The sequence below is a fragment of the Natronobeatus ordinarius genome (assembly GCF_024362485.1).
Lineage (GTDB): Archaea > Halobacteriota > Halobacteria > Halobacteriales > Natrialbaceae > Natronobeatus > Natronobeatus ordinarius.
In genome coordinates this window covers 3621274-3677096 of sequence record NZ_CP101456.1, presented here as the reverse complement: position 1 = coordinate 3677096, position 55823 = coordinate 3621274, and the positions used below count along the sequence as shown (strand labels likewise).

General features: G+C 62.3%; 53 protein-coding genes and 2 pseudogenes (2 of these 55 only partly in view). 30 read left to right on the top strand and 25 right to left on the bottom strand.

Translation table 11 applies throughout. The features are described from left to right. Window positions 1–1800: the 3' portion of a histidine kinase N-terminal 7TM domain-containing protein gene (locus NMQ09_RS18540; RefSeq protein ID WP_255192054.1), read on the top strand. The gene continues 429 nt to the left of window position 1, outside the view; 1800 of the gene's 2229 nt are visible here — the last part of the coding sequence; the start codon falls outside the window, past its left edge; it ends in the stop codon at window positions 1798–1800. 3 nt (window positions 1801–1803) lie between these two features. Here the strand turns inward: NMQ09_RS18540 and NMQ09_RS18535 are convergent, their stop codons facing one another. Continuing rightward, entirely contained in the window at window positions 1804–2760 is a 957-nt protein-coding gene (locus tag NMQ09_RS18535; RefSeq protein WP_255192053.1) for a hypothetical protein, read from the bottom strand. A gap of 296 nt (window positions 2761–3056) precedes the next feature. On the opposite strand from NMQ09_RS18535, the gene NMQ09_RS18530 reads away from it, so the two are divergent. Beyond that, on the top strand, window positions 3057–4016 hold the full coding sequence (locus NMQ09_RS18530; RefSeq protein WP_255192052.1) for a TIGR03885 family FMN-dependent LLM class oxidoreductase: 960 nt from the start codon (window positions 3057–3059) through the stop codon (window positions 4014–4016). A 166-nt stretch (window positions 4017–4182) separates the two neighbouring features. Here NMQ09_RS18530 and NMQ09_RS18525 read toward each other — a convergent pair whose 3' ends face one another. From NMQ09_RS18525 to NMQ09_RS18515, 3 genes are all read right to left on the bottom strand, one after another. Then, the gene (locus NMQ09_RS18525) at window positions 4183–5127 is read right to left on the bottom strand and encodes a carbohydrate kinase family protein (protein WP_255192051.1); all 945 of its coding nucleotides are present in this window, start codon (window positions 5125–5127) and stop codon (window positions 4183–4185) included. 479 nt (window positions 5128–5606) lie between these two features. Beyond that, window positions 5607–6359 carry a class I SAM-dependent methyltransferase gene (locus NMQ09_RS18520; RefSeq protein ID WP_255192050.1) on the bottom strand — a complete coding sequence of 251 codons (753 nt, stop codon included), beginning with the start codon at window positions 6357–6359 and terminating at the stop codon, window positions 5607–5609. Between the two features lie 60 nt (window positions 6360–6419). Beyond that, on the bottom strand, window positions 6420–7589 hold the full coding sequence (locus NMQ09_RS18515) for an AI-2E family transporter (RefSeq protein ID WP_255192049.1): 1170 nt from the start codon (window positions 7587–7589) through the stop codon (window positions 6420–6422). Between the two features lie 199 nt (window positions 7590–7788). Between NMQ09_RS18515 and tnpC the strand changes: the two genes are divergently transcribed. Continuing rightward, window positions 7789–9246, top strand: coding sequence for an IS66 family transposase (gene tnpC / locus NMQ09_RS18510; RefSeq protein ID WP_255191006.1), 1458 nt, complete (start codon window positions 7789–7791; stop codon window positions 9244–9246). Between the two features lie 79 nt (window positions 9247–9325). Then, complete coding sequence (locus NMQ09_RS18505) at window positions 9326–9550, top strand: hypothetical protein (protein ID WP_255192048.1); 225 nt, start codon at window positions 9326–9328, stop codon at window positions 9548–9550. A gap of 35 nt (window positions 9551–9585) precedes the next feature. Here the strand turns inward: NMQ09_RS18505 and NMQ09_RS18500 are convergent, their stop codons facing one another. After that, complete coding sequence (locus NMQ09_RS18500) at window positions 9586–10407, bottom strand: IS5 family transposase (protein WP_255192047.1); 822 nt, start codon at window positions 10405–10407, stop codon at window positions 9586–9588. A 253-nt stretch (window positions 10408–10660) separates the two neighbouring features. Here NMQ09_RS18500 and NMQ09_RS18495 point away from each other — a divergent pair, with 253 nt between their 5' ends. From NMQ09_RS18495 to NMQ09_RS18485, 3 genes are all read left to right on the top strand, one after another. Next, the gene (locus tag NMQ09_RS18495) at window positions 10661–11656 is read left to right on the top strand and encodes a linear amide C-N hydrolase (RefSeq protein WP_255192046.1); all 996 of its coding nucleotides are present in this window, start codon (window positions 10661–10663) and stop codon (window positions 11654–11656) included. A gap of 410 nt (window positions 11657–12066) precedes the next feature. Beyond that, complete coding sequence (locus NMQ09_RS18490) at window positions 12067–13062, top strand: winged helix-turn-helix domain-containing protein (protein ID WP_255192045.1); 996 nt, start codon at window positions 12067–12069, stop codon at window positions 13060–13062. Window positions 13063–13367: 305 nt separating this feature from the next. Continuing rightward, entirely contained in the window at window positions 13368–14135 is a 768-nt protein-coding gene (locus NMQ09_RS18485; RefSeq protein WP_255192044.1) for a hypothetical protein, read from the top strand. Window positions 14136–14160: 25 nt separating this feature from the next. Here the strand turns inward: NMQ09_RS18485 and NMQ09_RS18480 are convergent, their stop codons facing one another. After that, a complete protein-coding gene (locus NMQ09_RS18480) occupies window positions 14161–15270 on the bottom strand; it encodes an ATP-grasp domain-containing protein (protein WP_255192043.1) in 1110 nt (369 codons plus the stop codon). A gap of 181 nt (window positions 15271–15451) precedes the next feature. On the opposite strand from NMQ09_RS18480, the gene NMQ09_RS18475 reads away from it, so the two are divergent. Continuing rightward, complete coding sequence (locus tag NMQ09_RS18475; protein ID WP_255192042.1) at window positions 15452–16108, top strand: HAD family hydrolase; 657 nt, start codon at window positions 15452–15454, stop codon at window positions 16106–16108. 30 nt (window positions 16109–16138) lie between these two features. On the opposite strand, the gene NMQ09_RS18470 is transcribed toward NMQ09_RS18475, so the two are convergent. Continuing rightward, complete coding sequence (locus NMQ09_RS18470) at window positions 16139–16588, bottom strand: universal stress protein (RefSeq protein WP_255192041.1); 450 nt, start codon at window positions 16586–16588, stop codon at window positions 16139–16141. A 182-nt stretch (window positions 16589–16770) separates the two neighbouring features. On the opposite strand from NMQ09_RS18470, the gene NMQ09_RS18465 reads away from it, so the two are divergent. The 3 genes from NMQ09_RS18465 (at window position 16771) to NMQ09_RS21195 (ending at window position 19496) form a co-directional block, all read left to right on the top strand. Next, window positions 16771–18330, top strand: a complete 1560-nt coding sequence (locus tag NMQ09_RS18465) for a spermidine synthase (RefSeq protein ID WP_255192040.1) — start codon at window positions 16771–16773, stop codon at window positions 18328–18330. Between the two features lie 74 nt (window positions 18331–18404). Next, a complete protein-coding gene (locus NMQ09_RS18460) occupies window positions 18405–19097 on the top strand; it encodes a glycosyltransferase (protein WP_255192039.1) in 693 nt (230 codons plus the stop codon). 264 nt (window positions 19098–19361) lie between these two features. Next, entirely contained in the window at window positions 19362–19496 is a 135-nt protein-coding gene (locus tag NMQ09_RS21195; RefSeq protein WP_425607246.1) for a DUF7503 family protein, read from the top strand. 70 nt (window positions 19497–19566) lie between these two features. Here NMQ09_RS21195 and NMQ09_RS18455 read toward each other — a convergent pair whose 3' ends face one another. The 5 genes from NMQ09_RS18455 to NMQ09_RS18435 all read right to left on the bottom strand — a co-directional run bounded on the left by NMQ09_RS18455 (window position 19567) and on the right by NMQ09_RS18435 (window position 27600). Further along, window positions 19567–21648 (bottom strand): hypothetical protein, encoded by a 2082-nt coding sequence (locus NMQ09_RS18455; RefSeq protein ID WP_255192038.1) that lies wholly within the window; start codon window positions 21646–21648, stop codon window positions 19567–19569. Window positions 21649–21930: 282 nt separating this feature from the next. Further along, entirely contained in the window at window positions 21931–23295 is a 1365-nt protein-coding gene (locus NMQ09_RS18450; RefSeq protein ID WP_255192037.1) for an anaerobic glycerol-3-phosphate dehydrogenase subunit C, read from the bottom strand. Further along, entirely contained in the window at window positions 23292–24581 is a 1290-nt protein-coding gene (glpB, locus tag NMQ09_RS18445) for a glycerol-3-phosphate dehydrogenase subunit GlpB (RefSeq protein WP_255192036.1), read from the bottom strand. The genes NMQ09_RS18450 and glpB overlap by 4 nt, the downstream gene beginning before the upstream one ends. 1 nt (window position 24582) lies before the next feature. Further along, window positions 24583–26301, bottom strand: coding sequence for an anaerobic glycerol-3-phosphate dehydrogenase subunit GlpA (glpA, locus tag NMQ09_RS18440; protein WP_255192035.1), 1719 nt, complete (start codon window positions 26299–26301; stop codon window positions 24583–24585). A gap of 144 nt (window positions 26302–26445) precedes the next feature. Further along, window positions 26446–27600: a Fic family protein gene (locus NMQ09_RS18435; RefSeq protein WP_255192034.1), complete on the bottom strand. Its 1155-nt coding sequence runs from the start codon at window positions 27598–27600 to the stop codon at window positions 26446–26448. Window positions 27601–27802: 202 nt separating this feature from the next. Between NMQ09_RS18435 and glpK the strand changes: the two genes are divergently transcribed. Continuing rightward, window positions 27803–29341, top strand: a complete 1539-nt coding sequence (gene glpK, locus NMQ09_RS18430; protein ID WP_255192033.1) for a glycerol kinase GlpK — start codon at window positions 27803–27805, stop codon at window positions 29339–29341. A gap of 20 nt (window positions 29342–29361) precedes the next feature. Here glpK and NMQ09_RS18425 read toward each other — a convergent pair whose 3' ends face one another. Next, entirely contained in the window at window positions 29362–29688 is a 327-nt protein-coding gene (locus NMQ09_RS18425; protein ID WP_255192032.1) for a hypothetical protein, read from the bottom strand. A 108-nt stretch (window positions 29689–29796) separates the two neighbouring features. On the opposite strand from NMQ09_RS18425, the gene NMQ09_RS18420 reads away from it, so the two are divergent. Next, a complete protein-coding gene (locus tag NMQ09_RS18420) occupies window positions 29797–30474 on the top strand; it encodes a phosphoglycolate phosphatase (RefSeq protein ID WP_255192031.1) in 678 nt (225 codons plus the stop codon). 56 nt (window positions 30475–30530) lie between these two features. Here the strand turns inward: NMQ09_RS18420 and NMQ09_RS18415 are convergent, their stop codons facing one another. After that, the gene (locus NMQ09_RS18415; protein WP_255192030.1) at window positions 30531–30998 is read right to left on the bottom strand and encodes a phosphate-starvation-inducible PsiE family protein; all 468 of its coding nucleotides are present in this window, start codon (window positions 30996–30998) and stop codon (window positions 30531–30533) included. A 189-nt stretch (window positions 30999–31187) separates the two neighbouring features. Here NMQ09_RS18415 and twy1 point away from each other — a divergent pair, with 189 nt between their 5' ends. Continuing rightward, a complete protein-coding gene (gene twy1, locus NMQ09_RS18410) occupies window positions 31188–32222 on the top strand; it encodes a 4-demethylwyosine synthase TYW1 (RefSeq protein ID WP_255192029.1) in 1035 nt (344 codons plus the stop codon). A 15-nt stretch (window positions 32223–32237) separates the two neighbouring features. Here twy1 and NMQ09_RS18405 read toward each other — a convergent pair whose 3' ends face one another. From NMQ09_RS18405 to NMQ09_RS18395, 3 genes are read right to left on the bottom strand one after another with little or no spacing between them, the layout of a single operon-like run. Further along, the gene (locus NMQ09_RS18405) at window positions 32238–32666 is read right to left on the bottom strand and encodes a DUF7346 family protein (protein ID WP_255192028.1); all 429 of its coding nucleotides are present in this window, start codon (window positions 32664–32666) and stop codon (window positions 32238–32240) included. Then, the gene (locus tag NMQ09_RS18400; protein ID WP_255192027.1) at window positions 32663–33160 is read right to left on the bottom strand and encodes a DUF7322 domain-containing protein; all 498 of its coding nucleotides are present in this window, start codon (window positions 33158–33160) and stop codon (window positions 32663–32665) included. Before NMQ09_RS18400 ends, NMQ09_RS18405 begins: the two co-directional genes overlap by 4 nt. Before the next feature lie 49 nt (window positions 33161–33209). Then, complete coding sequence (locus NMQ09_RS18395) at window positions 33210–33374, bottom strand: DUF7331 family protein (RefSeq protein WP_255192026.1); 165 nt, start codon at window positions 33372–33374, stop codon at window positions 33210–33212. 286 nt (window positions 33375–33660) lie between these two features. Here NMQ09_RS18395 and NMQ09_RS18390 point away from each other — a divergent pair, with 286 nt between their 5' ends. The 8 genes from NMQ09_RS18390 (at window position 33661) to NMQ09_RS18355 (ending at window position 44183) form a co-directional block, all read left to right on the top strand. Then, on the top strand, window positions 33661–36387 hold the full coding sequence (locus NMQ09_RS18390) for a DNA-directed DNA polymerase (protein ID WP_255192025.1): 2727 nt from the start codon (window positions 33661–33663) through the stop codon (window positions 36385–36387). Window positions 36388–36800: 413 nt separating this feature from the next. Further along, on the top strand, window positions 36801–37706 hold the full coding sequence (locus NMQ09_RS18385) for an ABC transporter ATP-binding protein (RefSeq protein WP_255192024.1): 906 nt from the start codon (window positions 36801–36803) through the stop codon (window positions 37704–37706). Between the two features lie 61 nt (window positions 37707–37767). Further along, entirely contained in the window at window positions 37768–39198 is a 1431-nt protein-coding gene (gene sufB / locus NMQ09_RS18380) for a Fe-S cluster assembly protein SufB (RefSeq protein WP_255192023.1), read from the top strand. Window positions 39199–39214: 16 nt separating this feature from the next. Continuing rightward, window positions 39215–40429: a Fe-S cluster assembly protein SufD gene (gene sufD / locus NMQ09_RS18375; protein ID WP_255192022.1), complete on the top strand. Its 1215-nt coding sequence runs from the start codon at window positions 39215–39217 to the stop codon at window positions 40427–40429. 123 nt (window positions 40430–40552) lie between these two features. Then, complete coding sequence (locus NMQ09_RS18370; RefSeq protein WP_255192021.1) at window positions 40553–42169, top strand: hypothetical protein; 1617 nt, start codon at window positions 40553–40555, stop codon at window positions 42167–42169. Between the two features lie 55 nt (window positions 42170–42224). After that, complete coding sequence (locus tag NMQ09_RS18365) at window positions 42225–42737, top strand: transcription factor (protein WP_255192020.1); 513 nt, start codon at window positions 42225–42227, stop codon at window positions 42735–42737. Beyond that, window positions 42737–43408, top strand: coding sequence for a DUF2110 family protein (locus NMQ09_RS18360; RefSeq protein ID WP_255192019.1), 672 nt, complete (start codon window positions 42737–42739; stop codon window positions 43406–43408). The genes NMQ09_RS18365 and NMQ09_RS18360 overlap by 1 nt, the downstream gene beginning before the upstream one ends. Window position 43409: 1 nt before the next feature. Then, on the top strand, window positions 43410–44183 hold the full coding sequence (locus NMQ09_RS18355) for a DUF5803 family protein (protein ID WP_255192018.1): 774 nt from the start codon (window positions 43410–43412) through the stop codon (window positions 44181–44183). A 237-nt stretch (window positions 44184–44420) separates the two neighbouring features. On the opposite strand, the pseudogene NMQ09_RS18350 reads toward NMQ09_RS18355, so the two are convergent. Continuing rightward, window positions 44421–44654, bottom strand: a pseudogene (locus NMQ09_RS18350) (IS6 family transposase); the annotation flags it as partial. A gap of 190 nt (window positions 44655–44844) precedes the next feature. Between NMQ09_RS18350 and NMQ09_RS18345 the strand changes: the two are divergent. The 3 genes from NMQ09_RS18345 (at window position 44845) to NMQ09_RS18335 (ending at window position 46449) form a co-directional block, all read left to right on the top strand. Beyond that, window positions 44845–45186, top strand: coding sequence for a hypothetical protein (locus NMQ09_RS18345; protein WP_255192017.1), 342 nt, complete (start codon window positions 44845–44847; stop codon window positions 45184–45186). Window positions 45187–45264: 78 nt separating this feature from the next. Beyond that, window positions 45265–46041, top strand: a complete 777-nt coding sequence (locus NMQ09_RS18340) for a hypothetical protein (protein WP_255192016.1) — start codon at window positions 45265–45267, stop codon at window positions 46039–46041. A 72-nt stretch (window positions 46042–46113) separates the two neighbouring features. Further along, entirely contained in the window at window positions 46114–46449 is a 336-nt protein-coding gene (locus NMQ09_RS18335; protein WP_255192015.1) for a twin-arginine translocation signal domain-containing protein, read from the top strand. A 6-nt stretch (window positions 46450–46455) separates the two neighbouring features. On the opposite strand, the gene NMQ09_RS18330 is transcribed toward NMQ09_RS18335, so the two are convergent. Together NMQ09_RS18330 and NMQ09_RS18325 are read right to left on the bottom strand one after the other, a co-directional pair. Continuing rightward, window positions 46456–47456, bottom strand: a protein-coding gene (locus tag NMQ09_RS18330) for an IS630-like element ISNma5 family transposase (RefSeq protein ID WP_255191903.1) whose coding sequence is annotated in 2 segments (ribosomal slippage) — window positions 46456–46964 and window positions 46964–47456 — 1002 coding nt in all. Because the reading frame shifts where the segments join, the coding sequence is not laid out codon by codon here. Window positions 47457–47590: 134 nt separating this feature from the next. After that, window positions 47591–48895: an IS4 family transposase gene (locus tag NMQ09_RS18325; protein WP_255194587.1), complete on the bottom strand. Its 1305-nt coding sequence runs from the start codon at window positions 48893–48895 to the stop codon at window positions 47591–47593. Between the two features lie 204 nt (window positions 48896–49099). On the opposite strand from NMQ09_RS18325, the gene NMQ09_RS18320 reads away from it, so the two are divergent. The 3 genes from NMQ09_RS18320 (at window position 49100) to NMQ09_RS18310 (ending at window position 50746) form a co-directional block, all read left to right on the top strand. After that, entirely contained in the window at window positions 49100–49393 is a 294-nt protein-coding gene (locus NMQ09_RS18320) for a hypothetical protein (protein ID WP_255192014.1), read from the top strand. A 245-nt stretch (window positions 49394–49638) separates the two neighbouring features. Continuing rightward, the gene (locus NMQ09_RS18315) at window positions 49639–50202 is read left to right on the top strand and encodes an SWIM zinc finger family protein (RefSeq protein WP_255192013.1); all 564 of its coding nucleotides are present in this window, start codon (window positions 49639–49641) and stop codon (window positions 50200–50202) included. Window positions 50203–50296: 94 nt separating this feature from the next. Further along, window positions 50297–50746, top strand: a complete 450-nt coding sequence (locus NMQ09_RS18310; RefSeq protein WP_255192012.1) for a DUF7342 family protein — start codon at window positions 50297–50299, stop codon at window positions 50744–50746. 231 nt (window positions 50747–50977) lie between these two features. Here NMQ09_RS18310 and NMQ09_RS18305 read toward each other — a convergent pair whose 3' ends face one another. Together NMQ09_RS18305 and NMQ09_RS18300 are read right to left on the bottom strand one after the other, a co-directional pair. Beyond that, a complete protein-coding gene (locus NMQ09_RS18305) occupies window positions 50978–51394 on the bottom strand; it encodes an HVO_A0114 family putative DNA-binding protein (RefSeq protein ID WP_255192011.1) in 417 nt (138 codons plus the stop codon). A 22-nt stretch (window positions 51395–51416) separates the two neighbouring features. Further along, on the bottom strand, window positions 51417–51731 hold the full coding sequence (locus NMQ09_RS18300; RefSeq protein ID WP_255192010.1) for a toxin-antitoxin system TumE family protein: 315 nt from the start codon (window positions 51729–51731) through the stop codon (window positions 51417–51419). Window positions 51732–51882: 151 nt separating this feature from the next. On the opposite strand from NMQ09_RS18300, the gene NMQ09_RS18295 reads away from it, so the two are divergent. Further along, entirely contained in the window at window positions 51883–52824 is a 942-nt protein-coding gene (locus tag NMQ09_RS18295) for a transcription initiation factor IIB (RefSeq protein ID WP_255192009.1), read from the top strand. Between the two features lie 110 nt (window positions 52825–52934). Here NMQ09_RS18295 and NMQ09_RS18290 read toward each other — a convergent pair whose 3' ends face one another. The 3 genes from NMQ09_RS18290 to NMQ09_RS18280 form a co-directional block, all read right to left on the bottom strand. Beyond that, the gene (locus NMQ09_RS18290; protein ID WP_255192008.1) at window positions 52935–53735 is read right to left on the bottom strand and encodes a hypothetical protein; all 801 of its coding nucleotides are present in this window, start codon (window positions 53733–53735) and stop codon (window positions 52935–52937) included. Window positions 53736–53852: 117 nt separating this feature from the next. Further along, the gene (locus tag NMQ09_RS18285; RefSeq protein WP_255192007.1) at window positions 53853–54656 is read right to left on the bottom strand and encodes a DUF6036 family nucleotidyltransferase; all 804 of its coding nucleotides are present in this window, start codon (window positions 54654–54656) and stop codon (window positions 53853–53855) included. Then, window positions 54656–55579: a MarR family transcriptional regulator gene (locus NMQ09_RS18280; protein ID WP_255192006.1), complete on the bottom strand. Its 924-nt coding sequence runs from the start codon at window positions 55577–55579 to the stop codon at window positions 54656–54658. The genes NMQ09_RS18285 and NMQ09_RS18280 overlap by 1 nt, the downstream gene beginning before the upstream one ends. Window positions 55580–55641: 62 nt before the next feature. Between NMQ09_RS18280 and NMQ09_RS18275 the strand changes: the two are divergent. Continuing rightward, window positions 55642–55823 (top strand): annotated as a pseudogene (locus NMQ09_RS18275) (DUF6788 family protein); its annotated part runs 10 nt beyond the window's last position; the annotation flags it as partial.

Here is a 55823-nt window from a genome sequence, read left to right as displayed (position 1 = left end):
CCGATCTACTGGGTGTACGTCCTCTACAACTGGGGGCTCTCGGGCGCGGGCATCTACGTCTTCTTCCTCGAGTACCTCGACGCCCGGGGGAGCGAGGTCTATCACAAGCAGGCGCGGCTGGTCCTGCTGGCGCCGTTGATCCCGGGCGTCGCGAACGTGCTCGCCCACAACGAGACGACGGCGATCAACTACTCCGTCTGGGGCTTCGGCGCGACTGGCGCGTTGATCGCGCTCGCCCTCTACCGGTACCGGTGGCTCGACCTCGTCCCGATCGCTCGCGACAGCGTCGTCGACGGGATGCGTGACGGCTATCTGGTCGTCGACTACGAGCAACGGGTCGTCGACCTCAACCCGGCAGCCCGGTCGCTTCTCGGTGAGCCGCGGGCCGTCGGAAAATCGATCGACGTCGTGCTTCCGGAGTGTCGGCCACTGCTTGAGGGTGAGACGCGAGAGCTGACGATTACCAGAGATAACGCGATCGTCGACGCGACCGTCTCGGCCGTCAGAGACGAGCGAACCGAAGGCGTCGTGTTGATGCTCAGGGACGTCACCGATCAGCGCCAGGCGGAAAAGCGGTTCCAGGCGCTGATCGAGAACGTCTCCGACGTGATCACGGTGATCGACGAGCAGGGAGTCTTCACCTACGCCAGCCCCTCGGTTCGGACCGTCCTCGGCTACCGTCCCGCTGCGGTCGTCGGCCGGTCGCTGCTCGAGTTCGTCCACGACGACGACCGTCCCAACGCGATCGACGGCTTCACCGTCCTCCGTGACGGCCCTGCCCAGGAGACGCGCTTTGAGTACCGGGTCAGACACCAGGATGGCTCCTGGGTCGTCCTCGAGGGCGTCGCCGTCGACCTGTTCGACAACGAGATCGTCGGCGGGATCGTGATCAACTCGAGGGACGTCACCGACCGAATCGAGCGCGAACGCGAACTCGAGCGAACCAACCGGCGACTGGACGAGTTCGCCGGTGTGATCAGTCACGACCTGCGAACACCACTCGGTATCGCACAGACGTACTCGCGATTCGCCGAGGAAACCGCAGCTGAGGACGACTTCCAGGCGATCCACGACGCCCACGCTCGAATGGAGCGGATGATCACGAACCTCCTGACGATGGCCCGAACCGGGACGACGCTCGAGGAGCCGTCGCCGGTGGCGCTCCGGTCGGTCGTCGAAGACGCGTGGACGGCGACGCGAACGGGAGCCGCCACGCTCGAGTGTGCCCTCGAGGACGACTGGACGGTCGTCGGCGACCGCGAGCAGTTGCTCCACGTCTTCGAGAACCTCTTTCGGAATTCCGTCGAACACGGTTCGACGAGCCCTCACTCGCAGACTCGCGAGGACGCCGTCGAGCACGGCTCGACGAGCCCTCGTTCACACGTTCACGAGGACGCCGTGGAACACGGTTCCACGAGCCCTCACTCGCAGGCTCGCGAGGACGCCGTGGAGCATGGCGCTCCACGAGCCTCCGCTCGCAACGCTCGCGGAGACGCCGCCGGACACGGTCCGGTGACCGTTCGAGTTGAGCCCCTCGAGGAGGTGCGAGGGTTCGCCGTCGAAGACGACGGCGTCGGGATTCCAGCAGCGTACCGAGAGCTGGTGTTCGAACGCGGGCACACGACGAGCGATGACGGAACCGGCTTCGGCCTCGCGATCGTCCGCGACGTGATCGATGCCCACGGCTGGAATATTACGATCTGTGAGGGAACCGACGGCGGTGCGCGATTCGAAATCGACGTCGGCGGTCAGGAGCCCGAACCGACCGCGACCGAGCGCTCGAGCGCCGATCGGTCGTGAGTGCTATCGTGCCGGTGCGGTTGCCGGCTCTTTCTCTTCGGTTTCGGCTTTCCCCATGAGTTCGTTGAACTTATCGGACCGGTCTGCGATCCGTTCCATCGTTGCACTGTCGGGCGTGTCGTCCTGGGCTTCGATGAGGAACGTGGTGATCACCACGGTCTTTACCCAGGGGTTGAGGAAGCCGGCGTAGATGGTGAGCACGATGCCGAAGACGACGACCCAGCCGACGACCTCGAACACCGTCGACAGAGAACCGAGGACGCTCGCGATCGGGGTCATCGCCAGCAGCATGACGAAGGTGGCCGCGTACAGCGCGAGGACGATCAGCAGCGTCGAACCCAGAACCGGCTTCCAGTTTTTCCCGTAGAGAACCACACCATCTCTGGCGGCTCGCCAGGGATTTTCCTCGGTGGTCGTGAACATGTAGGCGATGATCGCCTCGTCGATGTAGGAGGCGGCGATGGCGATCGCCCGGCCGATGATTCGGATAATGTTCCGGATACCGGAGGAGAACGCGAACAGGTTCGAAAACGAGACGACGCGCCTGTTGAACTGCTTGATGATCGCTTTCACCAGCTGGTCGACGGCGAACAGCGCGCTCGCTTCCTTGAAGTGTTCACGGACTTTGGATTTCCCGAACGCGATCTGGTTCGAGGGGACCTCACCCGTGTCGACGATGTGGGCGATGACGGCGATGTGGCCGGCTTTCACCAGGTACAGGACGTACCGGCTGATCAGCCGCCACGCCCCGATGAAGATGACGATCGCGAGTAACAGGCCGATCGCCCCGATCCCACCGGAGATCGTTCCGGCGTCGAGGAGCCAGAGTCCAAACCCGATGACGATCCCGAAATAGAGGATCGCAGCGATCCCGAGAAGGATTCCGATCCCCATCCGAAGCAGCACGAAAGGCATCGTCTTTACGAAGATGCCCGTCGCTTTCCCGAAGTGAAGTACCATGTGCTCGTACGATTTTCCCGAATCATCAAAAGTAGTCACTTACCCGAACGTAACTACCATGGTTACGTTCGGGTAAGTGAGACAGTGCAGACGAACCCACAACACAGCGGTCTCCGACGCGGAACTGTTCGAGCCGCTCGAGGAAATCGCGCACAACCACGCCGTGGAACTAAGGATCGATCCGTGGTGGGCGAGAGTATGCTCGACGCTCGAGTTCGAGGCGACCGGCCCTGGATCGATCGCCGAGTGGTGCGGCCGGCGGCCACCTCGCGTCGGCACCCGCGGGTGAGTCGCCGATGACCGCCCTCGGCTATCACGCCTCCCACGAGCAGTTCGCGCCGAGTGCGCTCCTCGAGTACGTCAGACTCGCCGAGGAGGTCGGCTTCGAGCACGCACTCGCCTCGGATCACTTCCATCCGTGGAGCGAGACGCAGGGCGAGTCGGGATTCGTCTGGTCGTGGCTCGGCTCGGCGATGGAGGCGACCGACATGAGCTTCGGGACGGTGAACGCGCCCGGCTACCGCTACCACCCCGCCATCGTCGCCCAGGCGGCGGCGACGCTCCGCGAGCAGTACCCCGGCCGGTTCTGGTTCGCCGTCGGGAGCGGGCAGCTCCTCAACGAGGGGATCACGGGGACCGACTGGCCCGTAAAGGAGGAGCGAAACGCCCGCCTCGAGGAGTGTGCCGAAATCATGCGGCGACTCTGGGACGGCGAGGAGGTGACCCACCACGGACGCATCGACGTCGAGCAGGCGCAACTGTACTCGCGTCCCGAGACGGCCCCGCCGTTGATCGGCGCAGCACTTTCCGAGGAGACCGCCAGGTGGCTCGCCGAGTGGGCCGACGGCATGATCACGATCGCCACGCCAGATCACGAGGACGACGCGGCGCGAGTCGAGGCCTTCCGGGAGCACGCCCCCGACAAACCGATCTACCTCAAAGCCCAGCACGCCTACGCCGAGGACGACGACGCCGCACTCGAGGGCGCGAACGACCAGTGGCGGGCGAACTGCGTCCCCGGCGCCGTGACCCAGGAGCTGCGGACTCCCGAGGAGTTCGGCGAACTCGCCGCGGAGCTCGACGAGGGCGTCGTCGAGGAGAACGTCCGCGTCTCCGCCGACCTCGAGGAGCACATCGAGTGGCTCGAGGCAGACCGCGAACTCGACGTCGATCGGGTGTTCGTCCACAACGTTACCACGAATCAGGAGGCGTTCCTCGAGGCGTTCGGCGAAGAGGTGCTACCAGCGTTCGAGTGAGGGCCTGGCCAGTCCGGTGTCCGATGGCCGTCCCCGGTTGTGGCGATCGACCCACCAGCCGACGGTGGTGGGAGGCATCCGGCTGCAGGGGCGTGACAGTGACTGGGTGGCTGCGTCGGCTTGACAGTGACTGGGTGGCTGCGTCGGCGTGAGGAGAGCCGGCCGACTACCGAACTGGTGCCTCGTTCAGCACGGCCTCGAGCTGGTGCTCGTCGACCATCCCGCCACGAGCGCTCGTTTTGGTGCAGTTGTAGCCGCCTGCGACGGTCGCAAAGCGGCCAGCGACGTCGATCGACTCGTCCTCGAGGAGCCACTTGTGGATCAGTCCACTCACGAAGGCGTCCCCCGCGCCGGTCGTATCCACGACGTCGACGTCGAGCGCGGGGATCTCGACGAGCTCCTCGTCTGTCCAGAGGATCGCCCCACGTTCACCACGGGTCAGCGCCCCGCGACGAACGCCGCGGGCGCGAAGTCGTTCGACCGCCGCTTTCCCCCTGACCCCCAGATACGAGTCGATCGACGTCTCGTTGGCGACGAACAGCGAGAGGGGTTCCAGCAGTTCGTCCACCGTCTCCCGCTCGGTCCCCCGCCCTTCCAGCCCGTCGAGGGGGCTGGCGAGGTCGAACGCCAGTCGAACGTCGCCGCTCGCGGCGAGCTCACACAGCTGGCGCGTGACGCGATCCGGACAGAAGCCGTTCGTGAAGACGACGTCGGCCGACCGGAGGTAGGCTTCGTCGTCGGCCTCGAGCGTCAGGTGCTTCGCTGCCCCGCCACCGGTGACGATCATCCGTCTCCCGTCGGGATCGCGAAACACCTTACAGTACGTCGATCGTTCGTCCTGGCTCCGGGTGACGCGATCGACCGCCACGCCCTCCTCACGGAGGTTCGCCTCGACCGCATCGGCGTTGTCGTCGTTTCCCAGCCGCACGACGACGCCGGTCGACCGGCCCAGACGGGAGAGCGCCACCGCGACGTTGGCGGCGACGCCGCCGAACGCGACCGACTCGTCGTTGACGTACGCGCCACCGTCGGGTTTCGGCAGGTTCGAGACCAGGTACTGTTCGTCTACGAGTGCACTGCCGACCGCCACCACTTCCGGAACGCCGGTCATACGTGCCGGTGTGTGTCGGGCATGGTGGTAACTATGCCACCATTATTTCTCGCCGTTCGACTCCGATACGAGGCGCACCCTTACACTCGAGTTACCTGCACACCCAGACCCGACTTACCAGCGGTGGACGTCCGCCCGCGCGCTCGAATCGCGGCCCGGCGCCACTCGAGCGAGAGAAGAAACCAGGGCCAACGGTGTGGCCGTCGTCGATGACGGTCGACGGCGGATCGAACGGTACGCTCACCCCAACGGTGATCGGCGAACGGTATTGTCCGGATACGCGGTCACGACAGCTCCTGGTCGGTTCGGAATCGAGTCGATCCGATCAGCGGGCGTATCGACCGACTATAGTACTCGTTGAAACGAGGGACACCGTCACAGCCGAGCGGTCAGCCTCAACGACGGGCCCGGGGCTGGCCGCTCGGCTGTAGTCGGGTGAAGATCGATTCGCCGACTACTCCACCCCCATCACCCACGTGTTATCTGGCGCTAATTCTCGGTTTCTTCCTGGCGTACAGTCGAATACAGGCCGATTCGCCGATGAGCGCACGTCTCGGAATCGACGGCTGCGTTTTGACGTCGACCGACGTGCCCACGACCGTCGTTCCAGCCTGTCGAAGCAACTCGAGCAGTTCGCCCTCCGTGTAAAACGAGACCAGCAGGCCGGGTGCGGCCTGTTCGTCGATCGCCGACGCGATGCCGGAGAAGTACTTGAGCCCGAAAAAGATCGCGTACGACGTCAGTTGGTCGGGCCCGATCGGGCTTCGATAGTAGATGTCCTTTACGACGAGGTATCCACCCGGTTTGAGGAGGGTCGACGCCTCGATCAACGCAGCCTGTGCTTTCAGCTTCGACTGTGCGCGATTTGCACCGACGAGGTGGTGGAGCACGTCGCTCATCACGACGAAGTCGAACGACTCCGGCTCGAACGGCAGCGGCAGATCCGTCGCCGACCCCTCTACGTAGTGGGCTCGCACGTCGGCGTCCGCGTCGGGGAGCATCTCGGGCGAGATGTCGAGCCCGTGTGCCTCCGTGACGTCGGTGTGCTCGAGCGCGTACTCGAGCAGGAGACCGTCGCCACAGCCGATCTCCAGCAACCGGTCCCCCTCGGTGCTCATCCTGTCGATGAACTCGTCGACGACCGGCCAGGATTCGATCTCGTCGAGGCCCCGCTCGTGTGAGTAGACGTCGGCCGTCGCGTCGAAGTACTGCCCAACTTCCTGTTCGTTCATTCTCTCGTCCCGTCAGGAAGGGACAGCAGGTGCCCGCATTAGTATTGTTCACCTTTACTGTCAGGAATTGCCTCTCGTGACGACGGGTTCTTGCTCGGTCACCGCCGGCTCCGTGGACGCCTCGTGCTCGTCAGCGTACTCCTGCAATCGCGACTGGCGGCTGTCGGGTGGGTCGCCCGACAGCACGTACGGCAGGAGGACGTACGTGGCGTTGATCACGAGGATGAGCAAGATCGGGACGAGAAAGAGCCCGTAGAACCCGAACACGACGGGGCCGACGATGTACGCGACCAGCAGCATTCCGGTGTGAGTCTGCTTCCCGCTGATGTGTGCCCGGATGAAAAAGTCGGGGATGAAGTCGACGACGACGGCGCTGACGGCGAACAGCACCGCGACGGGAACGAGCAACGACAGGTCGCCCGCGAGCCACGCGTTCGCCGCGAGTACCACCGTGACCGGCACGTAAACGAGTTTGATGCCGACGACCGGGATCAGACTCCCGATGCCCGCCAGCGCGCCGATCAGGGCCGGAAACGGTACCTGAACGGCCGCGGGCGCGAAGAGGTTGTACGTGTAGAACGTCGCGACGCCGACGATCGCCGTGACGAACACGTTGACGATGTTCCCGAACAGCGTCATCGACAGCTCCGGATCCGTGGCGCGAACGAACGCGGTCAGCACGCCCGACTCGTCGAACGTCTCGAGGAGCCACGAGACGAATCGCGGCCCGTCGATCAGCATGTAGTAGGTCAGGATGACGAGGATGAGAAACTGCACGAACGCGCTTCCGAGGAGATCCACCGCCCCGGCGAGGCTCACCAGCACCACGCCGAGGGACGCCTGCGCGGCCGCCCCGGTGGCCACCTGCTGGAGTTCCTCGAGATCGACGCCGGTGACGTCGACCTCCTCGAGCGTCTGCTCGATGACCTGGTCCTGGACGTCGTAGGCCTCGACGAACGCCTGCGTCTCGAGGGCGACGATCGCGAGCGTGTACGCCAGCAACACCACGAAGGGGACGCCGAACAGCACCAGCGCGAGTATCGCCCTGACGCGACGCGGCAGTCCGAATCGCTCGAGGAACCGGTAGATGGGACGGACAGCGTAGTAGAGAAAGACCGCGAACACGAGCACCGCGATGAACCGCACGGCGACGTACGCGGCGAGGAGAAACAGCGCCAGGACCACCAGCCCGATGCCAACGCGCCGGGCGAACGTGCGGTCGAGTTCCATGTATCGAAGAGTACAGGAGTGACGTATTTCACTCTCCCGGCTCTGTTGAAACCCTATTCTTTAGAGAGATATTCACGTGAATCTACTCACACTGCACATGCGTACTAACCACAGAGGGAAAACTGTAGTTGGATAGCGACTTGCTGCCAGACCGATTTCGTAGCAGTCTCATGAATGGTCTCTCAATGGTAAATCAAGTGTGTCGCTGGGGATTGGCGGATCGCCGGAATCGACAGATTCCGCGATCCGCGCTGAGGACAGTACGCATCTCCGCCAGCAGCTCGTAGTCAAAGAGTTCGAGAACCGTCTTCTCCGTCGTCAACTCACAGCACAGCAACAGCAGATCGAGAATCTGCAAGCACGCCTCAAGTGGTACGAAAACCCAAACACACCACCCAGTAAGCAGGGTGGCGCGGCTGGATCACCTGGCAACGATGACAGCGACGAGGAAGAGAACGAAGACCAAGGGGACGACGCTGGCGGCGACGCTGACGCCGCCAGCGACTCCTCTCCAGGACGTGACGAAGGTCACGAGGGAACAACTCGACCGCCTCCGGAACCAGAGGAGACTATTCGAGTTGATCGGGGATATTGCCCAGACTGTGAGCAGACACTCTCTAACCCGGACAGCTACGTCTCACGGACGATTATCGATATACCACTCCCCATTCCAACCACTGTCACCGAGTACGAACTCGGCAAACACCACTGTTCCTGTGGAAACGAGGTCGTTGCTGAACATCCTGACTGCCCGGAAACCGGGCGGTTTGGGCCAAATATCATGGCCCAAACCGCCCTTGGAAGGTTCCATCAGCGACTTCCAAACCGAAAGCAGGCAGAGTTGTTTGAGTGGGAGCTCGATCTCCCCATCTCCCACCGGACAATCTACAACCTGACCAAGCGGGTCGCAGACCGGCTGCGACCCGCGTATGAAGACGTCAAAGCCAGTGTTCGGGAGAGTGACGTCGTCTATTGTGATGAGACGGGCTTTCCTGTTGATGGAGAGCAACACTGGGCGTGGACGTTTGTTACTGACGAAGAGGTGCTGTTCTGGGTTGATGAGAGTCGTGGAAGCCAGGTGTTAGAGGACGTCCTCGGCGAGGAATTCGCCGAGGACTCGACGCTCAGCTGTGACGGCTGGTCGGCGTACCGGAGCTACCACACGAAACTCCAGCGATGCTGGGCGCATCTGTTACGGGAGGCAGAGTACGTTGCTGAGCGGTATGAGGAAGCAGAGTGGCTTTCTGCGGAGTTGCACGATCTCCACGATGACTTAACGGCGTTCGACGAAGAGGACCCGTCTGCCTCCGCCCGCGAGCAGATGCGGGCGGAGGCGTCGTTACACTTGGAAGGGCTGATCAGGGAGGAGTATGAGTCACAGGAGGTTCAGAAACTGATCGAGAAGATCAGGAACGGGTTAGGCCACTGGCTGACGTTCGTGACAGAGCCAGACGTCGATTCGACGAATAATCGCGCAGAGCGCGCTCTGCGCGAGCAAGTGGTGCTGCGGAAGATGTTCCGGACCCTCCGCTCAGCCGAAGGGGTCCAGATTCACGAGACGATCACGACCATGTTAGCCACGTGGAAACGACGAGGACTTGATCCACCTGAACAGCTCCAGTCCATCCTCGGTGGGCAAGAACTCAGATTAGGATGAGAGGCATCACTAACCGGTGAGTCCTGATCACGCTATCCAACTACGGAAAACTTATACTGTTCCATGGGAAATATCTAATATGGAACAGAACATCATAGAGCGGAATTTCGTTGTGAAGTTTCTCCTCGGCTTAGGCGTGATCATGACGATGGCATTTGTCGGGGAACGGCTTGCTACAGTCCTGTTAGGATACGGTGTGCCATACGGAGAATGGATTGGTGTCGCTATCGGAGCGATCGCTGTCTTCATCGCATTTGCGGCGGTGTACACTCGCTTCGATTCAGTCTACGGAGATAGACTGTAACTATACCTCGCTCAATTTAGCACCTGTACTGGTCGTTAGATTGCTTGGTCAAGATTGTGGACAATACACGCAAGAGCGAGTTCACGGAACTGCTTCCACCAGCGTCGTGAACGGACGAACGCACCGTACTTCCGCTTGAGCGTTGAATTGACTGTCTCTGATTGACTCCGTTGGCCATAGAGGTCGGCGTCTAAGCGTGCGTTCCATGCCTTGTGAAGCGGTGTGAACTCACGATGTTTGATTAGTGGACGAATCTCGTGTTGACGGGCAAGCCGTCTGATTTTCTGGTCGTCGTAGCCTTTGTCCCCGAGCAGGATGTCGATAGTCTCGGGGTTGCGTTTGATCAACGACGGAGCGATCTGACTATCGTGTTTTCGTGTCGTCGTCACGTGTAGATCAAGGACTGCGTTCACTTTGGAATCGACGAGCAGTGTTACTTTGAGTTGCTGAATCGTGAGTTTGGCTCGTTTCGTGTAGTGTTTTGAGGCGTGGCTGCGGTCGAATCCCGACGCGTCGATCCCCACAACGCCGTTGGTCGGGAGCAGTGACACAGAGAGATTGAGCAGCACTCGCCAGACAGCCATATCGAGTCTGTCGAACGCTTTGCATAGCGTAGACGGCGCAGGGAGTTCAGTGAGATTGATTGCGTTCCGGATACGGGGCATCTCGATGAGTTCGTCGAGAAGTGTTCGATACGTCGTATCCTTTCGAACTTTGAGACAGAGGAGAACGATGTGCTGATGGAGCGTATACCGTTGCTTCGAGAACTTCGAGGAGTATCGAGCTACGGCACGTTGCGCTAACTGAAATGCTTCCTCGACAAATCGGAGCAACCGAGACTTTGGGAGGGTCTGCATCTACTCAAACTACTGACTGAACCTGTAACTCACTAAGGATTTCAACAGAGCCACTCTCCCGGCGACCACCCCACGGATCGTCCAGAGCGGAGAGGCGACTCCGGAGCGAAGAGGCGACGTCGGTACACACCCACCGCCCGGCCGGAACGTATCAGTTCAGACTGGACACAGCTTATGTCCGTACTCGAGGTATGACGGCCTCATGCTCGGACTCCTGGCGCACGCCGACCGAGAGACGGGAGGGAGACGGTAGATGTGTACCCGACTGGTGTATCTCGGACCCGATGACCTCGTGCTCACTGGCCGGTCGATGGACTGGCACGGCGAGATCGGAACCAACCTCTGGGTGTTCCCACGCGGAATGGAGCGAACGGGCGAGGTCGGCCCGGCCTCGCTCGAGTGGACCGCCGAGTACGGCAGCGTCGTCGCCTCCGCGTACGACATCGCGACGACCGACGGGATGAACGAAGCGGGGCTGGTCGCGAACGTCCTGTGGCTCACCGAATCGGACTATCCCGAGTGGGACGGCGACACGCCCGGACTGGCGATCTCGCTGTGGGCGCAGTACGTCCTCGACAACTTCGCGACGGTCGCGGAGGCAGTCGAGAGCCACCGGAACGAGGCGTTCGTCGTCGTCTCCGACGAAATTCCCGACGAGGGCCGACTCGCAACCTTGCACCTGTCCATCTCCGACGCCACGGGTGACAGCGCCATCCTCGAGTACGTCGACGGCGAGTTGCGGATCCATCACGATCGGGAGTACCAGGTGATGACGAACTCCCCGCCGTTCGACCAGCAACTCGCACTCGACGCGTACTGGTCGGAGATCGGCGGCACCGTCATGTTACCGGGAACGAACCGCCCGGCCGACCGGTTCGCCCGCGCGAGTTTCTACGTCGATGCGATTCCCCAGACCCGGGACCGTCGAATCGCAACGGCAAGCGTCTTCGGCGCGATCCGCAACGTCTCCGTCCCGTACGGGATCAGCACACCGGACGAACCGCACATCTCCTCGACGCGCTGGCGCACGGTCGCCGACCACCGCGACCGACGCTACTACTTCGAGTCGGCACTCTCACCGAACGTCTTCTGGCTCGACCTCGAGGGGGTCGACTTCGACGCCGATGCCGGCGTTCGATCGCTGTCGCTCGGCGAGCACCAGGCGACCGTCTTCGCAGGCGACGTCGCCGACGACCTCGTCGAAACCGAGCCGTTCGCGTTTCTCGGCGTCCCCGCTCACTCGAGTTGATCCCGGTCACTCCCGACGCGTTCGACCGACGGACACGCCAGCCAGTGACGGGGGTGGCCGGCCGTTCTTCGGTGGTGGAACCGAGCGGTCGGCGGTGACACGAGCGTGAGGAGAGAACCGCCTCGGAGTCATACCCAGAGAGACGCGGCCTGCCTCGCCTGTAGATCGGTGGCCTCGGCACTCATAGGGTTCGTCACTGCCGGGTGCCGAGTCCGGCTCAGAACGGGTGCCTCGTCATCGGCCGCTCGAGGCTACGTCCGTGAGGCCGAAGACGGTTTTGATCGCGTCTCCTCGCCGGCGAGGTCGGCCGCCAGCCTCGAGCCTTCGCGAGGGGGCCAGCGAGGACGACCGTGGTTCGAATCTGGTTTGCGTCCAGAAAGTTTTCACGTGGAGAGGAACTATCTTTTAGTATGAACCACAGGGATCGCGACGAGTCGAGTCCCCTCTCGCCGAACGACGCGTTCGCTATCCTCGCGAATGAGACGCGCTTTGCGATCGTCCAGACGCTGTGGGAGCTGTACGATCCGAACGATCCGGCCAACGTGGTCAAGTTCTCGGAGCTGTACGACGGTGACAACGCCGTCACGTTCTCGGAGCTGTACGAGCGGGTCGGGTACGGCGACACCGGGAACTTCAGCTACCACCTCGAGCAGCTCACCGATCACTTCGTCCGCCAGACGGACACCGGCTACGAGCTCACCGAAGCTGGCTTCGAAATCGCCCGGGCAGTCGTCGCGGGGACGGTCCGCGAACGGCCGCGCATCGACGCTGCGGAGATCGATGCCACCTGTCCCCGGTGCGATGCGCCCGTCGTGGTCGACTACGAAGACCACCACCTGAGCGCGTCGTGTAGCCAGTGTCCGGGCATCTGGCAGGATTCGACGGGCGAAGATGGCGTCCTGTTCACGTTCCCGTTTCCGCCGACGGGGCTGTCGGACCGAACGCCGGAGGACGCGTTCCACGCGACGCTCGCGTTCAACCTCAACCGGATCCAGTCGTTCATCACCGGAATCTGCCCCGACTGCTCGAGTGAAGTCGTCGAATCGATCGACGTCTGTGAGACGCACGAGCCCGGCGACCGGGGCGGCTGTCCGCGCTGCAATCGCCAGCACCGGATCGAAGTCGCGGAGGTCTGTCACCAGTGTAAGTCGGTCGCCCGAGGCCCACTCACGATCGCGATCCTCGCCCACCCGGCCGTGGCGGCGTTCTACCACGACCACGGAATCGAACACCAGTTCGCGTCGTGGGAGACGTTTCGACGTGCACAGACCGTCGAGGAGGAGATTCTCGAGGAGGATCCGCTGCGCATCGCGCTCACGATCCCCTGCGGGGACGAGGAGTTACAGTTGTGTCTCGACGACGCGCTCGACGTCGTCGACGTAACGCGGTCGACCCGAGGGTGCTGACGGCTCGCCCGGCGCGGCCGCCCTCTGATCAGTGACGATACAGTACTGTCGTACAGAATATCTTTATCATCTAGTCAGCAGAGAGTTCATACCGTAATAATGTCTGCAGTGCGCGAATACGTGACGCTCAGCGTCCAGCGCCACCACCCGCTCGAGGTGAGTGACCGCCGACGGCTGGCCCGCACCGGAGCGAGCCGAAGCGAGCCGAAGCGAGCCGAGCGGAGTGGCCGCATCCGACGACGTCCCCGAGCGGGGATCGACGGACGATCGAGGAGATTGACCACCCCGTTAAAGGGGCGCCAGGCATGAGTTTCGGAACCTGGCGACGCGGTCGCGGCGACGGTGAGTCGCCAGCGTCGCGGGCCGGATCGATTGGAAGGCGGCGGCTCCTCACCGGTCTCGCCACGACGGGCGTCGCAGCCCTGGCGGGCTGTACCGGTAGCGACGAGGGTGACGACGATTCCGGGAACGGCGCTGGCGATGGATCGGACCGACCGAACGGAGCCGACGCTGACGATAGCGCTCCGACCGACTCGAGCCCGGACGATGGCGACCTCGGCGACGACTTCACGCCCGGCGTCGACGAGGGTGCACTCGAGGAGTTGCCGGAGGAGGTGTACTTCGGCGAGGTGGTCGCGTCCGAGCCGTCGTTCGTCGCCGACCTCACACTGCTGTCGCCGGAGCCGGCGGAGGGCTATCAGAAGGTCCACGGCGAGAACTTTCACGTCTACATCGACGGGAGCGAGGAGATCGAGATGTACGGCGTGGACGGCGATCTCTACACGATCGTGATGGGACACTGTGATCTCGAGCGGCGCGACCCCGAAGAGGCACAGTACGTCCCCGTCGACCCCTCACGCGACGACGAGTACGCCACCCTGGCGGCCGCCGGAACGACCACCATCGGCGGCGAGGCGGTCTACGTCTTCGAACACCACATCACGGTCGAGTACCTCTCTACGGACACCGGCTACCCGGTACGTTCGGAGTGGCCGACCGGTCGAGCCGACTTCCACTCGTGGGGCGAGGTCGACCCGATCTCGCCGCCAGACAGGCCATGCGACGAGGCGTGAGCCGATTCGGGACACACCACCGGCGCTACAGGCGGAAGCGGTCCCCGTCAGGTCCCTCGAACACCTCCTGCCAGAACCGGCGCATCGAGGTCCCCCACGCGACCTCGGGCGACTCGAGGTCGTGGCCGAGGGCGTGTTTCACGCCGAACGCAGGCATGTTCGCCCCCGCGCCGGTGCACATGACGATGGTCCCCGACACCCGGGGGTTGATCTCGATGAGTTTCGGGACGCCGTTGGCGTCGTAGCGAAACTGGAGGTTGGCGTTGTGCTCGAGGCCGAGCGCCGTCGTGATCTCCCGGGCGGCCGCGATCAGCTCGTCGTTTTGCTCGACAGTTCCTGCAAAGGAGATGCCGGCGCGGGTGCGCTCCCGCGAGCGGGGGACGACGGCGGGGACTCCCTCGCCGGTCGCGACGACGTCGACGCTGTACTCGGTGCCGGGCAAGTACTCCATGACGACGAGTTCGGGGAACGGATCGGCCTCCTCGAGGACGACGAGGACGTCCTCGAGCGTCGTCACGGCGCTGTGGGGTTTCTCGTTGAGCAGGATGTCGGCCCGGTCGACGGTCGGGTCGAGGACGCGGAAGCCGCGCATCCCACTGGCGACGGGGCGTTTGAAACAGACCGGTCGGTCGGGGTAGCCGAGGCTGGAAACGGTGTCGACGAACGCCTCGCGCGTGTCCACTCGTTCGAAGTCCGGTGCCGCGTCGAAGCCGCGCTCGGCGAGGAAGGCGTAGAGGCGACCCTTGTCGTTGGCCGTCTCGAGCGCGTCGGGGTCGGCGACCATCACCGTCACTCCCCGATCGGCGAAGTCGGCTTTCGCCCGCGAGAGCGGTTCGAGCTCGGCGGTCGTCAGCGGGAGCACGACGTCGATTTCCTCCCGGTCGACCAGTTCGCGCACGCGCTCGAGGTAGTCATCGTCAGTGCCGGGGGGAACCGTGTACGACTCGTCGACGAGGGCGAAGCCGTAAGCGTCGGAGTCCATGTCGACGCCGACGACCTCGAGGTCGAGGCTCGAGCGCTCGAGGCTGCGAAGGATGCCGGAGGCACCGGGAGCGCCGGCGCCGGTCAGCAGGAGCCGGGCGTCGGGTCCGGCCTCGGAAGCGGCAGCAGTCGATGAAGCCGTCGAATCTGACATCTCCTCGAGGAGGCGACGCGGCGGGCTATTACTGTCCACCGCCTACCGCGCTCGAGCCGGCCGTGAGGGTCCCGTAGGCAGCCGTTACGTCACCGCAGGCGCCGGGTAGCGAGCCCGTTCGACGGCCAGCCAGGGGTTAGGCGCCGCGTTCCTTTCGGCCGAGGCGTCGTAGCCACCGCCGATGGTCCGTGCGATCTGTTTCGACCTCGACGATACGCTCTATCCCTACGAGCAGTACGCCCACGCCGGACTCCGAGCGGCCGCGGCTCACCTCGAGGCCGAGACCGGCGTCGACGTCGTCGACGACCTCGTGGTCGCGTACGACGCGGGGATCAGGAGCGGGACGTTCGACCACGTCCTCGACCACCACGGGCTCTCGAGGGAGTACGTTCCCGACCTGATCGCGGCGTTTCACGACCGAATTGGCTCGCTCGAGCCCTATCCCGGCGCCCCCCGACTCCTCGAGCGGCTCGGGGCCGAACGGCGACTCGGGCTGATCACCGACGGGAGAAACGGCCGGGAGAAGCTGGCCGAACTCGGGCTCGAGTCGGCGTTCGACGCGGTCTGGGTGTCGCCCGAACGCGGCGTTACGAAACGCGAACCTGACCCGTTCGAGGAGACGCTGGCGATCCTCGACGTCGACCCGGACGAGGCGGCCTACGTGGGCGATCACCCGACGATCGACGTCGCCGTGCCGAACACCCTCGGGATGCGGACCGTTCGTGTCCGACAGGGGCGCTATGCCGCCGAATCCGGGCCCGAACCGGACGTGGAACTCGAGTCGATCGGTGAACTCCCGACTGTGCTCGAGGAGCCGGTTAGTCGGCCGCAGAAGTGATCGGGCTCCGCCGTCTCCGCCGACGATCGATCAGTCGGTCATCCGGACAGTGAGCACCGGAACCTCGCTCTGTCTGACGACCTTCTCGGCGACGCTGCCGAGCATGAGGCGGCCGGCGCCCGTTCGCCCGTGGGTGCCCATCACGATGGCGTCGACGTCCTGATCGTCGACGTACTCGAGGATCTTGACGCTGGGTTTGCCGTGTTCGATCGCCTCGACGACGTCGACGCCGGCGTCGGCGGCGCGTTCAGCGATCGTCTCGACGGCCCGTTTGCCCTCGCTTTTCTGTTCGTCGACGACGTCGTCCCAATCGCTTCCCGCCGCCTCGATTCCGGCCGGGAACCGGCCCAGGGGGATCGGTTCGACGACGTAGAGGGCGTGAATCGTCGCCCCGGTCAGCTGGGCGAGTTCGATCCCGTCGTCGATCGCCGCAATCGCCTGTTCGCTCCCGTCCGTCGGCACGAGAATTCGATCGTACATGATCGTCCCGCTATTGACTCCCTGGTATTATATATCATACTACGACTGCGACGGCCGCGGGAACAACGACACATACTCACCGACGGGACCGCTTGAGTACTGTAATGGGTGCAGTTCGGGGCCTTCCGCTGCGACGGCTAACGAAACCGGAACTCGCAGTCTTCGTCTCAGGCGTCGCGAGTATGGGGCTCCAGATTCTCGCGTTTCGCGTCGTCGTCCCCCAGTTCGGCAGCCACATCTACACTACGGGCGGAGTCATTACCGTCTTCCTGGCGGCGCTGGCGCTCGGCTACTGGCGCGGTGGCAAGCGCGCCGCGACCCACGCGTCGAACGAGCGGCTGGTCTGGGTCCTCCTGCTGACGGCCGTCTACCTGGCATTTCTGCTCTTCACGCGCGAACACCTCCTCGTCTACACCGCGGCGATTCCGATTCCGAGTCGGTACGCCTCCCTGCCGGCGATCGTCCTCCTGTTCGGCCCCCCGACGTACCTGCTCGGCTTCATCAGCCCGTACGCCGCGGAACTCTCACACAAGGCAGACACCGGCGAAGCGTCGGGCGACGTCTACGCCTTCGGCACGGCGGGCTCTATCCTGGGCACGGCCGGGACCACGTTCGTCCTCATCCCCGCGACGAGCGTCGAGGGAATCGGTCTCTTTTTCGGCATCCTGCTGATCGCCACCGCGCTCGTCATCACGCTCCCCGACCCCACGCTCCGGCCCGTCGCCGCCTCGGTGGTCGTCGCACTGCTCGTCCTGTTCGCGACCGTCGGCAGCGGCGCGGCCGGGGTCGACGTCAGAGGCGACGTCGTCTACCAGAGCCAGACGCCGTACCAGCACCTCGAGGTGATCGACGACGGTGACACGCGCACGATGTACTTGGATGGCGCGCGCCACAGCGCGATGGACCTCGAGAATCCGGACCGACACGTCTTCGCGTACACGCGTTACTTCCACCTGCCGTACCTCTTCGCCGACGACCCGGACGATCTCGAGCGCGTGCTGTTCGTCGGCGGGGGCGGCTACACCGGCCCGAAGAGCTTCCTCGAGCGCGACGAGAGCGTGACCGTCGACGTCGTCGAACTCGACCCCGAGGTGACCGCCGCCGCCGAGACGTACTTCGACCTCGACCACGAGGACGCAGAGCGGCTGACCGTCCACACCGGCGACGGCCGGAGCTTCCTCGCCGAGACCGACGAGACCTACGACGCGATCGTCCTCGACGCCTATCGACAGGACAAGGTTCCCTTCGAGATGACGACCCGCGAGTTCATGGCGCTCGCCGAGAGCCGGCTGAGCGACGACGGCGTCCTGGTGGCGAACGTCGTCTCCGCACCGGAAGGCCCCGCCTCGGAGTTCTACCGCTCGCAGTACGCGACGATGGAGGAGGCGTTCCCACAGGTGTACGCCTTCCGGACGTCAGAGTCGAGCGCCGTCCAGAACGTCGAACTCGTCGCGACCAAGGCCGACGGCCGACTCACCCAGGCGGAACTCCACGACCGAAACGACGAGCGCGAGATCGGCATCGACCTGACCGAGGAGGTCGACTACTACGTCGGTGACGTCGACACCGGCGACGCGCCGGTCCTCGAGGACGACCGGGCCCCCGTCGACAGCCTCCTCGATCCCATGATGGGCCAGCGGTACGTCGTCGAGGAGACCGACAGTGAGGCAGGCGATCCGCTCGAACAGCCACGGATTACATCCGGGGCCGGGGCCGGGGCCGTCGCCAGTGTGACAGGCTAACACTCCTCGACTGAACGCGCCGACGAGAACGGATAGCACTATTACCCGACCGCGTGACCGTACCGGCGAGTGAAATGACGCCGGCGGACGCCCAATCGACCGACCCGAGCGAGCCGGACGTGAGTTTCATCGTCCCGGCGTTCGACGAGGAAGCGTACCTCCGCGGGACCCTCTCGAGCGTTCAGAGCCTCGATACGGCCCTCGCCTACGAGGTGCTCGTCGTCGACGACGGCTCGAGCGACGACACGCCGGCGATCGCCCGCGAGTACGACGCGACGCTCCTCGAGCAGCGCGGCACGGGCATCGGCGCGGGCCGGAACTTCGGGGCCGCTCACGCCACCGGCGAGTGGCTGGCGTTCGTCGACGCCGACACGGAGCTGCGGGCGAACTACCTCACCGCGATGGTCGGCTTCCTCGAGGCGGAAGGCCTCGCAGCCGCGTCCTCGTACTGCCGCATCACCGGCCCCCGCCGGGCAAAGGTCGTGGAGGCGGCGATCAACCACGTCTTTTCGCGACTCGAGCGCCCGATCCTCCCGGGGTTCAACTGCGTCGTCCACCACGACGCGTTCGACGAGGTTGGCGGCTTCCCGGACGTCCCGAACGAGGACACGGCGTTCAGCCGGAACCTCGGGCGGACGATGCCGACCGGCTACTGTCCGCAGGTGCTGGTCGAGACGTCGGGCCGACGAATCGCCGACCTCGGGTTGACGGGAACGCTCGCGTACTACCTCGACGAAGACGTAGATCGGCTTCGAGCCAGGTACTGAGCGCGGTTCGACCCCACGTCGAAGAGTGAGAATACTTTTACACCCAGCTAGAATAGCCATGGGCAATACAACCGCGTTGAAACCATGTTCGTCCGTCTCCGACGACCACCGGAATGCTTCATAGATTTGATCGATAATTCAACGCCGAATCCGCCGATCTGGGCCGCGGCTGCTAAATCACTCTAATATTAGTAGTATTATGTAAATAACCATATGAAACTTTAAGATATTTTTATTACCTTTGGAAATAACCGTTGAAGTACAATGTCCGCGAAAGACAGCATGAAAGCGTACCTCGCAGAGAACCCCCGAATGATTGGCGTCCTGTTCACCCTGATGGTGCTGCTCAGCCAGATTGGAACGGTCGCTGCAGGTACCAATTCCCACGTTGGTCCGTAAGTATTCAAATCGCTGCTAAAAGGCTACTTCTCGTTGTCGGTACAACTCGTTGCCCACTTAGCTGGAAGTGCTAATTGAACAGCATCGGTCCAATTCCGTCGTTCCAGCGTAACTCGTCGTCAGTCAGTACTGGCATCCCCGTCCACGTCAAATATTCCTGTAACGATTTCTCAGAGACCCTTGAAAAGGGGGTGTAGCACGGGCTGAGGTGTCTATCGGCGACTGATTGAAGATTCGACGCGGTCGTCGTTCCGAGTTTGAACTCCTTCGTTGGATAAGAGCGGATAGCGAACTCGAATTGGCTATTTTCACGGTCGTTGACGACGACGATCGCAGGTGCACCACCTTCGGTCTGTGCGATGTCCGCAGATCCGTCGCCGACGATGGCGTACTGGTCCCCGACAGTCAAATTCTCGCGGGCGATCTCGAGCGCACCCCTGAGCGGGAAACCGAGATTCAGAAGTCTCGCCATCGTCTCGCCGATCTCAACAGCGTGTTCGTTCAGCACGTCGCTGAGGGTACTCACCCCGCCGAAGGCACCGCGGCGGACGAGCGCGAGCCCTTGCTCGTACGAGCGACAGGCGTTGAGGAAGAACACGCCGACGTTGACCTCCTCGAGCGTTCTGACGTCGAGGTCCCCGTCCGGACACTCGAGCCCGTCGGGCGTCGCGTGGCCGATGAAGTGCAAGAAGTCGTATCCGCCGTCTGTCAGGAGATCGGCCAGTTGATCCGTGCCGACGCCGAACTCCGATGTGACGTCGAACGGTAAGAGATCGCGTTTTCCGTACGCCTGGTCGAGTAGATCGTGCTCGTCGATCATCCGGGCGTCGTTACAGACGAGCAGAATCTCGATCGACTCACTCCGAGAACCACGGGAGAGTTGGCTCCGGTAGGCTTCGATCATCGCCTTCGAGGCCGTCTGCGGGACGTGATCACCGAACCAGGCGTGTTCGATCGACTCGTCGTTGACGTCGGGAACGACGAACGGCCCTGGATCGTTCGTCGACGGCTCGGACGGACTCCGGTCTACACCGGCAGACCGAACCAGTCCCGCTTCGCTTCCCGTAACGTGCGTAACTCCGTCGACGATTCGCCCCCGTGGTTCGCGAACGATTCCCAGTTCGTTGACGATGAACGGCAGCAACTCGACGGATTCTGGTGTTGCTGGAACGTGTGCCGTGAGTGGCCACCGCGGAACGTACGTTTCGATCTTTCGGTATGGTATCTCCAGATACCGTTCGAGTCGCTCCGAAAGCGACAGCTCGTACGTTTCGGCAAGATCGAAGGGAAGGACGTTCTCGAGCCGGTTTCGCTCGTACAGCTCGTACTGGTACATTCCTTCCGTTCGAACCAGACAATCGAGGAGGAAACACCGCTTTAGCAATCGAGCGACGTCGTCTTCGAACCGCTCTTCGACCCCGAGTGCGTACTCGAACTGGGACGTCCGGAGCGTCGGTTCGGAGCCGGGCTGGATCGTCGCACCGAGGTAAAACGAGAGCGGCGCGATCGTGTACAGGTGACGGTACGTTGGCGGGATCGTGAACGTGACGTCCGTCTCCGGCGACGCCATTTCCTCGGGAACCTCGAGTTCGTCACTCCGTTCGATCAACGGTGGATGACCGCGAAGCGTCGGCCAGGCGCGTTCTGGCGAGGTCGTTTTGAGCACCGACGATAGCGACGAGACGGCCTGGATCATCGACGCAGGGTCGTCGGGCGTCTGAATCGTATCGGCTGGCTGGTCGTGGAGCGACCTGGCACCGATCGTCACCGGTACGGGCCGATCGAACGTCACGTGGATCGAGTCGATCCTCGTTTCGACTCGACCAGGCTCTTCGACCCGACAGTACAGCTGGATCGGACCGCTCAGCCCGACGAACTGCGTCCCCCGGCCGAGGCGCACCTGATCACCGGTCTCGAGGCTCTGAGTACACGTGCCGGTTTCGTCGTGTACACTCACGAAGTATCGCTGGCTAAAGACGAGCGAATCCGTTGTAATCGAACACGCTCTGTCGATCGGAAAACAGAACCGGTCCTGGTCTGCGGGCGTTACCGAGACGGCAGTCGGGGTTTTGACGTAGACGTGCCGCTGTTCGATCGAATCGTACACCTCGAGACCCGCCGGCTCCGTCGTTTCCTCGAACTCGATCGCCATTCCTCGTCCTTGACTGTCCAGTTAGAAATCCCATCAATAAAAACCAATTGCTGAAATTACTACACGTTATCGTCCGGTTCGATCGACCACCCATAACTCGACCGACATGGGGTCGGTTTCGGCGTCAGGAAGCGGCGGCGCCGATCCAGCGGCGGTATAGTAACCGTTGAAAGTCATTGCACACCCGGTCACGACCGTTGGCGGGCAGCCTCGCCAACGAGGCCGAGGCTGTCCGCTCGGCTGTGACCGGGTGTAACTCGTTTCAACGAGTACTATAACAACTCACTGCTCGAGTAGCACGTCCGCGAGCACCTCGAGGGTGTGTCGGACCTCGTAGCCCGTCCCGTGTTCCATCTGCATCGCACAGGTCGGACACTCGGTGAGGCCGGTGTCGGCATCGGCGCGCTCTATGTGCTCGAACATCTCCGCGCCGATCGTCATCGAGGTTTCGTAGCGCTCTCGCTTCCAGCCGTAGGTGCCCGAGATGCCAGAGCAGGAGTCGCCGACGTCGTGGACCTCGAGGCCGTCGACCGCGTCACCGAGTTCGACGGTCTGGCCGTCGAGTCCCTGGTTGCGGGCGTGACACGGAGTGTGGTAGGCGAACGCCGCGGGCTGACCGTCGTCACCGGAGGCCTCGGCGAGGGCTCCCTCGAGGTCCTCGTAGATTCGCAGGTACTCGACGGCGTCGTAGGTGTTCGTCGCGACGGTCTCGACGCCCTTGAGGTCGAACAGTTCGAGGTACTCCTGACGGAGCGCGAACGAGCAGGACGTACACGAGCAGACGACGTCGTAGCCGTCTTCGACGAGTTCACGGAAGGCCTCGACGTTGAACGTCGCCGCTCGGCGTGCGTCCTCGAGCATGCCGTTGGCGAACATCGGCGTGCCCGAACATCGCTGGTCGGGGACGGCGACCTCGTAGCCAAAGGATTCGAACACCCGGACGAGCGCCTTTCCGACCTCGGGCGTGTTGTAGTTGGCGTAATCGCCGTGGAAGTACGCGATGCGCTTCTCCTCGCTCGAGACCCGCGCGCCGCCGCGGTCGGCCCACCACTCGCGGAACGTCTCGGTCGCGAATTCGGGGAACTCGCGTTCGCTCGTGATGCCGAGGACGCGTTCGTTGAGCCACTTCGTGGCCGATAGCCCCATGACGGCGTTCGTCAGCCTTGGCACGCGGCTTCCGAGGCGGGCCATCGTCCCGTAGTTCGCCAGCAGGCGGTTGCGCCAGTACTCCCGCGAGAAGCGGCTCACCTGCTGGGCGACGTACTCGGCGCGTGCGGTGTTGTGCTGCTGTGAGAGCGGGACGCCGGTGGGACAGGCGTGGTCACAGCGCATACAGTTCGAGCACTTCGTGATCGAGGGGTCGATGTCGTGGTCTTCCCGTCGTTTGAGCCGCCACTGTTCGGGACCCTGGAACTTCGGCCCCGGGAACTCCTCGTCGACTGCCGCGACGGGGCAGTTCGTATCGCAGGTCGAACACTTGTAACAGTCGTCCGCGCCCGGCCGAAGGTCCGGTTCGCCGGTCTCGGGAAACACCTCGATGGGGTCGAACGCACCCTCCCCATCTGTCTCGAGGACATCGCCGTCCGTGGGCCCCGATTCGCTCCCCTCCCCGCCGTCCTCGGCGGAACTGCCACCCGTATCGCTCATCCACGCACCTCCGCCGCGGCGTGGGTCCCAGCGACGTAGCCGGTCGCGAGCGAGACCCCGCTGCCTGACTTCTCGGCTGCGTAGTCGTAGCCGCCGAGCACCGCCCCCGCCGCACGCAGGTTCGCGAACTCCGGCTCGCCGTCCGCGGCGAGCGGGCGGAGTTCCCGGTCGACCGTCACGCCGAACCGGGCGAACGGGTGGTCGCCGAAGGCGTCGTCTTCGAACCAGTCGTACCGATCCGTGGGGTGGGCGACATTACAGTCGAAGATCGGCTCCGAGACGCGTTCGCGTGAGGAGTCGATCCCCGTTCCGACGAGCCCGCCCGTCGCGAGCACGTACGAGTCGGCGCGATAGGGAACGCGCTGTCCGTTTCGGTCGACCAGTACGTGCTCGATCCGCCCGCCGTCAGCGCTCGCCTCGTAGTCGACGACCGGCACCCCCGTCGTCACCCGCACGCTCAACTCCTCGAGCGCGTCGAAGAGCAGCCGCTCGAGTCGAATCCCCGGCAGGCTGGGCGGCCCCGACGGCACCTCGAAGACGGCGACGCCGAGGCGCTCCTCGAGGTCCCGGCGCACGACCGCGTGATGCTCGTCGCCAAGAATCGGCGGGAAACCGACGCGGGAGACGCCCTCGAGATGCGGGCGGACGGCTTCGGCGAGAACCGTTCGAGCCGGGGCCGCGCCCGCTCCCGCGTCGACGGGTTCGTCCCGCTCGAGCAGGTGGGCGTAGCGTGTGAGCGTCGCGTCGGCTCGCTGGATGCCGGGAAACTGGAGCGTCACACCGCGCGTTTCGAAGGGGACGCCCGTCTCCCGGAGGTGGGCGGCGGCCAGCGGCGCGTCGAAGTCGGGCAGCGTCTCGAACCCGACGAGTAAGGTGGCTCGAGGCCGGCTCGCCAGCCCGGCGGCCGTGCTCGCGGGATACCGGGCGGTCGGCTTGACGGTTCCGTCACCCGTCGGCACGAGGGCGTTCCGGTCCGTGTGTGCGCCACGGTAGGCGTCGCCGACGACGGCGTCGAAAAAGTGGAGTGCCTCCCGGATGGCGTCCGTACCGACTCGCTCGTAGGGGTGCCCCTGCGGGAGGTCGGGGATGGCGTCGAACGGGTCGACGAGCGGCCCCGAACGGTCGGGCGCGTAGCCGAGGACGTCGATCAGTCCGCTGGCGTGGCAGAGCGTGCTCTGCTTGTACGAGAGCAGTCGCACCCTCGAGGCGCGTTCGGCCGCCGTGAGCGCAGCCGTCATCCCCGCGAGCCCGCCGCCGATCACGAGCACGTCGTCCTCGATCGCCATCTCAGCGATCGCCTCCGTCTGTCGTTTTCTCGCCGACGAACGCTCCGGCCCCGTCCCCCGTCTGCCCCCGATCGAACGCCCCGTAGTCGATCGATTCGCCCGTCCGTGCGGGATCGCGGTCGCGGTTCAGCGTCGTCGCGTGGAGGGCGTAGTTCAACATCGCCTGGGAGAGCTGGTCGCCCCAGAGGGCGTGGCGTTCGCCCCTCCAGCGTTCTTTGAGCAACTCGTCGAGCGCCGCGCGGACGACCGGCTCGTCGTGTGCGGGATGGAGTTCGTTCGCGATCGCGTGACAGCAGAAGCCGCCCTGGCAGTTGCCCATCGACGCACGAGTTCGAATGCGGACGGCGTTGAGGTCGGTGCCGGATTGGGCGATCGCGTCCCGGACTTCGGCTCGCGTGACCCCCTCACAGTCACACAGGACGGGGTTCGGCTCGTCGGTCTCGAGTACGTCCCGCGTTCGGCTGCCCAGCCGCTGTCGGCTCCGGCGGGCGATCGGTGACCGGAGGCCGAAGTCGTCCATCGCCGCCTCGAGTTCCTCGCTGCCAGGCAGGGGCTCGTCGGCCGTCGAGCACGAGGCCCGGACGCCGAGTTCGGCACAGACGTGGTCGGCGACCGTTTCGGCCATCGCCCGGTAGGTGGTGACCTTTCCCCCGACGATGCTCGCCATCCCGGTCACGCCGTCGCGTTCGCGGTGGTCGAGCAGGAAGAACTCGCGCGTGATGTCCGTCGGGTCCTCGGTTCCCCTTCCGGGGGGTTCGTACAGCGGGCGGACGCCCCAGAACGAGCGGATCGTCCGCGCCTCCCGCAGGATCGGCAGGAGTTCCGCGAGCCGGTCGATCAGCAGGTCGACCTCCCAGCGCTCCTCGGGGTAGTCGTCCGGGTCGTCGACCTCCACGTCCGTCGTGCCCAGGATCGCCGTCGTCTCGTGGGGGACGACGATGTCGGCGTCGCCCTTCGGCCGACAGCGGTTGATCACCGTGTCGACCTGCCGGACGTTCGTGATAGTCATCGCGCCCTTCGAGGGCCGGACCGCGACCTCGAGGTCGGCCATCCCGGCGAGCTGGCCCGCCCACGCGCCGGTTGCGTTGACGACGTACTCGGCCGTGATCGTCTCCGTGGAGCCGGATCGCCGGTGCACTCGCTTCCCGGGGCCCGACTCGTGGCGCACCTCGACGCCGTGGACGTCGTCGCCCTCGCGCAGGACGTCCACGACCTCGGCGTGGGTCTCGATTCGCGCGCCGTGTGCCTCGGCGTCGCGGGCGTTCGCGACGCAGAGCCGAAAGGGGTCGATCGCCGCGTCCGGTACCTCGAGCGCGCGGTCGATATCCGGCGCGAGGAAGGGTTCGATCTCGCGGGCCTCGCGTCCCGAGCGCACGCGAGCCGGAATCCCACAGTCGCGACAGCCCCGCAGTTTCTCTTCGAAATAGTCGGCCGAGTCCTCCGGCCGCTTGACGAACAGCCCGCCGGTCTCCTCGACGCAGTGGCCGGCGATCTCCCGGAGCACGCGATTTTCCTCGATGCACTCCCGGGCGCTCGCCTGGTCGGAGATCGCGTACCGGGCGCCGCTGTGGAGCAGACCGTGCATCCGCCCCGTGGTCCCGTGGGTGAGGTTGCCCCGCTCGAGCAGCGTCACCTCGAGGCCGCGCCTCGCCAGGTCGCGGGCGACGCCGCAGCCGGTCGACCCGCCCCCGAGGACGAGGACCTCGGTGTCCCGTGCCATTCTCTCGTTCGCACGAGGGTCGCGGCGGTCTTTACGCTGTCGTCAGTTCTGCCTCGGTCGGGCGACAATCGGACGTCGAGACATCTGTTTCGAGCCAGGACTCGGGTGGAAACCCCCGTGTGTCGATGTGACGAGATTCGCCTCTCAGTTCGACTGATCGAACTGTCTCGTGAGGATATCGAATATGTCGACTGCCTTGAACTCTTGATACCGTTCTTTCCCCGTAGTTTCCTCGAGAACGCCTCCTGCTTCGAGTTCGGTAATCGCGTTTCTCGCGGTCTGGGTCGTGACGTCGAGGATCTCGGCTACATCGTTCGTCGTGACGTACGGATGCTGGAACAGTCGCATAGCAAGCCGGTCTGCCGCGGTCTTTTCGTGGCCGTACGTGGCTTCGTACTCTCGACGCAACTGTCGGAGTTCGTCGGTCCGTTCGACAGCATCGAAGGCCTGTTCTTTGATCCCTTCGACGAAGAACCGGAGCCAGGACTCCCAGGCACCTTCCTCACTGACGGCTCGTAACCGAGTAACGTACTCGATTTTATGTTTGTTGAAATATGCACTCGGATACAGGTACGGTTTCGTGAGGTATCCCTGCTCGATCAACTGGAGCGTAATGAGAATCCGCCCGAGCCGTCCGTTTCCGTCGCTGAACGGGTGTATCGTCTCGAACTGATAGTGGACGATGCCGGTGTCGATGAGCTCGTGGTACGGACCTCCCTCCTCGATGTACGCCTCGAGATTTTCCATAAGCGGGGTGATTCTCCCAGGAGCCGGAGGAATAAACGGCTCCACGAGCCCTTCGGGCGGTGGGATATGAACCGGCGTTTTTCGAAACTCCCCCGGCGTATCGCCTTCATTACGAGCATTTGTGAGCAAGATGTCGTGCAACCGTGTTAGCAACGAGAGCGAAATCTCGCCCGTTTCGGAGACTGCCCGACTCCCCTCCAGAACGGCTCGTTCGTAATTCAGGCCTTCCTGTATGTCCTTGGCAACCTGAGAGGCACCGGCCTTGTCGGGGCGGAACAGGTCTTCCAGTTGGATCTCGGCCCCTTCGATGAGTACGGACTCGACGGCTTCACGGCGAACCAGGGACGTGTAGACGATTGGATTGACGCTCGTTTCCTCGCTGATCCCGTCTAACCGGCCGAGTTGAAAGATCGCCTCGTCGAGAAGTTCTCGAAGGCGGTCGTCGATTTGGATCGGCCGACCCGGGGGCAACTCGTCGGGAAGATAGAACGGTCGGTCACCATACGGGACGTATCTTCCGGGGGCACTGTCGGGGAGGTCTCGGGTGGCCATTTTGCTTAGGCACTACCTCACGACGATAACCCAAAAATCCACCTATGAAATTTTACTTAGATCGAGGCGGTGCCGAAAGCCTTAATTGTGGATTCCGAGCCCCTCGGGCTAACCAAAATCGGCGTTGATGTGAGCGGCATAGCGGTCCGACAACTCCACGAACCCTTATGCCGCTCATGCAAGTCCGTCAGCACGAGCACCCGTGACAGCCACCACCTACGTCGGCGCGATCGACCAGGGGACGACCGGCACCCGATTCATGCTCTTCGATCACGCGGGACGGGTCGTCTCGAGTGCCTACGAGCGACACGAACAGCAGTATCCGGAACCAGGCTGGGTCGAACACGACCCCGTCGAGATCTGGGAGCACACGAAGACCGTAATCGGCGGCGCCCTCGAGGAAGCCGACGCCTCCCCGAACGAACTTGCGGCCATCGGCGTCACCAACCAGCGCGAGACGACGCTGCTGTGGGACGCCGATTCTGGCACGCCCGTCTACAACGCCATCGTCTGGCAGGATCGCCGGACCGCGGGACGGATCGACGAACTCGAGGCGGCCGGACTGACCGACGAGATCCGCGAGAAGACCGGCCTCGAGCCCGACGCCTACTTCTCGGCGACGAAAGTCGAGTGGCTGCTCGAGCACGCCGACCCGATCAAACTCGAGCGCGCCCGCCCCGCGGACGTCCGCGAGCGGGCCGCGGCGGGCGAGGTCCTGTTCGGCACGATCGACAGCTGGCTGATCTACAACCTCACTGGCGAGCACGTCACCGACGTCACGAACGCCTCGCGAACGATGCTGTACGATATCCACGACTGTTCGTGGGACGACGACCTGCTCGCGGAGTTTTCGGTTCCCGAGGCCTGTCTCCCCGAGGTCCGGCCCTCGAGCGACGACCGGACCTACGGCTCGACCGATTCGGAGGGGTTCCTCGGAGCCGAGGTTCCAGTCGCGGGCGCGCTCGGCGACCAGCAGGCGGCGCTGTTCGGCCAGGCCTGCTTCGAACCCGGCGACACCAAGAACACCTACGGCACGGGTTCGTTCTTCCTGCTGAACACGGGCGAGGAGCCGGTCTCGAGCGACCACGGCCTGCTGACGACGATCGGGTTCCAGCGCCGTGGCGAGCCGGTGCAGTACGCCCTCGAGGGATCGATCTTCGTCACCGGCGCGGCCATCGAGTGGCTCGCGGACGTCTCGCTGATCGACGATCCGGCCGAGACTTCCCGGCTCGCTCGACAGGTCGACTCGACCGACGGCGTCTACCTCGTCCCCGCGTTCACGGGACTCGGTGCGCCCCACTGGGACCAGCACGCCCGTGGCACGATCGTCGGGATGACCCGCGCCACCCAGAAAGAACACCTCGTCCGGGCGACCCTCGAGTCGATCGCCTACCAGACCAGGGACGTCGCCGAGGCGATGGCGGCCGACGCCGGGCTCGAGGTCCGGTCGCTGAAAGTCGACGGCGGCGCCGTGAAGAACGACTTCCTCTGTCAGCTCCAGGCCGACCTCGTCGGCGCGCGGATCGTCCGCCCCGTCGTCGACGAGACGACCGCGCTCGGGGCCGCCTACGCCGCGGGACTCGCCGTCGGCTACTGGGACGGGCTCGCGAAACTTCGCGAGAACTGGCGGGTCGACCGCGCGTTCGAGCCCGAACTCGATCGGGCGGTCGCCGACGAGCGATACGAGCGATGGGGTGAGGCCCTCGAGTGCGCTCGCGGGTGGGCGAGCGACGGTTCGTAATTCCTGGGTCGACGTCGCGGTCAGCCCTGATCCGCGTCGGACGAGTCCGAAACCGGTTCGATGCGAAACACGTAGTCGTCGGCGGCGCTGTCGAGGTTCGCGGGGCTCTCCTCGTCGGTGTGGTCTCGACACAGGAACGCCTCCGCCTCGACGGTCCCCTTCCCGGTCTCCTCCTGGTATCGCTCGAGGACGGCGAACGCGGCCGGCTCGTCGCAGCCGCGACGGTGGCACGTACGCGGCGCGTCGGGTGGCTCGTGCTCCGCGCGCCTGACTTCGTGCGACTCGTCCCGTCGTCCGTCGTCGTCCGCACCATCCCGCGGCCGTCCGCGCTCGTTCTCGCCTCCCATACCGGGACCCAGGACGACGAACGGGATAACGCTGTGGACGGTTCCCGGTCTGGAACGGGACTCGAGCGAACCGACCCACTTAGGGCCTCGAGCGTCCCACCGACGAGTATGACGCCGCCGCTCGTCCTCGACATCGACGGGACGCTCACCAGGCCGGACAGGTGGGGCATCGATCCCCGGGTCTTCGACGCGCTTCGCGAGTGGGACGCCCCGGTCGTCCTCGCCACGGGGAAGGCCTTCCCGTATCCGATCGCGCTCTGTCACTTCGCCGGCATTCCCGAACTCGTCGTCGCCGAGAACGGCGGCGTGGTCTACACCGGCGACGACGTGCACTTCAACGCCGATCCCGAGACGCCGTGGGCCGTCGCCGAGGCGTACGAGGCCGCCGGCTACTCGCTCGGCTGGGGGCCCGAGGACACCGTCAATCGCTGGCGCGAGACCGAGATTGCCGTCGAGAGCAGCCAGCCCGAGGCGCCACTTCGAAAGCTCGCCGCCGACCACGGCCTCGAGGTGGTCGACACCGGCTACGCCTTCCATGTCAAGGATCCCGCGGTGAGCAAGGGCGCCGGCGTCCGGACGGTCGCCGACCACGTCGGCATCGACCTCGAGGAGGCGGTCGCGATCGGCGACTCGGAGAACGACGTCTCCACGTTCGCGGTGGTCGGCCGGAGCTTCGCCGTCTCGAACGCCGACGCGGCGGCGAGGGACGCGGCCGACGAGGTGCTCGAGGGTGGCCACGCCGACGGGACGCTGTCGGTGCTCGAGCGAGTTCGTGCGGACAGGTGAGACGGTCGATCGCGTCGCGATCGAGTGGGCACCGCCCGTCGTCCGGTCGCCGTCCGTTACCGGGCGACTTCGTCGCTCGAGCGGTAGACCCACAGCAGGGCGACCAGTCCGAGGAGCACCAGCGTGTACGCGACCGCAGCCACTAACGCGTCCTCCGTGGTGGGGAACTCGCCGGTTCGGAAGGTGATGATCTTCCGGACCATCGCGATGATCCCCGTGTACGTGACCATGAGCACGATCCGATGCGTACTCGATTCTTCGATGTAGGCGACGACCGTCTGGTAGACCTCGACGATGATCAACAGGAGCAAGCCGGTGTCGATGAAGCCGATCACGACCAGCGGGTCCGTGATCTCGCCCGTCATCGTCGCACGGGCGATCTGCAACACGAGGTCGACGACGCCGATCGCGAACAGGACGGCGAACACGGCCGCCGCGAAGGCCTCGACGTAGTGCACGAAGTGCTCGGTCTGCGCTATCCATCGATCGGGGCGGTACGTCGAGGCGTCGTCGGGCTCGGCCATCGTCCTCGAGTGAAAAGCGGAGCCGGGGTCGTCTACACGTTGTGGTACCGATCAATGTTGGTGCTACCGACCCGCCGCTGCCGCCCGGCGTCGACCGTTACCGGCTTCTCGAGCGGGCTCCGTCTCGACGCCCCGTGGCTCGCGACACACCACACGTCTTTTGTCCACCCCTGTCCAAGCGAGGGCAACATGAGCGACTCCGCCGAGACGGGCGTCGACGCCGGGGCCGACGCCGACCGGGACGGTGGCGATGGCGGCGGCGGGCCGATGCAGGTCGACTCGCCGAACTACCACAACGTGAACCACACGGCGGCCCAGACCTGCGGCTGGACGGCCAACGCCCTGCGAGGAGAGGGGAAGTGCTACAAGAACATCTGGTACGGAATCGAGTCACATCGGTGTATCCAGATGACGCCGGTCGTCCGGTGTAACGAGCGCTGTGTCTTCTGCTGGCGCGACCACAACGGCCACGCCTACGAGATGGACGACGTCGAGTGGGACGACCCCGACGCGGTGGCCGACGCCTCGATCGAGCTCCAGAAGAAGCTCCTGTCGGGCTTTGGCGGCAACGACGAGGTGCCCCGCGAGGTCTTCGAGGAATCGATGGAACCCCGCCACGTGGCCATCTCGCTGGACGGCGAGCCGTCGCTCTATCCCTACCTCCCCGAACTCATCGAGGCCTTCCACGACCGGGACGTCACCACCTTCCTCGTCTCGAACGGCACCCGTCCCGACGTGCTCAGGGAGTGTGACCCGACACAGCTCTACGTCAGCGTCGACGCCCCCGAGCGCCACACCTTCGATCAGGTCGTCAAGGCGATGGAAGCCGACGCCTGGGAGAAGCTGCTCGAGTCGATGGACGTCCTCGCCGAGAAAGAGGAGACCCGGACGGTGCTGCGGACGACGCTCGTCGAGGGCGAAAATATGCACAGCCCGGACTGGTACGCCGCGTTTTACGAACTCGCCGACCCAGACTTCGTCGAACTCAAGGCGTACATGCACGTCGGCCACTCCCGCGGCCGGCTGGATCGGTCCTCGATGCCCGACCACGACCGCGTCGTCGAGTTCGCCGAGGCGGTACAGGAGCACATGCCCGACCACGACGTCCTCAAGCAGGTGCCGGCCTCGAGGGTGGCGCTGCTCTCGAGGACCGAGGACACCTGGGTACCGAAACTGAAGAAAGACAGCGAGTTCTGGGCCCGCGATCCTGTCACCGGCGAGTGAGTGCGGAGCGAGCCGTTACTCGGCGTCCCGAACGACCGCCAGCGCCCGCTCGCCCGTCTCGGTGAGCCGGTAGCCGCGCTCGCCGTCGACCTCGACCTCCTCGAGCAGTCCGACGGCGACGAGTTCGACGAGTCGGCCGTGGAGGTCGCTCTCACAGAAGTCGTAGCGCTCGAGGATCGTGCGCACGCCCGTCGGCCCGTCGTCGCCGAGTTCGAGCAACAATCCGAGCGTTCGCTCGTCGTGGACGCCGCGGAGGAGCCGTCGAACCGGTTCGCCCACGCCCGCGGCGGCCGTCTCGAGGGGTGAGGCGCCCTCGACGGGCGTCAACCGGTCGTTCTGGACGTAACACTCGTTGCCAGTCGACGGATCGCGCACGAGGCTCGCGCTCTCGGATCGTTTCAACAGGAGATACAGCGTACCCTCGTCGTCTCGGACGGTCTTCATGGCTCTGGATCGTGGGCCGACTCCGGGTCCGCATCGGAAGCCTTCCCTGTCTCCGGGTCCGCGTCGGAAGCTCTTCCGGTCGCCGGTTCATCGTCGGCCGATTCGGCGTCGGCTGGTTCGGTGTCGTCGCCACCCCAGTCGCGTTCGGCGTCGGTCGACTGTCGATGCCGAAACGCCCGGTACCGGCGGTAGGCGAGACCGAACAGAACGAGTCCACCGACGACGAGTCCCCCGCCGGTGCCTGTATCGCCCCGGAAGGCAACGAGCATCACGCCGAGGGAGACGGCGAGCACGGCCGCGTTGACCACGATCACGACGATCCAGAACGTCTGGACGACGTCGGCCGGCACGTCCCCACCGCCGAGGTCGGCTCCCGGCTCCCTCACGGCCGGCGGCTCGACCCGGGGAATCGTGAGCGAGTCCGAGTCCGGATCGTGAAAGTCCGCCTCGGGATCGTGTTCCTCCGGCTCGTGTTCGGTCCGTTCGAATACCACTGTTCGAAGGTGGTGTCGGTATCGGCAAAAGCGTTCGCCTTCCTCGGCCTCAGGCGAGATCCTCGAGTCGCATCGTGCGGGTGGCCTCCACCCAGGCGAGCGGATTCTCCGCGTCGTAGAAGACGACGCACCCGTCCGCTTCGTAGGACTCGATCGTGTCGATTCCGCTCGATTCGTCGCGGCCGTCGATGCCGTCCGTCGTATCGTCGTTCATACGGGTGGACACTTCGTTCACCTCGATATATGCCATGTGTTACCACGTTAAATGTCTTGTCGTTGCACCCAATCCTTCGAGCCCCGATCAAAACGGACCGTTCGGTGCTGGACGACGCCCGAACTGTTCCGCTCGAGGCGAGATCACCGTTCTCCGTCGTCGTTCTATCGGGCCCGCTGAACGTCGGTGTCCCTCGTTTCGACGGGTTCGATACGGTCGCCGGAAGAGCGTGGACCGGACGGGCGATTGCCGGGGTTTTTATCCGGTGCGCGTCAACGCCAGTACCATGACCGAAACGGGGCAAAGCGGGCTCGCGGACTTCGGACGCGACCCCGAGGAACGGCCGGCCGAGGAAGCCGTCCACGTCGCGGGCAACGGTGGCCAGCCGGCTGCCGACGTGATCGACCCGACCGAGGAGACGCTGCCCGACGCCCAGGGGGAACTCGAGCTGGCCGTGATGCAAATCGACTACACGATCGCCGGCCGCGGCGACGCCGAACGGCCGATCGTGCACGTCTTCGGCCGAACGCCGGAACGAGCGCTCGAGCACGTCAAGGTCGTCGGCTTTCGACCCTACTTCTACGCACCGACGGACAGTCTCGAGCGTCCGCCCGAGGAGGAGTACGACCGGCTCACGGGCAGTCGGGAAGTCGACCGAAACGGTGAGCCCTACGAGAGCATCCGTGGCGAGAACCTCACGAAGATCTTCGGCCAGACGCCGCGGGACGTCGGCCAGGTTCGTGACGACTTCGACCACTACGAGGCGGACATCCTCTTTCCGAACCGGTTTCTGATCGATAAGGACATCCGAAGCGGAGTACGGGTCCCGGAACGGCGGGCCGACGACGGGAGCCTGATCGTCCCGCACGAGGAGGTCGAACCGGTCGACGTCGACGCCGACCCGCGCGTGCTCACCTTCGACATCGAGGTCGAGGATCGCTCCGGCTTTCCCGAGGACGGCGAGGAGCCGATCGTCTGTCTCACCAGCCACGACTCCTACCGTGACGAGTACGTGATGTGGGTCTGGGAAGCGCCCGACGGCGAGGGAGAGATTCCCGACGAGATAGTGGAATACGACCCCATCGAAGGCGAGATCGACCACGAAGTTCGACGCTTCGAGAGCGAAGAGGCGATGCTCGAGGCCTTCCTCGAGTACGTCGACGAGACGGACCCTGACGTCCTCACCGGCTGGAACTTCGAGGATTTCGACGCCCCGTACTTCCTCGACCGACTCGAGCGCCTCGAGGGCCCCCACCACGACTACGATCTGGACCCGGACCGCCTCTCACGGATCGGCGAGGTCTGGCGAAGCGGCTGGGGTGGCCCCGACGTCAAGGGGAGGGTCGTCTTCGACCTGCTGTACGCCTACCAGCGGATGGTATTCTCCGAACTCGATTCGTACCGACTGGACGCCGTCGGCGAAGCCGAACTGGGAGTTGGGAAAGAGCGCTACGCCGGCTCCATCGGCGACCTCTGGGAGGACGACCCCACCAGGTTGCTCGAGTACAACCTTCGGGACGTCGAACTCTGCGTCGAACTCGACCGTCAACAGGAGATCATCGCCTTCTGGGACGAGGTGCGTTCGTTCGTGGGGTGTCAACTCGAGGATGCGCCGACGCCCGGCGATACGGTCGACATGTACGTCCTCCACGAAGCCCACGGCCGGTTCGCCTTACCCTCGAAGGGACAGCAGGAGGCAGGCGAGGAGTACGAGGGCGGGGCCGTGTTCGATCCGATCACGGGGGTCAAGGAGAACGTCACCGTGCTCGACCTGAAGAGCCTGTACCCGATGTGTATGGTGACGGTCAACGCCTCGCCGGAGACGAAAGTCGATCCCGAGGAATACGACGGTGAGACGTTCGTCGCGCCGACGGAGCCCCCGACCCACTTCCGGAAAGAGCCCGACGGCGTGATGCGGGAGATGATCAAGGAGCTGCTCGCCGAGCGTGAGGAGAAGAAAGCCCTCCGGAACGAACACGAACCCGGCACGCCCGAGTACGAACAGTACGACCGCCAGCAGGGAGCTGTCAAGGTTATTATGAATTCTCTGTACGGCGTTTCGGGGTGGGACCGGTTCCGACTGTACGACAAGGAGGCTGCGGCGGCGATAACCGCAACAGGGCGAGAGGTTATTGAATTTACCGAAACCGCAGCAAGCGAGCAGAACTATCAGGTCGCATATGGTGACACAGATTCTGTCATGTTGGCGCTTGGTCCCGAGGTCTCGACGGAGGAAGCCATCGAGCAATCGTTCGAAATCGAGGAGTACGTCAACGAACGCTACGACGACTTCGCACGCGAGGAACTCGGTGCCGAGGACCACCGCTTCCAGATCGAGTTCGAGAAACTCTACCGACGCTTCTTCCAGGCAGGGACGAAGAAACGCTATGCGGGCCACATCGTCTGGAAAGAGGGTGCGGACGTCGACGACGTCGACATCACGGGCTTCGAGTACAAACGGTCGGACATCGCACCGATCACCAAGGAAGTCCAGCACCGAGTCATCGAGATGATCGTCAAGGAGGGCGACGTCGAGGGCGTCAAGGAGTACGTCAACGAGGTCATCGAGGACGTCCGCGCGGGCGAGGTGAGCTACGAGGAACTCGCCATCCCCGGCGGCATCGGCAAGCGGCTGGACAACTACGACACCGACACGGCCCAGGTTCGTGGGGCGAAGTACGCGAACCTCCTTTTAGGAACGAACTTCGATCGCGGGAGCAAGCCCAAACGACTCTACCTGAAACGCGTCGATCCGGCCTTCTTCCGGCGAATGGAGAATGAGGAAGGTCACAATCCCCAGCGTGATCCGCTCTACGGCGCGTTCAAGCGCGACCCGGACGTCATCTGTTTCGAGTACGACGACCAGATCCCCGAGGCGTTCGAGGTCGACTACGATACGATGCTCGAAAAGACGCTCAAGGGTCCGATCGAGCGCATCCTCGAGGCGCTCGACATCTCGTGGGAAGAAGTGAAGTCGGGCCAGGAACAGACCGGGCTCGACAGTTTCATGTGAGGAGACGACCCTCGATCCGAGGCGACCTCACTTCGCGACGTCTATCAGTGAACGATAGACCCGACTGCAACGAGGCGCTCGAGGCGACCTGTGCCAGCGTCTCGACACGGAAGCGGTGTTCGAGGGGCCAGCAAGTAACTGATTTAGGTTGACACAGAAGGGTCCGTATCTGGATGCCACCATCGTAGATCGTTGAAAGTCCCTGAAACGCCCGAATGACGCCGATACTAGCGAAACCACGCGTGCCTCGAGACACGGCGTCGGTGACGATCCTACGAGAGATTGTTTTTCAACAGCCAGTGTTTGCTTCTCTATACGGAAACCGATTATCGATATTCGGCAACCTGTCCAGGTAGATACGAAACCGTTATGAGTCTCACGACCCACAGTTCGAACGACAGAGAGACCCATATATGGCACGACTTGAACTCAAAAACCTGCACGCAGAAGTGGCGGATGGCGACGAGAAGATCCTCCGTGGCCTCGACCTCGAGATCGAGTCGGGGGAGATCCACGCCCTGATGGGGCCAAACGGCAGCGGCAAGTCGACGACCGCGAAGGTCGTCGCCGGCCACCCAGCCTACGAGGTAACCGACGGTGAGATCCTAATCCACCTCGAGGAGGGCGAGTTCGGCGACGAGATCGAGATTCCCGAAGAGAAGCGCACGTGGAACGTTCTCGACCTCGAGCCGAACGAGCGTGCGGCGCTCGGTATCTTCCTCGGCTTCCAGTACCCCGCGGAGATCGAGGGCGTGACGATGACGAACTTCCTGCGGACGGCGCTCAACGCCAAGCTCGAAGAGCGCGAGGAGCTCTTCGAGGACGAGGCGGGCGACGACGAGGACGAGGAAGAAGCGGAGGTCCCGTCGCCGATGGAAGGCCCCGCCGACGAGGGAGAGATCGGCGTCGCCGAGTTCCAGGAGATTCTGAGCGAGAAGATGGAACAGCTCGACATGGACGAGAAGTTCGCCCTGCGCTACCTCAACGCCGGCTTCTCCGGCGGCGAGAAGAAACAAAACGAGGTGCTCCAGGCTGCGATCCTCGAGCCCTCGATCGCCGTCCTCGACGAGATCGACTCCGGGCTGGACATCGACCGGCTGCAGGACGTCTCGAACGGCATCAACGCGCTGCGCGACGAGCAGGGCACCGGCATCCTCCAGATCACTCACTACCAGCGGATTCTCGACTACGTCGAGCCCGACCACGTCCACATCATGCTCGACGGCAAGATCGTCAAGAGCGGCGACGCGTCGCTGGCCGAACAACTCGAGGACAAGGGGTACGACTGGGTCCGCGAAGAGGTCTACGAGACCGCGTAACCGGATCTGGCTAGACAAACCCTAAAGACCCTACGGACGTAAACCAAAACAACGAACCACCATGAGTTCCGAACAAGACCACCTAAAAGAGACCGACACCGAGGCCCGCTTTGACTTCCACAAGGAGCAAAAGGCCGCCGTCAAGTCCGAGAAGGGATTGACGGAAGAGGTCATCCGCATGATCTCCGAGGACAAAGACGAGCCGGAGTGGATGCTCGAGCGCCGACTTCGCGCGCTCAAGCAGTACCAGGCGATGCCGATGCCGACGGACTGGCCCGGCCAGCCCGACCTCTCCGAGCTCGACGTCGAGGAGATCGTCCCGTACATCCGCCCGGACGTCGACAAGCGCGAGGGCGTCGACGACTGGACGGAGCTGCCCGAGGAGATCAAGGACACGTTCGACAAGCTCGGCATCCCTGAGGCGGAGAAGAACGCCCTCTCGGGTGTCGGTGCCCAGTACGAGTCCGAGATCGTCTACCAGAACATGCAAGAACAGTGGGAGGAGAAAGGCGTCGTCTTCATGAACATGGACCGGGCGGTCAAGGAGCATCCCGAGATCGTCAAGGAACACTTCATGACGACCTGCGTCCCCCCGAGCGACAACAAGTTCGCCGCGCTCCACGGCGCCGTCTGGTCCGGCGGCTCGTTCGTCTACGTCCCCGAGGACGTCACCGTCGAGATGCCCGTCCAGGCGTACTTCCGGATGAACTCCGAGGGGATGGGCCAGTTCGAGCACACGCTCATCGTCGCCGAACCCGGCTCCGAGGTGCACTACATCGAGGGCTGTTCGGCGCCCAAATACGGCGTCCACAACCTCCACAGCGGTGGCGTCGAGGTCTTCGTCAAGGAAGACGCCCACGTCCAGTACTCGACGGTCCAGAACTGGTCGAAGAACACGTTCAACCTCAACACGAAGCGTGCCATCGTCGAGGAGAACGGCACGATGGAGTGGATCTCCGGCAGCATGGGCTCGAAAGCCACCATGCTCTACCCGTGCTCGATCCTGAAGGGTCGCGGCGCGACGGACACCCACATCACCATCGCCTTCGCCGGCGAGGGCCAGGACATCGACACCGGCGCGAAGGTCTACCACAACGCGCCGGACACGAAGTCCACGATCGAGTCCAAATCGATCTCCAAAGACGGCGGCCGCACCAATTACAGAGGATTGGTCCACATCGCCGACGGCGCCGAGGGCTCCTCGACCGCCGTCGAGTGTGACGCGCTGATGTTCGACAACGAGTCGACCTCGGACACCATGCCGTACATGGAGATCGAGGAGTCGAAAGTCGACGTCGCCCACGAGGCCACCGTCGGCAAGATCGGCGACGAGGACATCTTCTACCTCCAGAGCCGCGGCCTGGACGACGACGACGCCAAGAAGATGATCGTCGCCGGCTTCATCGAGCCGATCACGGAGGAACTGCCGATCGAGTACGCGGTCGAACTCAACCGCCTGATCGAACTCGAGATGGAGGGAAGCCTCGGGTAGTCCCCGAGATCGATACATGAGTACGCAGCTACACGCCAATCTCACGGAGGAACAGGTACGCCAGATTTCGGGCGAACTCGACGAGCCCGAGTGGATGCTCGAGACGCGACTCGAGGCACTCGCCGCCCTCGAGGAGCTCGACATGCCGAAAGTCATCCGGACGCCCGGTCGCGACTGGACGAATCTCCACGAGCTCGACTTCGAGACGCTCGTCGACCCGCTGAACTGGGCCGAGGAGAAAGACCAGGTCGGACCCGACGACGTCGAGGTCCTCCCCTGGGCCGACGCCCTCGCCGAGCACGAGGAGCTCGTCCGCGAGCACTTCGGTTCGATCGTTCCCCCCCAGGAGAACTACCTCACGGCGCTCTCGACGGCGCTCTTCAGCACCGGGACCGTCGTCTACGTCCCCGAGGGCGTCGACGCCGAGGACGTGACGATCCGCACGGAAATGAACTCGAAGTCGCTGTTCAACTACACGCTCGTCCTCACCGAGGAGTCGTCGTCGGTGACGATCTTAGAGCGCCAGTCCACTGGTGACGCCGACGTCGAGGGCGAACGCTACTACAGCGGCATCGTCGAGATCGCCGCCGGCGAGAACAGCTACGTCCAGTACGGCACCCTCCAGAACCTCTCTCCGGAGACGTACGGCTTCTCCGCCAAGCGCGGGGAGACCGACACCTACGCGACGCTCAACTGGATCGAGGGGAACATGGGCACGCAGCTGACCAAGACCGAGACGTCGACCGTCCTCGCCGGCGACAGCTCCGAGAGCCAGATCGTCGGCGCCTTCTTCGGCACGGACGAGCAACACTTCGACATCGACGTCAAAGTCTGGCACCGCGCCGAGCACACGACGGCCGACCTCGTCACCCGCGGCGTCACCGACGACGAGGCCCGATCGGTGTACGAGGGCGTCCAGGACGTCGGCCGCGACGCCTGGGACACGAGTTCCTACCAGCGTGAGAACACCCTGATGCTCTCCGATGAGTCCGAGGCCGACGCCTCGCCAAAGCTCATCATCAACAACCACGACACCGAGGCCTCCCACAGCGCCACCGTCGGCCAGATCGACGAGGAGGACCTGCTCTACATGACCTCCCGCGGTGTCACGCCGCAGCTGGCGCGTAACATGCTCGTCGAGGGCTTCTTCGTGCCCGTCCTCGAGGAGGTCGAAGTCGAAGAGTTCCGCGAGGACCTCGAGGACCTGATCCAGGCCCGGCTCCGCAAGTAAGCGAAGGCGGTTCGACTTTTTTGGTCCGATCGAACCACGACCAGCCGTGCTGGAGACGGGTCGCGACGGTAGCTCCAACCCGTGCCGGGAGAGAATCAAGTAGCTCCTCGTGATCGAACCGGTATGGCGCGCCCATCTCGTCGTACGATCCTCGCGGGCGCCACCGCCGCGGTGGCCGTCTCGCTCGCGGGGTGTTCCGAGCCGCGATCGGACGAGCCAGATGCGGACGGTGAGCCGCCGACCGACGAGCCGACGGCGGACGACAGTCCACCAGTCGACGACGAGCTCGACGAAGACGACGTTTTCAGCGTCGGCAACCTCTCGATCGAGGGATGGAACGCGATCGACCTCGTCGAGCGAGGCGCAGACCCGACGGGCGAGGAGTGTCTCACCGGCGTCCTCGAGGAGAACGCGGCCGACGAGACGCTGCTCGTCCTCCCATCCGGCCGGTACCGCATGGACGAGGGGTTTACTGCGAGTGACCTCCGGAACGTCGGGGTCATCGGCACGGGCGCGACGATCACGCTCGGTCCCGACTTCGCTGACGAGAGCGCGTTCGAACTCGGTTCGTCCGGGAGCGTCGCCTGTGAGAACGTCCTGTTCGGGGGACTCGAGTACGACTTCACGGACGCGAACGCAGGTGCGGCGATTTTCACCTCCTACTGTGAGGGGTTCGCCCGCATCGAGGACCTCCGCGTCTTCGGGGCCGTCGACGGCGCCGCGGCGGCCAGTCGGACCGTTTCGCTGCGACTGCAAGAGAACGACGCGAGCATCGGTCGGGCGCACGTCGACCGGATCCGCTGTCCCGACGGCGGAGCCACTGCCGGCGTGTGGCTCCAGCCGGAGACGGAACTCTGTCACGTCCACGTCACCGACTCGGTCGTCGCGAACTTCGAGGACAACGGGTTCTACGCGGACACGGGCGACGGACAGTGTACGTTCGAGCGCTGTCTCGCGCGGAACAACAGCGTCTCGAATTTCCGACTCGGCGGCGTCGTCCGCGACTCGAGGGTCGTCCTCGACGACGAGTTCGCCCACGAACCGGTTCGGCCACGGGGGTTCTGGATGCGGTCGACGCCGGGGCGCATCGAGAACTGTACGCTGGTGAACGCGGCCCACCGCGAACACGCGCTCGAGGTGCAGGACGCAGACTGCGTCGTCGACGGGCTCGACGTCACGATGACTGACGAGGCGGGAGGGACGGCGATCCGGATCTACGATGCCGGCGAGTACCGGACGACCGTTCGAAACGCCCGGCTCGCGTTCGACGGCACCGACGCGAACGCGCTCGTCCGCATCGACAACGACGGGACGACGATCGACGAGCTGACGATTCGGAGTGATGCACCCTCCGGCCATCCGATCCGGGTACACGAGGCGAGTAACACGACGATCGTCGGGCTGGACGTCGAGTCGACCGACGAGGGGAGTGACGCGATGCGGTTCGACGGCGCGGCGGCCGGCGACGCCGTCGTCCGTGACTCGCGACTCGACGTGGCGGGGGCGGCGGCCGACCTCGAGGTCGCCGCTCCCGACGTCCGACTCGAGAACGTCGACGCGGAGGTTGCGGTCACGGACGACGGTGTTCGCGCTACCGTCGACGGCGTCGGGACGAACGACGGCGACCCGAGCGTCACCGGGGCGTGGAACGGGAACGCCACCCCCGGCGTCTTCGTCGAGGACACCGAGGCCGGGGACGTCTACCTGACCCTCGGTGAGGAGTGGCGCCGGCTCGGCTGACGCAGACGCGTTGGCCTCAAAAGACTTAATGGCACCATGGCGTTACGAGTAGGTAATGGCTTTTGAGGACCTGCTCGAGGATCCAGTCATCCAGAAGTACTTGCACGAGCTGGTCGGTCCCAAGGGGATGCCCGTCGCGGCGGCGCCGCCGGACGGGGAAGTGACCGACGAGGAGCTCGCAGAGTCACTCGATCTCGAGCTCAACGACGTACGTCGGGCGCTGTTCATCCTGTACGAGAACGACCTCGCCACCTACCGACGGCTGCGCGACGAGGACTCGGGCTGGCTGACCTATCTCTGGACGTTCGAGTACGAGAACATCCCGGAGAACCTCGAGTCGGAGATGTACCGCCTCCACGAGGCGCTCGAGCAGCGCCAGGAGTACGAACGTAACCACGAGTTCTACCTCTGTGAGATCTGTTCGATCCGCTTCGAGTTCGGCGAGGCGATGGACTTCGGCTTCGAGTGCCCGGAGTGTGGCTCGCCGCTCGAGTCGATGGAGAACGACCGGCTGGTCCACGCGATGGACGAACGCCTCGAGGAACTCGAGGACGAACTCAACCTCTGATGGTCGTACTCGCGACGAAGATCTACGTACAGGGCGACGCCCGATCGCGGGCGCTCGACTCGCTGCGGTCGCTCGTGGCCAACGAGGTTGGCGAACTCGAGGTCGCCATCGAGATCGAGCTCCGAGACGACGGCTTTCCGGACGTGACGATCGAGGGCGAGGACGCCGTCGTCGCCCGCAACGTCTTACGCGAGGAGTGGGGCGAGATCGTCCCGGAGCTCGAAGCCGGCGAGACGTACGTCGGGACGCTCGAGTCGTGGGACGAGGACGGGTTCGTCCTCGACGCGGGCCAGCCAGTTCGGATTCCGGCCACCGAGTTCGGACTCGGACCGGGCTCGCCGACCCAGATCCGCGAACGGTTCGGACTCGTCCAGCACCTCCCCATGCAGTTCGTCTACCGGGAGGACGGCTCGTCTCGACTCGCCGACGAAGAACGCGATCGACTGTACGACTGGAGCCGCGGGAACGGCCGGATGAACGTCAACAGCGCCACCCGCGCCGAGGTCAGGGCGACGCTCAACCGGGCGGGCCACGCCCAGGATTACGTCACGGTCGAACGCCTCGGGTTGCTCGAGCAAAGCGTCATCTGCACGGAGGACACCGATCCACCAGGCCTGCTCGCGAGCGTCGGCGGCTACCTGCCGGCGGAACTGCGCTGTGTCGTCCCGTAATATGAATCGCCGTCACGTCCTCGCAGTCCTCGCCGTCGGCCTGCTCGTCACGATGGCTGGCTGTGCGGCGATCTTCGGCGGAATCTCCGACGAAGAACTCGACCGCGAACAGGACTATGACGACCTGAAAGACCGCGACGCCGACGTCGTCATCGACGTCGAGAGCGGCGGCCTCATCGGCGGCGGCGAGTTCCGCGCGGTGTACGACCTGAACGACACCGACGAACTCTCGCTGTACCGCAGCAGTTTCTACCGCGAGGTCGCCCTCGATATCCACAGCGTCCGCTACTGGTATCCCGACGGCACGGAGCTCACGGGCTCGGAGCTCGAGGTCGACCAGGGTCGCTCGAGCACCGACATCCGGGTTCCCGACGGCAACGGCACGCTCGCGTTCTCGGGCGCCACCGGAACGAGAACGTTCAACCTGCCGGCGTACACCGAGGGCTCGTACGAGGTGCTCCTGCCCGACGGCTATCGGTCGTCGAACCTCCTGTTCGGCGCGTCGGGTCCGAGCGGGTACGAACGCGAGGTGGTCGACGACACCGAGCGGCTGTACTGGGAGCACAACGACGGGACGATCAATCTCCGGTACTACCAGCCCCGCGACATCGTCGTGTTCGTGGGCGTGGTCGGCGTCTCGGTCGTTCTGGGAGGAGCCGGGATCGCCTACTACCACCGACAGGTGAAACGGCTCCAGGAAAAACGCGAAGAGATGGGGCTCGACGTCGACATCGACGACGACTCCGACCGTGGCCCACCACCAGGGTTTAAGTGACATTCTTCCGCACCTGAAGAGGCGGAAAACCTGAGCGGTGGGATGTTACGGATCACAACACACCTGCTCCCTCGGTGTGAAACGCCCCGAGATTTGATTGAACAGAGTCAGTACTTCACAAAGCCGTTAGTTGAGAAGTCCGCTTGGCTGAGTTGTGGCCAAACAAACAGAGTCAGCGGACAGTGATCCTCAGAATGCAAAGCGTTCTGATGGGCCGCACGAGAGCATCGCTCTCGTGGACGTCGGCGGGTCGTTCTGTGCCTCAGATAGTTTGTACGTCCAGTTCCAAATTGCGCCGTGAGACCGGTCTATGCCGAGTGATTCGAGCACCGAGACGACCTCCCGAACCGATAATCCCATCGAATGCAACCGCACCCCGGACACCCTGACAGGTGTCGGGGTGCGCTCGTTCTCCCAAACCTCATCACAGTCCACGTCTAAGCGCTCTCTGAGCAGGGCGGCGAGTTGCATAGGCACTTCTCGCCACCACCTGCTCACTTCTCAAACCCTCATCTAGACAGTGCCCCTTTTGCCGTATGTTGTTCAATCAATTGAATATCGTGTTTTGGTAGTAAAATATTAGCGTAGTATTAAAATCGTATATCGTCCCAATTTCTGAATGAGTGAAAAGATTTATACATTTTCTCCATAACAATTTCCTATGGTCGATACCAATGACCATGATGAAAACCGGCGAAAAGTATTGAAAGCAATTGGCGGGAGTACAATTCCAGTTGCCTTTGTTAGTAGCGCAACCGCTGATGAAAGTGAACGAAGGCCACAATTACCGGAAGAATTATCTGAGAACTATGAAGTACTTCGAGGATCATTCAAAAATCCAGTTCCCAATGAAAAGATCAAAAAGGTACGGGAAGACTTCGCTGTTCAACAAGAAATCGCATCGAACGAATATGCTCGTATCGACCTGAAAGAAACCCTTTCCGAAGTGGATATTGTAGCATACAATATCTTAACTGGTGAGGGCGGGAAGCCTAGAGAGTAATTTGTCGGTAGTACCAAATCAGATGTTAGCGCTAACAAAGCTGAAACGGTCGAATCTCTACACGAAAAAGCTAATGAAATGCTCATGAATGTGGCCGAATCAAAAGATGATTCGGAAATTGATGTCTCCACAGATAGTGAGTTTGACTGGGACATCGACTGGGATGAATGGAGTTTCTTCGGATCCACTGACACATATCTTAGCTTTGAAAGTAATAAGTGTGCGGAGTATACGGGTAAGGTAGAATTCACAAATAGTGTCAGAAAGAGTTCTTCTGATAATAGGATTGGTGCGAGATCTAAAGTTCGGATGGAGCCAGGAAGGCAACTTTGCAACGACGGTCTAGACGACTACTGTTGCGACGGAAATGCTCTGTATACCGGATGGAGAAACAAGGGGGCTACGGTATATCACAACTGGGATCAAGCGTTGAACGAAATCGATACATCCGACCTCATACAGGGTACTGACCCTGAAGGACAGATCGAGGACATAAGTAGAACTCGAGGTGCACAGATCGGGGTTGGCCTCAGTAGTAATCCTAGTCTCACGATCGGATACTCTAGCTCGGTATCGATGAGCGGTGCCGAATTGATAGACGCGACATCAAAGGCGAGTGGCTATTCCGAACATCAATTAGACATAGATCCAGAGGCACATTCTGCGACGAATAACGCTGTATTTGAAGTGGGGAGTGTTTCAGCCTGGGACTGGGACTGTAGTGACTGGCACGACCCCCTGGGTATGACTGCACTCGAGATCGACGTTGAACTGGAATGGGGCGTGCAGCTATTTGGTAATTGGCAAGGTAGTCAATCTGACGAACACAGTTTCACATATTTGACATGCTTTTAGTATTTACACGACAGGACGGAATGTGAATAGGATTAACTAATTACCTAGAGTACACAATAGTGGTTGATAATAATGGACTTGTCTTTGACTTCCAGACGCAACGTACTAAAAGCAGGCGCTGCAGTGGCAGGGGCTGGCGTCGTCGGAGGTTGCGTACTCAACAGATCGGACCTCCAGGGGGACGACACCCCCGGTGCGAAAGGGCTCACAACCGGGACGGTACCGGGCGATATTAATCGTCTCATCCAAATCGACGCCGACGTGGCGTTTCGGGACGACGCGATCGAACGGGGAACAAATGCCTTGCTCAATTCCGCGGCATTCGCGGAGGTCCCCGACACGATCGCGATGACGTTCGATGGTGAGTCGGCGACGGGAATCGACAGACGCGGCGTTGGGAAGCTATAGTAAAAATTAGAAATAATTGCTCACTTTTGGTATAGAGATCTGGTCAAGAGCTGTATCAATCGCCGTTGTAAGATCGTCGAGTGACTCAAAGAAACGGTTGCTGAGAGCGGCTTGGAGTTGTCTCCAGCACTCCTCGACAGGATTGAGCTCTGGCGAGTACGCCGGTAACGTGACGAAGTCGAGGTCGTCACGGGCCGCCAGGTCCGTGACGGCCGACGCCTGGAAATACGACGCTCCATCCAGCACGATGAGCAAATCATCTGCAAATTCTTCGCATAATGCAAGAATGAAATGTTTGGCGTGTTCGGCGGTTACGTACTCTTCGAATCGAGCGAAAAAGCGATCACCGTCTTCGGTGATCGCGCCCAACAGGCACGTCCAGTCGCGTTGGCCGGATAATTCGACGGCCGGCCGCGTGCCGCGAGGAAACCACGCGGCACGCGGCTCGACTTGCACGGATTTCTTGGTCTGATCGATACAGACTACTGTGGCGTCCATCTCCCGCCGCTTTTTTTGAACTCTTCGCGGAAGGTTTCTTGCTCGTCAGCATCAGATTCGGCGGCTGTACGGCGTGGTTTTTGATAGCTCAATCCCGCTTCTTTGAGTAACCGCCGGCAGCTCGGGATTGAGTACTCGACATCGTAGGTTTCCTCAAGATATTGCTGGACGAGCGCCGGCGTCCACGCCGGCGCGTCGATCCCGACTTCCTTGGGAGGTTCGTGAACGGTTTGTTCGAATTCTTCCTGCTGTGTTTCTGAGAGCTTCCGGTTTCTTCCGGAGCGGTGAGCATCAGAAACGGCTTGCTCAAACGGTTCGTCCGTATCGAGTCGCATGAGCCAGCTGTAGATCGTTCTTCGACCGGTGTCGTGCCACTCTGCAAGTTCGGTCTGCGTAACGCCGTTTTTGTACGCGATCGCCGCTAGTAACCGCTGTGTCGGCTTGTTCTCCTCAACCCTGTCGAGAGCGTCTTGGAGTTCTTCGACGGAGATCTCGTCGAGATGGTCCATTGACTACAGTAACAATATCTGGGCGGAAAATTCTAACGGTTACTATATATTGAGAGTCACCCGAATTACGGATCCGCCAGCCAGTCATTGGAAGGAGAACTTTCGTCCTTACCCGAGAAGACATTGGTCTTTAGCTAAGCCTCAGCAGCCGGTTGGATGGTAGTAGCGAGGTGTTCTTGCAGGATTGGTCGTTGCTTGTGGATCTTCTGAGCGTCTTCGATCAGTCGTTGTAGCAGTGGCGGCGGTGAGTAGGCGAGATACTCTCTCAGTTCGCGGAGGATGAGCTGGGCGTGCGACCGAAAGGTCGCCGCCCAGCGTTCCGGCGGAAACACGATCCCATCATCAGCGTGCTCTATGACCAGACCGAGTAAATCACGACTCACGACCAAGGATAACAACGCTGCGTACAGCAGAATCTCTACGATGTGCTTCTTCGTCGTGTCGAACTCGTCCAGTTCGTACTGCGTCTTCAGTTCACGGAACAACAGCTCTACTTCCCATCTACATCGGTAGATCGTCGCTAGATCGGCCGGGAGAAACTCTTCCCGAGAAAGGTTCGTGATGTACAGATGGTAGTCGTCGGCGTCCTCGTTGCGGACGCCGACGACGCGGAACCGTTTCGTATCACGTGACTGCGTGCCCGCGTACTCTCGTCGGTCAAACTCAACCTCGACTTCCACGTCGATGTACTTCCGGGAGAGGTCATCCACGATGTCGAAGATCTTCTCGCCTTCCAAGGGAATGGCGCGGCCGCGCCATTCCCGTAATTCCTCCGTTACAACCGGGTTCGCGCTCTTTTTCAGTCGGCTCACAAAGTAGCCGTCGTTCTCGTCGATCAACGCGAACCGCCGGTACTTGAAATAGGCGAGGTCGAAGATCGCTAGCCGTCCTTCCAGCCACGATCCTGTGTTAAACAACGTGCTGTCGTGCGTTTTCTCGTCTGTGACGTTGAAGTGTTCGACTGTCTGGTCAGTGACGTTGTGGAGCAGGTGGAGCTTCGCTCCAGCCTGCTCCTCGTGACGTGCTTTGTACGCTTCAGAGAGCAACTCGTGCAACCGCAGGACGGTTCCATCAGCAATCATCACGTCCCTAAAGCGGTCGAGCTCATCAGAGACGGTGTGAGGGACAGCGACCTCGTCGAACCCGTATTCGACGAGGTCGCGGAGGTACTCTGCGAGCGTCGGAGTCAACCGCTGGTAGAAGCCTCCCGGTGAGAGCGACTCGTCAGCAGTGGAGTTGTAGGTGCGTCTAAAGGCCGCAAGTGTTCGGCTTTCGCCTGCGGCGAAGCCGAACGCGAACGACCAGACAAGTGGCGGGATCTGAAGCTTCCCCTCGCGCTCGACCACGCCGACGGCATCAGCGTGGTCTTCGAGCGCTTCAGAGGGAAGGAGGTTAGTGAGATGACGTTCAATATGACGTGAGGAGGGTTCTGTGTGCATAGCTGAAGCCTCCTCATTCCTTCCGAAAAGTGCCACCGATAAGCCGCCGCTGTCATGCGGTTCTTCGCTTAGCTAAAGACGGATGGGCTCACAGCTTTCGTCGCTCTCGAAAATGCGACGATCTAACCTTGACACACCCCGCTCGTGGTAGTTTTTTACGCCACCAGTTGGTGGAGGCGTCTCTCGATGGTAATCCGAATAAGAATGACAGACGAAGATGGTAAAGAGTCAGAAATAACTGGTATCGATCGAGATGATTGGCACGGTCTTAGCGAATCATGTCCAGAATGTGGCAGCCACGAATTCGACCACTTCGAGGTGAACGGTGGACACTACGGAAAGCACGAGGAGACGGTAATTAAGCGAACAGACTATTGGAGTGGTACACGACCATTATTCACTCGGTGTAAATCCTGTAACGAGATTCTTTTCAAACACCCCGCATTCGAGCTCCTCTTCGATTTGGAGGACGACAACGACGCAGTGATTGAAATGTAGAAACGCGTCATGGAATTTTACTCATAGTCCGACATACACTAACCATTCAAACATTTCCTAGCTGTTTGGACTTTCAGTTCCGTTACCCCACGAGTTTCTGTGAGATGGATTTTGTGGGGTAACTCTTAGCTCGTTCAGAACAGAACCACTCTTTTCGGAACTGGACTTCGATAGCAAACGCCCCGTGTCGTTTTTTGTGCGCCTGAGAGGCTCGAGGCGCAACGTAGTGTGCCTCGAGATCACAGATGAGTACGGATCAACCACTTCAGAGCGAGCCGCATCAAGACGATCAACCCAAACAGACAGCTACGAGCGACCGGGACCGCAGCTACCCAGGTGACGTTGCCCGCCTACACGGCCATGAACTCGTGGCCATTGACGAGTGGCTGCCCGGCGCAGCGCCATCACCGTACGAGGTCGAACTTACAGAAGGGTACGAATACTGCACACGCTACTGGCGCTGCAGAAAATGTGGACAAGAACGCAATCACCGCAACGAATTCTCTACTCCCTGTGAGGATCCACAGCCACCCACTGCACTCGAGGCGGGCGGGTACTCAATCGACGAGCCACGAACCCGCCGTGCACTCACCGAAGATATGGACGTTCGATTTGGCCAACAAGGACCCGTCTACGATGTCTTTAGTGAAAGCGGGAGCACGTACGTAGTCGACGTCGAAAAGAAGACGTGCACCTGCCCAGATTTCGAACAGCGCCAACCAGACGGTGGTTGCAAACATCTTCGCCGTGTCGACCTCGAGATCCGCACAGGACTCATCCCGGCTCCGGACGGGACCTTCATTCGCTAAAGTCCTGCTTCTCGGATGGTACGAACCACTCTCAAGCTAAAAGTGCGTAGACCCCATACCCACTCCTAATACCGTGGACGATTGGACTGAAACGATGACTGCTCGGGACCGGATCGAAGCCGTTGCCCTCACACTCCGTGAGCCGAGATCGGTCAACTGGATCAAAGAGCAAGCAGAAGTTGGATCCTGGGAAACGGCGAAGTCCCAACTCGAGTATCTCACTGATGCAGGCCGGCTTACGACCGTCGAGATAGACGGCGATACGCACTACAAGATCGATCCAATGCGAGCGTACCTCGACCATATCCAAGAGCTTGTCGTCGAGAATACGAAAGACGAGCTTCGAGACGAGATCGAGGAAATCGCATCGGAGATTGCAACATGGAAGCGCGAATACGATGTCGATTCGCTGCAGGAGCTCAAGGCGTCACTCGAAGAAGAGGTCACTCCAGAGGAGGTACGGGATCGACGAAAGGTGATCACTTATTGGGAGGAAAACGAGCACCATCGCCAGCTACTCACCAACACACGGACTATACGATGATCTTACGGGACAAGAGCGCAATACACATCTCGACCACGCTCAATACGGACAGTGATTTTTCTGCCGGTTAGACTGCTACATCTGGCTTCTTGCGGCGTATGTCTCCCATGATGTGGATCTTGAGAAGGCGCTACTTTGACGAAGAACTCAATCTCGGGAGGTCAGCGAATCGGTTGCAATGCTTCGAGGTTGAGTCGATCACATCACAACTCAATCTGAATTTTGGTCTAATTAGGCACTTGCAGGAGCACTGTCAGCATCACGATCCTTGAGCAGCGGATAGTCGATATGCATCTCGATTCGGTCGAAGGGAACGACTGGTTGCATCGCTCCCCCAGGTCCACCCTCTTCAAGCGAAAGGATGCCGAGAACCTCGAGTTGCTTGAGATCCGAGTGAACGTCGGAGACGTCACGATCGACGAGGCGGGCAGCCTCACGCATACTCGTCGGGTTCTGTTCTGCAATTGCCTGAATCAACTCGAGACGAAGCGGTGTAAGATTTGCAACGAGGTCGTCATAGGTTCCAAACTGGAGGATCGACCGTTCATCGCCCTCACCTGCGAGTCCTTCTTCTGCATCCGCAACGAACTGCAGTGTGTCCTCACGAAGCTGTTCTCGATCGCCGACTGTGATGTGTAGCGTGGTCATGATGTGGGGTGCTGGTTGTTTATCAGTAGGGTCGAGTTGGACCGCCGTCGACGGCGTCCCAGTATTCATCTGCGTTGGCCCAGAACTCGGCGAGTAACGCTTCCATCCCAGGGAACTCAACATCTGTGTCCCCTGTAGCGGTGTGGAGTTCGTGGCCTTTCGTATCCTCGTGAGCGTTGTCGTATCGGATGAGCGTCAGATCCTCTAGCGTTCCAAGGTGGAGCGTATACTTCCACCCGGATGGGTACGCATCTGTGTCAGTCGTCCGTCGAATGACGACATTCTCAACCAATCCGGATTCAACATGCGTATACCGATGTGTGAGTTCTTGGCCCATCCACTAGGTGTTGGGAAGGGAGCCAGCACCATAACTGTGTTGGGGAAGATCCCAACAGATCAATGAGTGAGTCTTGAAAGCCGTCGACAGAGTGTTTTGTAGCCCCGAAAGAGGTGACGGGGCGAACAGACACTTGCCTCGTCGGAGCAAGATGGCTACAAACGAGACATTCAGCAGTCGCTTCACTCGAGAGGCAGAGCAACCAACGCGGTCGACGACGTCGTGCCCCGAGTGCAGTGGAGACCTACTCCCAGCGAACCACGAAACACGCTGTCGAGAGTGTGGCTTGATCGTCGATGAAGACCTCCTCGATTACGGGCCTGAGTGGTTCGATTCACCTGAGAACTCGAGCCAGAGCCGAACAGGTACTCCGCTCACAGCAGGCCGACACGACCGTGGACTGTCGACTGAGATCGGATGGAAGAAAGACGGGCAAGGGAACACACTCCCTGGACGAAAGCGTAGTCAACTCAACCGCCTTCGGCGGGAGCATCGCCGCAGTCAGTGGCGCTCGAAGCGTGAACGAAACCTTGGATACAGTCTTGGGCAAATCCGTCGGATCGTCAGTGCGCTCGAGTTACCGGAGTCGCTGTGCGAACAGGCGTGTCTGCTCTTTCGGCGTGCCCAAGGAGAGGACCTCTGTCAGGGACGATCGCTTGAGGGGGTTGCAGCAGCGAGCGTATACGCAGTGTGTCGATGCAACGGACTCGGCCGGACCCTCGAGGAGGTCAGTCAGCTGGCGACGTGCTCACGGACAGACCTCGAGTGTGCGTACTCGGCAATGAACACCGAACTCGAGCTTCCAACAACGATTCCACGGCCACAGGATTTCCTCCCGCAACTCGCAGCCACACTCGAAGTTCTAGATGAGGTTCGACACCGAGCACTCGAGTTAGCAACGCTCGCAGAAGAGGCTGGGATCACAAGTGGACGCCATCCTCGAGGATTCGCTGCAACCTGTCTATACCGAGCCAGCCACGAGTTCGGATACGGGCTCTCACAGCAAGAGGTCGCGGACAGTGCAAACACGTCGACGGCGACGATTCGAGCACACCGTGACTGTTTGTGCGAGGTCCTCGAAGATCAGCAGTAGTTACCCCACAAAGTTGAAAGAGAAATCGGTGTGGGGTAACTCGTAGTGGTAGCTTGCCAACACCTCAGCAATTCGTTGATCGGTCTACGCCTCGGTTTTCATCTTCGAATTCACTCAATCTCGATCGTCCACGAACTGTCGGCCTGGACGTGAACCCAGCAAACGGCGTCGATCTCGATGTGCTCCTCTCCGTCGAACGGACCCACTTCGTTGAAGACCGGGATGAGTTGACCGTGTTCGCCTCGCCCTTCTTCGTCGAGGATCTCGACACCGAAGGTACCTTCGTCTTCGTGTTGGCCCCGCACCGTCGCGGTGCCGGTGATCTGGACGGGACCAACGACGTCGTAGCCCTCGCCGTGTGCCTCGACGGGGAGCTGGTGAATCGCGTCGGCGAGTGACTCCGGCTGGGCGAGTTCGATCGACCAGTCGCCATCGGCGACGATGTCGAGGTAGTAGGGGTCCGCGGGCGTACCGATAGCCGCGGCCCCTTCGAACGGATCGTGTTCTAAGATCGGCCGGAACTCTCGCAGGCCCGTCTCGTCGATCAACTTTGGACCGAATTGACCCTGTCCGTCGTGTTCGGCGATGAACACCGTGATCGAATCCCGAAGGTCGAAGTAGTCGGTTGTCTCGCCACCGCTTCCAGAGAACGAGTGTGAATCGGGATCGTACCGGTCGTCGACCGTCGTGATCGACTCGAGCGTCGTGAGTTCTCCTTCACCAACCAGATCATCTTCACCTGGGTCGGTGTCATCGCCGGTACTGCTATCGTCTGCATCGTCACCCGGCTCCGAACCAGTGTCGTCGCCATTAGTTGGCTGATCAGCAGAATCGTCACCGCTACCTGTACAGCCGGCGACGGTAACGGGTATCGCCGCGCCGACGGTGCCGAGAAGTGTTCTACGTCGCATCATGATGAGTCAATGGTTGAATAATATAAGCGTATCGATGGTTTAGGTGCCGTTCTCCCGCTGAGGAGATCAGCAGTAAGCCGGTTTCGAACTGTCTCCGCGGTCACAAAGTTGGTGCTATTCCGTCGGACGGACCATCCTATCATCTTGTACGATCCGATCGAACTCCGCAAGATATGCAACCCGGTCTCGGACCTCAGCGACGTCTAGGTCCAGATCGGCAGCTAGTTCGTCGACGGTCATCGGAACGTCAAGCGCCTGGAGCACTTCGAGCCCACGGTAGTACCGCATCGTCAGCTCCTGGACGCGGTCCTCGATCGGCGTGGTCACTCCGTACTGCTCCTCGAGGTCAACCAAGGCCTCGTTCGCGAAGGTGGCGAACTGGTCGTCGCCGAGCCGGTCGATCTGTGCCTCGAGTTCACCTCGGACGACGTCGTAGTCGAGGCCAGTCTGTACGAGCATATTCATGTCTTCAATGTCGTCGTCTCGCCCTGCGACCGACTTGAACAGGAAGATATCCTCGTTGCTGACTAGGCGGACGGTTAGTTGATCCGTCGCGAGGAACGACTCGCTGCGTTCCCGCATCCCCTCGGTCAGCACGAGTTTGTTCGCAACTTGCTGGTTGAAAATGTCGAGCCGGCATCCGTCGTCGTTCTCGACGCAGCTGGTCGCGCCCAGCGCCCGGTAATCGGCATCCAGCGATTGTACCTCCGTATACCCGAGATCCATCAGGACAGCCCACAGCTGGCCGTACGCGTCGCCGTCAGCGACGACCAGATCGATATCCTTTGTCGCGCCCTTGAGATCGCGTAGCGACATCGCACCACCACCAATCAGATAGACCGTGAGCGGGTCAGATAATCCATCTGCGGTTCGTTGGAACTCGTTCTCGATATACTCGCGTCCGAAAGTTGGTCTCATTAGAGTAGGTCCACCTCGTAGTCAGCAGCTAGCTCCTGGAACTCGTCCCACTCGGGGAGGCGATCGCTGTCGACTGCTCCCCGCGTCTCGAGATATTGGAGTAGGGTGTCGGTTTCGTCTTCGAGGCCGTATTTTTCGGCTTGCTCTCGGAGGTCACTCTCGTCGACGTCGACGTGGCCGAGCAACAGGAGACAGTACGAGCGGTGGCGGGGCCCGTCGTCGATCACCAACGTGTGACAGCAGAGCTCCGCCGGCGAGACTTCCTCTATACTCTCAGAGTAGCGGTAGTAGCGGTGGCGGGTCAGCAGAAACTGGAGATCAAAGGCCGCGAACCGCGCAAGCCCGGTCTCGTGGAAGTGTTCGGCGTCAACCTCCGTTGTCGTTTGCGCGAGAAATTCGTCATAACCCTCCCAGAGAATCGTCCCATTCGGAGCAACCGATTCGAGGCGCTGTCGATGGAGATGATGCGCAAGTTCGCGAGCAAACTTGTGCAGTCGGTCGAAGTCACCGTTGAAATGGTATTGGCTGTCATCGGTACCGACGAGGCCACGGTCTCGCAGCCGTTTGAGAACCCGGTTGACGGTGTTGCGGTAGTTGCCGCTCCGTTCGGCGACGTCGGCAACGGTCCGTGGTTGATCGAGGTAGTACAGTACCTCAAGAGCTTTGCCTGTCAACAACTCGGGAAAGTCGATGTGAGAGTGCTGGCGGACGAGATCCTGATATATCTCGATCGCCCGAGCATCCGAAGGGATGACTCGTTTCCGGCGGCCATCGCGCTTCGTGTAGACCAACCCCTTCTCAGCGAGGTCTGCAACAGCACGAGAGAGGTAACTCTCGCTGTGGTCGAGCTTCGTCGCGAGCACCGAGATCGTATCGCCACGTTCGACGGTAGCGAGGACCTCGAGTTCAATTCGTCGCAGCACGTTGTAACATAGTACGTAACTTGTTTATAAATAAGTTTCGAGTAGTGTTACGGCAGAAAAGTCGTGAGCGAGAGGCACGACTAGCGGAAAATGAAGAGAACAGATAGGTCAAAAAGCGACCAGAGGACTTTTCGGATGATGTTCCATCGAAGGCAACGATCACGGTGAAGGAGATCAACGACAATCGCTACTACTGGCAGTGGAAAGAGGGTAAGAAGATCAAGTCGAAGTACAAAGCTCCAGT

Excerpts from the sequence above, each read along its gene's own strand:
- glpA (WP_255192035.1), bottom strand. The coding sequence starts at position 26,301 with ATGGCACGGGACACCGAGGTCCTCGTCCTCGGGGGCGGGTCGACCGGC.
- NMQ09_RS18340 (WP_255192016.1), top strand. The coding sequence starts at position 45,265 with ATGCTCATGAATGTGGCCGAATCAAAAGATGATTCGGAAATTGATGTC.
- NMQ09_RS18385 (WP_255192024.1), top strand. The coding sequence starts at position 36,801 with ATGGCACGACTTGAACTCAAAAACCTGCACGCAGAAGTGGCGGATGGC.
- NMQ09_RS18355 (WP_255192018.1), top strand. The coding sequence starts at position 43,410 with ATGAATCGCCGTCACGTCCTCGCAGTCCTCGCCGTCGGCCTGCTCGTC.
- NMQ09_RS18515 (WP_255192049.1), bottom strand. The coding sequence starts at position 7,589 with ATGGAACTCGACCGCACGTTCGCCCGGCGCGTTGGCATCGGGCTGGTG.
- NMQ09_RS18450 (WP_255192037.1), bottom strand. The coding sequence starts at position 23,295 with ATGAGCGATACGGGTGGCAGTTCCGCCGAGGACGGCGGGGAGGGGAGC.
- NMQ09_RS18505 (WP_255192048.1), top strand. The coding sequence starts at position 9,326 with ATGGAACAGAACATCATAGAGCGGAATTTCGTTGTGAAGTTTCTCCTC.
- NMQ09_RS18390 (WP_255192025.1), top strand. The coding sequence starts at position 33,661 with ATGACCGAAACGGGGCAAAGCGGGCTCGCGGACTTCGGACGCGACCCC.
- NMQ09_RS18475 (WP_255192042.1), top strand. The coding sequence starts at position 15,452 with ATGGTCCGTGCGATCTGTTTCGACCTCGACGATACGCTCTATCCCTAC.
- NMQ09_RS18295 (WP_255192009.1), top strand. The coding sequence starts at position 51,883 with ATGGCTACAAACGAGACATTCAGCAGTCGCTTCACTCGAGAGGCAGAG.
- NMQ09_RS18345 (WP_255192017.1), top strand. The coding sequence starts at position 44,845 with ATGGTCGATACCAATGACCATGATGAAAACCGGCGAAAAGTATTGAAA.
- NMQ09_RS18525 (WP_255192051.1), bottom strand. The coding sequence starts at position 5,127 with ATGACCGGCGTTCCGGAAGTGGTGGCGGTCGGCAGTGCACTCGTAGAC.
- NMQ09_RS18290 (WP_255192008.1), bottom strand. The coding sequence starts at position 53,735 with ATGCGACGTAGAACACTTCTCGGCACCGTCGGCGCGGCGATACCCGTT.
- NMQ09_RS18495 (WP_255192046.1), top strand. The coding sequence starts at position 10,661 with ATGTGTACCCGACTGGTGTATCTCGGACCCGATGACCTCGTGCTCACT.
- NMQ09_RS18370 (WP_255192021.1), top strand. The coding sequence starts at position 40,553 with ATGGCGCGCCCATCTCGTCGTACGATCCTCGCGGGCGCCACCGCCGCG.
- NMQ09_RS18455 (WP_255192038.1), bottom strand. The coding sequence starts at position 21,648 with ATGGCGATCGAGTTCGAGGAAACGACGGAGCCGGCGGGTCTCGAGGTG.
- NMQ09_RS18435 (WP_255192034.1), bottom strand. The coding sequence starts at position 27,600 with ATGGCCACCCGAGACCTCCCCGACAGTGCCCCCGGAAGATACGTCCCG.
- NMQ09_RS18405 (WP_255192028.1), bottom strand. The coding sequence starts at position 32,666 with ATGAAGACCGTCCGAGACGACGAGGGTACGCTGTATCTCCTGTTGAAA.
- NMQ09_RS18535 (WP_255192053.1), bottom strand. The coding sequence starts at position 2,760 with ATGGTACTTCACTTCGGGAAAGCGACGGGCATCTTCGTAAAGACGATG.
- NMQ09_RS18335 (WP_255192015.1), top strand. The coding sequence starts at position 46,114 with ATGGACTTGTCTTTGACTTCCAGACGCAACGTACTAAAAGCAGGCGCT.
- NMQ09_RS18315 (WP_255192013.1), top strand. The coding sequence starts at position 49,639 with ATGAGTACGGATCAACCACTTCAGAGCGAGCCGCATCAAGACGATCAA.
- NMQ09_RS18305 (WP_255192011.1), bottom strand. The coding sequence starts at position 51,394 with ATGACCACGCTACACATCACAGTCGGCGATCGAGAACAGCTTCGTGAG.
- NMQ09_RS18310 (WP_255192012.1), top strand. The coding sequence starts at position 50,297 with ATGACTGCTCGGGACCGGATCGAAGCCGTTGCCCTCACACTCCGTGAG.
- NMQ09_RS18485 (WP_255192044.1), top strand. The coding sequence starts at position 13,368 with ATGAGTTTCGGAACCTGGCGACGCGGTCGCGGCGACGGTGAGTCGCCA.
- NMQ09_RS18415 (WP_255192030.1), bottom strand. The coding sequence starts at position 30,998 with ATGGCCGAGCCCGACGACGCCTCGACGTACCGCCCCGATCGATGGATA.
- NMQ09_RS18465 (WP_255192040.1), top strand. The coding sequence starts at position 16,771 with ATGGGGCTCCAGATTCTCGCGTTTCGCGTCGTCGTCCCCCAGTTCGGC.
- NMQ09_RS18520 (WP_255192050.1), bottom strand. The coding sequence starts at position 6,359 with ATGAACGAACAGGAAGTTGGGCAGTACTTCGACGCGACGGCCGACGTC.
- NMQ09_RS18530 (WP_255192052.1), top strand. The coding sequence starts at position 3,057 with ATGACCGCCCTCGGCTATCACGCCTCCCACGAGCAGTTCGCGCCGAGT.
- NMQ09_RS18285 (WP_255192007.1), bottom strand. The coding sequence starts at position 54,656 with ATGAGACCAACTTTCGGACGCGAGTATATCGAGAACGAGTTCCAACGA.
- NMQ09_RS18395 (WP_255192026.1), bottom strand. The coding sequence starts at position 33,374 with ATGAACGACGATACGACGGACGGCATCGACGGCCGCGACGAATCGAGC.
- NMQ09_RS18365 (WP_255192020.1), top strand. The coding sequence starts at position 42,225 with ATGGCTTTTGAGGACCTGCTCGAGGATCCAGTCATCCAGAAGTACTTG.
- NMQ09_RS18460 (WP_255192039.1), top strand. The coding sequence starts at position 18,405 with ATGACGCCGGCGGACGCCCAATCGACCGACCCGAGCGAGCCGGACGTG.
- glpB (WP_255192036.1), bottom strand. The coding sequence starts at position 24,581 with ATGGCGATCGAGGACGACGTGCTCGTGATCGGCGGCGGGCTCGCGGGG.
- NMQ09_RS18360 (WP_255192019.1), top strand. The coding sequence starts at position 42,737 with ATGGTCGTACTCGCGACGAAGATCTACGTACAGGGCGACGCCCGATCG.
- NMQ09_RS18300 (WP_255192010.1), bottom strand. The coding sequence starts at position 51,731 with ATGGGCCAAGAACTCACACATCGGTATACGCATGTTGAATCCGGATTG.
- NMQ09_RS18320 (WP_255192014.1), top strand. The coding sequence starts at position 49,100 with ATGACAGACGAAGATGGTAAAGAGTCAGAAATAACTGGTATCGATCGA.
- NMQ09_RS18420 (WP_255192031.1), top strand. The coding sequence starts at position 29,797 with ATGACGCCGCCGCTCGTCCTCGACATCGACGGGACGCTCACCAGGCCG.
- NMQ09_RS18490 (WP_255192045.1), top strand. The coding sequence starts at position 12,067 with ATGAACCACAGGGATCGCGACGAGTCGAGTCCCCTCTCGCCGAACGAC.
- sufB (WP_255192023.1), top strand. The coding sequence starts at position 37,768 with ATGAGTTCCGAACAAGACCACCTAAAAGAGACCGACACCGAGGCCCGC.
- twy1 (WP_255192029.1), top strand. The coding sequence starts at position 31,188 with ATGAGCGACTCCGCCGAGACGGGCGTCGACGCCGGGGCCGACGCCGAC.
- sufD (WP_255192022.1), top strand. The coding sequence starts at position 39,215 with ATGAGTACGCAGCTACACGCCAATCTCACGGAGGAACAGGTACGCCAG.
- NMQ09_RS18425 (WP_255192032.1), bottom strand. The coding sequence starts at position 29,688 with ATGGGAGGCGAGAACGAGCGCGGACGGCCGCGGGATGGTGCGGACGAC.
- NMQ09_RS21195 (WP_425607246.1), top strand. The coding sequence starts at position 19,362 with ATGTCCGCGAAAGACAGCATGAAAGCGTACCTCGCAGAGAACCCCCGA.
- NMQ09_RS18325 (WP_255194587.1), bottom strand. The coding sequence starts at position 48,895 with ATGCACACAGAACCCTCCTCACGTCATATTGAACGTCATCTCACTAAC.
- NMQ09_RS18480 (WP_255192043.1), bottom strand. The coding sequence starts at position 15,270 with ATGTCAGATTCGACGGCTTCATCGACTGCTGCCGCTTCCGAGGCCGGA.
- NMQ09_RS18500 (WP_255192047.1), bottom strand. The coding sequence starts at position 10,407 with ATGCAGACCCTCCCAAAGTCTCGGTTGCTCCGATTTGTCGAGGAAGCA.
- NMQ09_RS18470 (WP_255192041.1), bottom strand. The coding sequence starts at position 16,588 with ATGTACGATCGAATTCTCGTGCCGACGGACGGGAGCGAACAGGCGATT.